General features: G+C 38.0%; 50 protein-coding genes, 1 tRNA gene and 2 other annotated features (1 of these 53 only partly in view). Of the genes, 14 read left to right on the top strand and 37 right to left on the bottom strand.

Features of this window, described 5'->3' with window-relative positions; genetic code table 11:
- Positions 1-109: 109 nt before the first annotated feature.
- From KI375_RS21415 to KI375_RS21385, 7 genes are all read right to left on the bottom strand, one after another.
- On the bottom strand, positions 110-301 hold the full coding sequence (locus tag KI375_RS21415) for a sporulation YhaL family protein (RefSeq protein ID WP_207450818.1): 192 nt from the start codon (positions 299-301) through the stop codon (positions 110-112).
- Between the two features lie 110 nt (positions 302-411).
- On the bottom strand, positions 412-1,353 hold the full coding sequence (gene yhaM, locus KI375_RS21410; protein WP_212975434.1) for a 3'-5' exoribonuclease YhaM: 942 nt from the start codon (positions 1,351-1,353) through the stop codon (positions 412-414).
- Positions 1,354-1,626: 273 nt separating this feature from the next.
- Positions 1,627-4,590, bottom strand: a complete 2,964-nt coding sequence (locus KI375_RS21405; protein WP_212975433.1) for an ATP-binding protein — start codon at positions 4,588-4,590, stop codon at positions 1,627-1,629.
- Positions 4,587-5,840, bottom strand: a complete 1,254-nt coding sequence (locus KI375_RS21400; protein ID WP_212975432.1) for a metallophosphoesterase family protein — start codon at positions 5,838-5,840, stop codon at positions 4,587-4,589. Before KI375_RS21400 ends, KI375_RS21405 begins: the two co-directional genes overlap by 4 nt.
- Before the next feature lie 86 nt (positions 5,841-5,926).
- Complete coding sequence (locus KI375_RS21395) at positions 5,927-6,784, bottom strand: Cof-type HAD-IIB family hydrolase (RefSeq protein ID WP_212975431.1); 858 nt, start codon at positions 6,782-6,784, stop codon at positions 5,927-5,929.
- A 357-nt stretch (positions 6,785-7,141) separates the two neighbouring features.
- Positions 7,142-7,498: a YlbF/YmcA family competence regulator gene (locus KI375_RS21390; protein WP_212975430.1), complete on the bottom strand. Its 357-nt coding sequence runs from the start codon at positions 7,496-7,498 to the stop codon at positions 7,142-7,144.
- A 35-nt stretch (positions 7,499-7,533) separates the two neighbouring features.
- On the bottom strand, positions 7,534-8,673 hold the full coding sequence (locus tag KI375_RS21385; RefSeq protein WP_212975429.1) for a DUF445 domain-containing protein: 1,140 nt from the start codon (positions 8,671-8,673) through the stop codon (positions 7,534-7,536).
- 201 nt (positions 8,674-8,874) lie between these two features.
- Here KI375_RS21385 and KI375_RS21380 point away from each other — a divergent pair, with 201 nt between their 5' ends.
- The 5 genes from KI375_RS21380 (at position 8,875) to KI375_RS21360 (ending at position 12,226) form a co-directional block, all read left to right on the top strand.
- Complete coding sequence (locus KI375_RS21380; RefSeq protein ID WP_212975428.1) at positions 8,875-9,093, top strand: DUF5342 family protein; 219 nt, start codon at positions 8,875-8,877, stop codon at positions 9,091-9,093.
- A gap of 70 nt (positions 9,094-9,163) precedes the next feature.
- Positions 9,164-9,355, top strand: a complete 192-nt coding sequence (locus KI375_RS21375) for a hypothetical protein (RefSeq protein ID WP_212975427.1) — start codon at positions 9,164-9,166, stop codon at positions 9,353-9,355.
- Positions 9,356-9,424: 69 nt separating this feature from the next.
- The gene (locus KI375_RS21370; protein ID WP_212975426.1) at positions 9,425-10,318 is read left to right on the top strand and encodes a helix-turn-helix domain-containing protein; all 894 of its coding nucleotides are present in this window, start codon (positions 9,425-9,427) and stop codon (positions 10,316-10,318) included.
- 310 nt (positions 10,319-10,628) lie between these two features.
- On the top strand, positions 10,629-11,729 hold the full coding sequence (locus KI375_RS21365) for an ABC transporter ATP-binding protein (protein WP_212975425.1): 1,101 nt from the start codon (positions 10,629-10,631) through the stop codon (positions 11,727-11,729).
- Positions 11,730-12,013: 284 nt separating this feature from the next.
- Positions 12,014-12,226, top strand: a complete 213-nt coding sequence (locus KI375_RS21360; RefSeq protein WP_212975424.1) for an alpha/beta-type small acid-soluble spore protein — start codon at positions 12,014-12,016, stop codon at positions 12,224-12,226.
- Positions 12,227-12,307: 81 nt separating this feature from the next.
- Here KI375_RS21360 and fumC read toward each other — a convergent pair whose 3' ends face one another.
- Both fumC and KI375_RS21350 read right to left on the bottom strand, forming a co-directional pair.
- A complete protein-coding gene (fumC, locus tag KI375_RS21355) occupies positions 12,308-13,690 on the bottom strand; it encodes a class II fumarate hydratase (RefSeq protein ID WP_212975423.1) in 1,383 nt (460 codons plus the stop codon).
- Between the two features lie 180 nt (positions 13,691-13,870).
- The gene (locus tag KI375_RS21350; protein ID WP_212975422.1) at positions 13,871-15,940 is read right to left on the bottom strand and encodes a transglycosylase domain-containing protein; all 2,070 of its coding nucleotides are present in this window, start codon (positions 15,938-15,940) and stop codon (positions 13,871-13,873) included.
- A 349-nt stretch (positions 15,941-16,289) separates the two neighbouring features.
- Here KI375_RS21350 and KI375_RS21345 point away from each other — a divergent pair, with 349 nt between their 5' ends.
- Positions 16,290-17,399 (top strand): sensor histidine kinase, encoded by a 1,110-nt coding sequence (locus tag KI375_RS21345; protein ID WP_212975421.1) that lies wholly within the window; start codon positions 16,290-16,292, stop codon positions 17,397-17,399.
- A 75-nt stretch (positions 17,400-17,474) separates the two neighbouring features.
- Here KI375_RS21345 and KI375_RS21340 read toward each other — a convergent pair whose 3' ends face one another.
- The 5 genes from KI375_RS21340 to KI375_RS21320 form a co-directional block, all read right to left on the bottom strand.
- The gene (locus KI375_RS21340) at positions 17,475-17,618 is read right to left on the bottom strand and encodes a YjcZ family sporulation protein (RefSeq protein WP_207450788.1); all 144 of its coding nucleotides are present in this window, start codon (positions 17,616-17,618) and stop codon (positions 17,475-17,477) included.
- Positions 17,619-17,890: 272 nt separating this feature from the next.
- On the bottom strand, positions 17,891-20,242 hold the full coding sequence (locus tag KI375_RS21335) for a valine--tRNA ligase (RefSeq protein ID WP_212975420.1): 2,352 nt from the start codon (positions 20,240-20,242) through the stop codon (positions 17,891-17,893).
- A 62-nt stretch (positions 20,243-20,304) separates the two neighbouring features.
- Positions 20,305-20,565 (bottom strand) — a binding site (T-box leader).
- Between the two features lie 295 nt (positions 20,566-20,860).
- Positions 20,861-23,053, bottom strand: coding sequence for a DNA topoisomerase III (locus KI375_RS21330; protein WP_212975419.1), 2,193 nt, complete (start codon positions 23,051-23,053; stop codon positions 20,861-20,863).
- Positions 23,054-23,219: 166 nt separating this feature from the next.
- Positions 23,220-24,146 (bottom strand): dipeptidase, encoded by a 927-nt coding sequence (locus KI375_RS21325; protein ID WP_212975418.1) that lies wholly within the window; start codon positions 24,144-24,146, stop codon positions 23,220-23,222.
- Between the two features lie 231 nt (positions 24,147-24,377).
- Entirely contained in the window at positions 24,378-25,787 is a 1,410-nt protein-coding gene (locus tag KI375_RS21320) for a SpoVR family protein (RefSeq protein ID WP_207450777.1), read from the bottom strand.
- Between the two features lie 195 nt (positions 25,788-25,982).
- Between KI375_RS21320 and KI375_RS21315 the strand changes: the two genes are divergently transcribed.
- Positions 25,983-26,240: a YhdB family protein gene (locus KI375_RS21315; RefSeq protein WP_207450775.1), complete on the top strand. Its 258-nt coding sequence runs from the start codon at positions 25,983-25,985 to the stop codon at positions 26,238-26,240.
- A 32-nt stretch (positions 26,241-26,272) separates the two neighbouring features.
- On the opposite strand, the gene KI375_RS21310 is transcribed toward KI375_RS21315, so the two are convergent.
- From KI375_RS21310 to KI375_RS21290, 5 genes are all read right to left on the bottom strand, one after another.
- A complete protein-coding gene (locus KI375_RS21310; RefSeq protein WP_207450773.1) occupies positions 26,273-26,809 on the bottom strand; it encodes an NADPH-dependent FMN reductase in 537 nt (178 codons plus the stop codon).
- A gap of 165 nt (positions 26,810-26,974) precedes the next feature.
- Positions 26,975-27,616 (bottom strand): response regulator, encoded by a 642-nt coding sequence (locus tag KI375_RS21305; protein ID WP_207450771.1) that lies wholly within the window; start codon positions 27,614-27,616, stop codon positions 26,975-26,977.
- A 147-nt stretch (positions 27,617-27,763) separates the two neighbouring features.
- Positions 27,764-28,885, bottom strand: coding sequence for a GAF domain-containing sensor histidine kinase (locus tag KI375_RS21300; protein WP_212975417.1), 1,122 nt, complete (start codon positions 28,883-28,885; stop codon positions 27,764-27,766).
- Between the two features lie 404 nt (positions 28,886-29,289).
- Positions 29,290-29,850 (bottom strand): cupin domain-containing protein, encoded by a 561-nt coding sequence (locus KI375_RS21295; RefSeq protein ID WP_244852917.1) that lies wholly within the window; start codon positions 29,848-29,850, stop codon positions 29,290-29,292.
- Between the two features lie 474 nt (positions 29,851-30,324).
- Positions 30,325-30,735: a DUF5365 family protein gene (locus KI375_RS21290; RefSeq protein WP_207450767.1), complete on the bottom strand. Its 411-nt coding sequence runs from the start codon at positions 30,733-30,735 to the stop codon at positions 30,325-30,327.
- Between the two features lie 302 nt (positions 30,736-31,037).
- Between KI375_RS21290 and KI375_RS21285 the strand changes: the two genes are divergently transcribed.
- From KI375_RS21285 to KI375_RS21265, 5 genes are all read left to right on the top strand, one after another.
- Complete coding sequence (locus tag KI375_RS21285; protein ID WP_212975416.1) at positions 31,038-31,937, top strand: RluA family pseudouridine synthase; 900 nt, start codon at positions 31,038-31,040, stop codon at positions 31,935-31,937.
- A gap of 283 nt (positions 31,938-32,220) precedes the next feature.
- Positions 32,221-32,841: a DUF47 domain-containing protein gene (locus KI375_RS21280; protein WP_212975415.1), complete on the top strand. Its 621-nt coding sequence runs from the start codon at positions 32,221-32,223 to the stop codon at positions 32,839-32,841.
- Between the two features lie 14 nt (positions 32,842-32,855).
- The gene (locus KI375_RS21275) at positions 32,856-33,857 is read left to right on the top strand and encodes an inorganic phosphate transporter (protein ID WP_212975414.1); all 1,002 of its coding nucleotides are present in this window, start codon (positions 32,856-32,858) and stop codon (positions 33,855-33,857) included.
- 45 nt (positions 33,858-33,902) lie between these two features.
- The gene (locus KI375_RS21270) at positions 33,903-34,292 is read left to right on the top strand and encodes a thiol-disulfide oxidoreductase DCC family protein (protein WP_212975413.1); all 390 of its coding nucleotides are present in this window, start codon (positions 33,903-33,905) and stop codon (positions 34,290-34,292) included.
- A gap of 132 nt (positions 34,293-34,424) precedes the next feature.
- A complete protein-coding gene (locus KI375_RS21265; protein WP_212975412.1) occupies positions 34,425-35,726 on the top strand; it encodes an NCS2 family permease in 1,302 nt (433 codons plus the stop codon).
- Between the two features lie 56 nt (positions 35,727-35,782).
- Here KI375_RS21265 and KI375_RS21260 read toward each other — a convergent pair whose 3' ends face one another.
- The 6 genes from KI375_RS21260 to KI375_RS21235 all read right to left on the bottom strand — a co-directional run bounded on the left by KI375_RS21260 (position 35,783) and on the right by KI375_RS21235 (position 44,405).
- Entirely contained in the window at positions 35,783-36,580 is a 798-nt protein-coding gene (locus tag KI375_RS21260; protein WP_212975411.1) for an ABC transporter ATP-binding protein, read from the bottom strand.
- Positions 36,558-37,607, bottom strand: coding sequence for an ABC transporter permease (locus tag KI375_RS21255; protein ID WP_212975410.1), 1,050 nt, complete (start codon positions 37,605-37,607; stop codon positions 36,558-36,560). The genes KI375_RS21260 and KI375_RS21255 overlap by 23 nt, the downstream gene beginning before the upstream one ends.
- A gap of 13 nt (positions 37,608-37,620) precedes the next feature.
- Positions 37,621-38,643 (bottom strand): ABC transporter substrate-binding protein, encoded by a 1,023-nt coding sequence (locus KI375_RS21250; protein WP_212975409.1) that lies wholly within the window; start codon positions 38,641-38,643, stop codon positions 37,621-37,623.
- Positions 38,644-38,794: 151 nt separating this feature from the next.
- Entirely contained in the window at positions 38,795-39,958 is a 1,164-nt protein-coding gene (gene yhbH, locus KI375_RS21245; protein ID WP_207450748.1) for a sporulation protein YhbH, read from the bottom strand.
- A gap of 252 nt (positions 39,959-40,210) precedes the next feature.
- The gene (locus tag KI375_RS21240) at positions 40,211-42,109 is read right to left on the bottom strand and encodes a PrkA family serine protein kinase (RefSeq protein WP_212975408.1); all 1,899 of its coding nucleotides are present in this window, start codon (positions 42,107-42,109) and stop codon (positions 40,211-40,213) included.
- A 763-nt stretch (positions 42,110-42,872) separates the two neighbouring features.
- Positions 42,873-44,405, bottom strand: coding sequence for a DHA2 family efflux MFS transporter permease subunit (locus KI375_RS21235; protein ID WP_212975459.1), 1,533 nt, complete (start codon positions 44,403-44,405; stop codon positions 42,873-42,875).
- Positions 44,406-44,584: 179 nt separating this feature from the next.
- Here KI375_RS21235 and KI375_RS21230 point away from each other — a divergent pair, with 179 nt between their 5' ends.
- Entirely contained in the window at positions 44,585-45,478 is an 894-nt protein-coding gene (locus KI375_RS21230; protein ID WP_212975407.1) for a TetR/AcrR family transcriptional regulator, read from the top strand.
- Between the two features lie 52 nt (positions 45,479-45,530).
- Here the strand turns inward: KI375_RS21230 and trmL are convergent, their stop codons facing one another.
- The 7 genes from trmL to KI375_RS21200 all read right to left on the bottom strand — a co-directional run bounded on the left by trmL (position 45,531) and on the right by KI375_RS21200 (position 51,137).
- Positions 45,531-46,004: a tRNA (uridine(34)/cytosine(34)/5-carboxymethylaminomethyluridine(34)-2'-O)-methyltransferase TrmL gene (gene trmL, locus KI375_RS21225; RefSeq protein ID WP_212975406.1), complete on the bottom strand. Its 474-nt coding sequence runs from the start codon at positions 46,002-46,004 to the stop codon at positions 45,531-45,533.
- A gap of 424 nt (positions 46,005-46,428) precedes the next feature.
- Positions 46,429-47,289 carry an amidase domain-containing protein gene (locus KI375_RS21220; protein ID WP_212975405.1) on the bottom strand — a complete coding sequence of 287 codons (861 nt, stop codon included), beginning with the start codon at positions 47,287-47,289 and terminating at the stop codon, positions 46,429-46,431.
- A 79-nt stretch (positions 47,290-47,368) separates the two neighbouring features.
- A complete protein-coding gene (gene queG / locus KI375_RS21215; RefSeq protein WP_212975404.1) occupies positions 47,369-48,514 on the bottom strand; it encodes a tRNA epoxyqueuosine(34) reductase QueG in 1,146 nt (381 codons plus the stop codon).
- A gap of 199 nt (positions 48,515-48,713) precedes the next feature.
- Positions 48,714-48,787, bottom strand: a tRNA-Gly gene (locus KI375_RS21210).
- Between the two features lie 26 nt (positions 48,788-48,813).
- Positions 48,814-49,095 (bottom strand): hypothetical protein, encoded by a 282-nt coding sequence (locus KI375_RS28025; protein ID WP_374706886.1) that lies wholly within the window; start codon positions 49,093-49,095, stop codon positions 48,814-48,816.
- Positions 49,077-49,907, bottom strand: coding sequence for an alpha/beta hydrolase (locus KI375_RS21205; RefSeq protein ID WP_212975403.1), 831 nt, complete (start codon positions 49,905-49,907; stop codon positions 49,077-49,079). The genes KI375_RS28025 and KI375_RS21205 overlap by 19 nt, the downstream gene beginning before the upstream one ends.
- A 255-nt stretch (positions 49,908-50,162) precedes the next feature.
- On the bottom strand, positions 50,163-51,137 hold the full coding sequence (locus tag KI375_RS21200; RefSeq protein WP_212975402.1) for an aromatic ring-hydroxylating dioxygenase subunit alpha: 975 nt from the start codon (positions 51,135-51,137) through the stop codon (positions 50,163-50,165).
- A gap of 182 nt (positions 51,138-51,319) precedes the next feature.
- On the opposite strand from KI375_RS21200, the gene KI375_RS21195 reads away from it, so the two are divergent.
- Positions 51,320-52,648 carry a nucleobase:cation symporter-2 family protein gene (locus KI375_RS21195; protein WP_212975401.1) on the top strand — a complete coding sequence of 443 codons (1,329 nt, stop codon included), beginning with the start codon at positions 51,320-51,322 and terminating at the stop codon, positions 52,646-52,648.
- Between the two features lie 332 nt (positions 52,649-52,980).
- Here KI375_RS21195 and trpB read toward each other — a convergent pair whose 3' ends face one another.
- The 5 genes from trpB to KI375_RS21170 all read right to left on the bottom strand — a co-directional run.
- Positions 52,981-54,150 carry a tryptophan synthase subunit beta gene (gene trpB / locus KI375_RS21190; protein ID WP_212975400.1) on the bottom strand — a complete coding sequence of 390 codons (1,170 nt, stop codon included), beginning with the start codon at positions 54,148-54,150 and terminating at the stop codon, positions 52,981-52,983.
- A gap of 49 nt (positions 54,151-54,199) precedes the next feature.
- Positions 54,200-54,417: a binding site (T-box leader), on the bottom strand.
- A gap of 352 nt (positions 54,418-54,769) precedes the next feature.
- Positions 54,770-55,351: an HAD-IA family hydrolase gene (locus KI375_RS21185; protein ID WP_212975399.1), complete on the bottom strand. Its 582-nt coding sequence runs from the start codon at positions 55,349-55,351 to the stop codon at positions 54,770-54,772.
- Complete coding sequence (locus KI375_RS21180; RefSeq protein WP_212975458.1) at positions 55,348-55,701, bottom strand: GNAT family N-acetyltransferase; 354 nt, start codon at positions 55,699-55,701, stop codon at positions 55,348-55,350. Before KI375_RS21180 ends, KI375_RS21185 begins: the two co-directional genes overlap by 4 nt.
- Positions 55,702-56,027: 326 nt before the next feature.
- Positions 56,028-56,984, bottom strand: a complete 957-nt coding sequence (gene mraY, locus KI375_RS21175; RefSeq protein WP_212975398.1) for a phospho-N-acetylmuramoyl-pentapeptide-transferase — start codon at positions 56,982-56,984, stop codon at positions 56,028-56,030.
- Between the two features lie 151 nt (positions 56,985-57,135).
- Positions 57,136-57,671 carry the 3' portion of a nucleotidyltransferase domain-containing protein gene (locus tag KI375_RS21170; protein WP_212975397.1) on the bottom strand. 430 nt of this gene lie beyond the right edge of the window, so 536 of the gene's 966 nt are visible here — the last part of the coding sequence; its start codon lies beyond the right edge, outside the window — the gene reads right to left on this strand; it ends in the stop codon at positions 57,136-57,138.

The following is a 57,671-nucleotide window of genomic DNA, read 5'->3' as shown; positions in this document are numbered from 1 at the left end:
TTTCATTTCATCCCGTGCAATCGTCCGTAAGACCCACACTTCAAGGCTAGCTAATTTCAAAGAAATCTAAGTGGGGATGAAGAAGACCCCTGCTGATGGCAGTCTCGCTTTATTTACCAGCTAAGGTTTTAAGTTTTTGTCTATCCTTTTTCTCCTTTTGCATACGATCCACGTAAACTTGTCCTTCTTGTTCAATCCATTCCTCTTCCATATCCCGATCCTCCTTAGCTGTCTTCACTGCCATGAATGCGCTTAAGAAGATCCCTGCAACGACTACGTATATCCAGATAGGTAAACTCAATACATGTCCACTCCTTCCTATACTTGTCCAATTAGTACTGGAACAGCTGTTAATTCTTTTAATAAAGTATATGTACCAAAAGAAAAAAAATGCCTTTCAATTGAAAGACATTAAGAATGAAATGTAGGTTTATAAAATGACCGGTTATCCAAGGGAAATATCCTTTCGGAAAATTCACCTGGTTTCACTCGTTTTAAACTTCGATCAAGCATATTCATTTTTGCATCAATATTATCAATGATATGCAGAATTTCTGCTTCTTTAATCATAGGTTGCTTCGGGCTTCCCCATTCCAATTTTCCATGATGGCTTAATACGACATGTTGCAAGACAACGACCTCTTCTCCTTGAATCCCTAACTCTTCTGCAGTCTTAGCTATTTCATTCACAACAATTGTAATATGCCCTAATAAATTACCCTCGACTGTATACGTCGTAGAAACAGGCCCTGACAATTCAATGACCTTTCCTAAATCATGAAGGATAATCCCTGAATATAAAAGATCTCGATCTAAAGACGGGTAAAGCTCTGCGATCGCTTTAGCTAAATCAAGCATTGACACAACATGATAGCCAAGCCCTGATACAAACTCGTGATGATTCTTTGTTGCAGCGGGATATTCTAAAAAGCGATCTAAGTATTTCTTGATTAAATGGCGAGTGATTCGTTGAAGATTAGGATTCTTCATTTCAAATATATATTGAGTAATTTTACTTGAGATTTCTTCCTTATCGATTGGAGCAGTCTCAAGGAAATCAGCGACATTCACTCCATCTTGAGAGGATGCAGGTCGAATTTGCCTAATTTTCAATTGCAGCCTTCCACGATAATTATGTACCTCACCCGCTACCCGCACAATTGTTTCAGCTTGGAAATTTCTCACCTGATCATTCGAGATATCCCATAATTTCGCTTCAATATCACCTGACTTATCTTGTAAAATTATGGTTAGAAAAGGTTTACCATTACTTGCCATACCCTTTGTTGCACTTTTAATTAATAAAAAGAGATCAACCTGCTCCCCGACCTCATGTTCCATTATTCCTTTCATCTTTCACGCCTCCGTTCCTAGTTGAATGTGTTCAAAAAGGCTGATAAAAAGGACCAACTAATTTCAATCGCAAACGTCCTACACTAGTACGTCCTGTACGTCGAAAGTTCGAGGCGGAACTTGCGGCTTATTGCGCCGACTTCTGTGTTGTCCACAGGACGTGGTGATTCGACATTCGACTCAGACATGTCGGTACTTAGTAGAAGATCCTTTATCTCGCAGTGTCTTTTTTACCGGACTTTTTGAACATCCTCTATATGCTTCTTTCTAAAATTATATCATACTATGACTCTTGCCGCTTTTCGAACTTTGCTCATGATTGGTGGGTAGTATAAAGACATGATCGTTTGAAAATAATTCTCTTATATGTTCATGACAAGTAAATAATAGTACTTGATTATCTTTACTTATTGTTTGAATAAGTGTACAGATTTTTTTTGTGCGATTTTTATCAAAATTCACAAACCCATCATCAATTATAATCGGAAAGGGATAATCATCTTGAATCACAAAAACGAGAGCAAATCTTAAGGCGATGTATAATTGCTCCTTCGTTCCTTGGCTTAGCTCAGCAGGCTCCATTAATGTCCCATCTTTTCTTTCCACATATAATTGATCATTTTCTTGATAATATAATGAAAGATATTCCCCATCTGTCAAAAACGCAAAATATTCCTTTGCTTTCTGCACAACCTTTGGGAAGCGATCTAATATATAATTATTCATTGTTTTTTGTAGTAAGGAAATCGCCATATTCACCTTAGCCCAGTTCATTGCTTCATCCTGAAAAATCGACTGAGATTGATAGAAGCGATGTAGCTTTTCTGTATATGTCCCCCCTTCCTCCAACATAGCAATCTGATGATCAAGTGTAGCCACTTCTTGCCTAATATTTTCCAAACTTCTTTCGATCGCTTCGATCGACATTAAAAGCTGGGTATACTCTTGCTTTATTTCATCCTGTGAAGCATATAAGCTAAAATAATCTTTTATTGACTGATTGAGCTGATCTTGTAAAATATGTTGCCTGGCATGTAATTGGTGCATTTCCTCATTTTCTTTAGCTTTTGCGCGATATTGCTCTTCATCTGCTGTACCAGCTTTTTTCTGCAATTCGCTAAGGAGATCATGATATTCCTTATATTCACTTTCTAGGGCTATTCTTTCACTCTCTAACTCTTCTTTTTTTACTTTCCATTCATTTTGTCTAATTATTTTTTCTTCTTCCAATTTCAATTTCTGTTTGATAGAAAAAAGCGTTTCAGAAGGATCCTCTCTTGTGCAACCGGCTATACTTGCAATATGCTCCAGCTCTTGGAGCCAATTCATTTGCTTATCAAGCTTTTCTTGTAAATGACTCTTTAGCTTTTCGATGTTCTTCTTACGATCTTCTCTTTCCGATAATAAATCCATGGCGTCCTCTAAACGGAAATCTGGAAAGTCAATTGGCAATCCGAATGATCCCTTATAGCCTTGAATCTGCTCTTTATTTCTTGCTAAATAGGTTTTTATTTGTTGCTCTTGCCCCATTATGTCCTGCTTTGCCTGTTCTGTCTGTTCTACTATCTGGTACATTCTTTTCCATTCATTCCGCAATTCAACCTGCTCTTCGTATACCACTTTCGGGTGATAATTTTTTCCGCGTTTTTCCAATTCTGCCGTTAATTCCTGAATCTGTACAGATAGATGTTCATCTGAACTTGCCTTTCCTTTGTTAGCTAAAAAAATGATAAACAATAAATAGCCGCATACCGCTCCAGAAAATAAGCTTAAGAGCCATTGTGTTGATACAATAGCCCAGACAAAGAGCACAAAACTGAGAGAAAACAGCACGCCCTCCCCTATCCTTCTATATTTGCTTTGTTTTTTTTCTTTGTGAAGCTGCTGGCTATTACCGCTTTGTCTTTTCTTTTCATACAATTGTTCTTCTATTTCGATCCAAGCGTTTCTTTCCTTCTCCAGTTGCTTAAAATCAGTTTCTGACCACAAACTCTCTTCAATGCTTTGACATTGAGCTTCCATTTCCGCAAATTTAAACGAAGCTTTTTCCAATTGCTTTGTCAAATCTTCAGTTCGTAGTTGCAACTTGAGCTGTTCATTTAATTCTTCTCTTACCTGTTCTTTGACAGTAATACCTAACTCCAAGCTTTCTGCCTGTACGTGCAGACCTAAAGCTTGTTCTATTTCTGCTATTCTCCCCTTATTTTCTTCTATCTCCCGCTCATTTTCCGTTATATCTTCACGGTTTTGTAAAAACAGCGGCCATTCTTGAATAAGCTTATCTGCTCGATGCACAACCGTTTGAAAAGCCGAAGATGGTTTCGATTCAGAAAGAATTTGCTCGGTCTTCTCCAATTTTCCAACGATTGATTCTATTTGTGTGCGAAGAAAAATCTGTTTATCCAAATAGTTTTCATATCTTTTTAATCCATCTACAGGGAATTCGATCAATCCAAGTTCTTCCAAACGTTGGTCAATGCTACGATTCTCTTGTAAGATGGGCCATTTTTCCAATACTGTCGTCACATTCTGCACCGTATTAGCTTTCTCTTTTAATTCATTTTCGAGCTTATCCCGTTTTTGCTCTAACTGATCCTTTTTTAATAATAATGAATCATAATTTTTGTTTTGCTGTTTCGCTTTTTTAAGCTCTTGTTCAGATTCCTTTAATTGTTGAAGGAGTTGGTTTAATTTCGGTTTTCTTCCATTCGGCTTGAAAAGCTGTTCAGATTCCTTTTTTAGTTCTTCTTCTATAGAAAGGAGCTGATCTGTTCCAAATGTACCCGCTGCTAATAAATAGCGACCAATTTCTGTGCCCTGTAATCGTTGAACTTCTTGAATCCCCTTAAGATCAAAGGAAAACAAATTTTGGTACAGTGCTTTATTCATACCAGCTAATAAAGAAAGTAACTGCTCTTCCCCACCGATCGTACCGTCCTTAAATTGAATTCGAACCTCGCCACCAGCTTTCCCCTTTACTCGCTCGATTACTACATCCCCATCTGTCTTAGTTTCAACAACCAATCTTCCTCCATAGGCATGACTGTATTTTGGTTCATATCTTAATTGAGAAGACTGTTTCGAAGGAAAGCCAAATAAAATGCTATGGATAAAGGCCATGATCGTCGATTTTCCTGCTTCATTATGACCGTACACAACTTGCATTAAGCCAACGGAATTCCACGCAAATTCTGTAAATTTTCCATATCCATATATGTATAGGCTTTTTATCTTCATCTATTTTCCCTCACTTTCTTGACAGCAATCCGTTCACTTATTCGTTTCTGGGCCTCGACTAAAAGTTGCTCTTTTTTGTTGTCAGTTAATGGAGATAAATAGCGACTGGCATATACATGCGTATATAAGCTTGATAGCGAACCATCGATCTCTTCATGCGTATAATCTGAAATGGTTTGATTCATCAGGTTCCAAAAGATAGGGTCTGCAAATAAACCTTCATTAGTATGTTGCTTCTCAATGTTAATCTTATATGGCCAAATAAATGAATTTCCTATCTCAGTTTCCTCTTGAAGCATTTCTAAAAACTCTTCATTCTCGATCTTTTGCTGTATGACAGAAGAAAGTTGATCCGGATCTTTCAAATTAATTTCCAGTAATACGTCACATTTCACTTGATCAACTAGGCTTTTCATTTCCGATACACATTTCGTATACAATTCAGTAAAAGTTATCCCATCCTCACAAGGAATGTCTATACTTTCCCACTGAATTATAGATGTAGGAATCGACTGGAGACTCGTCTGTCCTTCAATATTCATGCAAACCCCATAACCTATTTTTTTCCCTTTTTCATTTTTATGGCGGCCTTGTGGGTTGCCCGGATACACAATATACGGGTCTTTATGTAAAATTTCGCTTTTATGTATATGACCCAATGCCCAATAATCCATATGCCTTTGTAGTAATTCTTGAATCGTAAACGGTGCATATGGTTGATGATCACTTCGGCTGCTTTCACATTGTCCATGTATGAGACCAATATGAAAATCAGCCTCCCCTTCTTTGATAAAATCAGAAGCTTTGCCTTCAATCACGTGTCTGGTTGGATAACTAAAACCATATAAATGAACGTTTAAACCCGTTTTTGTAGTAAAAGCAATACAGGAAACTTCTTCACTAAAGATATGTACATTCGAGGGCATATCTAAATGTAACCAAGTGCCTGCTAAATGATCATGATTTCCATGTGAAATGAAAGCATGGATGCCGGCCTGTTCTAGTTTCATCATTTGCTGCCTTAATCTTGCCTGTGCTTTAATACTCCTATCTTCACCATCAAATAAATCCCCTACAATGATAATAAAGTCAACACTTCTTTCAATGGCTGTATCAATTAATTTTTCAAAGGCCTCAAAAGTACTATTTTGGATTCGTTTAAAAAGATCCGTTGGTACATCTTTTAAACCGAGAAAGGGGCTGTCCAAATGCAGATCAGCTGTATGAATAAAGTGAATCTCATTTTTCATTGGGATCTTCCTCTCATAACGAATATATGTTCCATCATACAATAAATACGTAGAAAAAAACAGCGTATGGACACGCTGTTTTTCATTTATTTCATATTTTTCAAAAAGCCTAGACGATGTTGTTTACGGAAATGTTCCTTCACCATATACGCAACACCATTGTCTTCGTAGGATCTTGTGATCCAATTCGCCTCATTGCGTACTTCTATTGGTGCATTCCCCATTGCTACGCCAAGTCCTGCCCATTGAATCAGCGGCAAATCATCTACATCTGATCCAATTGCCACTACTTCTTCCCTTTTAATTCCATGATGCTCACATAAAAATTGAACCCCTTTTAATTTTGATACCATTACTGGAACAATGATTAAACGTAGAGGATTTGTTTTAATACACTCTACTTCATCATACATTTCTTCAATCACCTTGATTGCATCTTCTCGGTCATGTTTATGCTCAAATACAATTTCAATCATCGTTGGAGATATGGGATTCTGCTGGAAGGTTTCTCTCAAATCATCCACGTATTGCTCTGAATAAGCCAAACGATTAGGCTTTTGAAAAACGACTCTCGCCATTAGTTGATTCGGTAAACTCATCTTATTTCCCAGCAGACTTTCTTCATGAATGATGTTAATCTGGCAGGAAAATGATGCGAATAAATCAAGCATTTCTCCTGTAATGTTCTCTGTTATTCTTCTTACAAATACAGGTTTATCAATCTCTTTGCCAATAAAAGCGCCTTGATGAGCAATAATATGCTCTTCAATTTTTAATGATTTGGCTACTCTTTTTGCTGTGGGAAAATTTCTGGATGTTGTAAGAGCAATTTTAACATCTTTCTCTTTAGCATATGCAATGGCATCTTTCGTTACTTTATTTATACGGCCATTATCCTGCAATAAAGTGCCGTCAATATTTAAAGCTAGTAACTTATACATCATGCTGATACCCCCCTATTGTGCAGGTCCAACTCGTTCTACCATTATTTTATGCAGCCCTACACAAGTTAGAACCAACCCTAAACGAAGTATGAACAAAAGCGCAGGCGCCCGCCTATCGGCGACAAGCAAATAACCTGGGCCAAAGAAAGGCGTTCTTTACCTTTCATTGGCCCAGGTTATTTATGCAGAACATCGGCTAAGTTCGCGACGTCCTGTCGCTTCATCTGCACTAGTACATCCTGTACGTCGCAATGCCGATGGCACCTGGATCTGGACAACAACTGCCCAGACTTAAATTTTATGCTTGCTTATCTTTCAAAAAAAGAACCGCTTATCAAAAAGCGGTTCTTTTTTGCATTATTGTCCTTGGACAGCGCCATATAAATCATCAAGTGGCTTCATAATAATTTTATTCAACTCTTGAATCGCCATACTCATTCTTTGTTCTGCTTCCATTAATTTTGTTACTTTTTCATTCTGCTGCACTTGATTGGCAATCAATTGTGCTTGCTGGACTTCTTCTTCCGGAATATCTTGTCCATTCATCTGTTTTTGCTGAAGTTGCATTTGAACTTGCCGAAATGAATCAAACATTGATTTAGCCGTAGCATCATTTTCAACCGCTTCATACATATTCTTTAGTTCCACATATTCTTCACTTTCACGTAAAGATTTTTCAAGGTCATACGCGTGATCATATAAATTTGTTGCCATAAATAGAATCCCTCCTTCCCAAACAGTGTAACATACTAGGAAGTAATCATCACAATGATTCCTTGAATTAGGCCAATTGCACCACCAAGAATGGCACCCAAGTAGGTAATCATCGATAATTCCTTTTTCGCAATTGATAACACGAGTTCTTCAAGTTTTGCTAGTGAAAATTGTTCAATTTGTTCACGGACAATTTCTTCAACCTGGAATCTTTTCATCATTTCTTCTGTTCCTTGTACTAAATAGTTTCCTGCAGCATCTAATAGAAAGGGAACCCACTTTTGATCGATCTTTTCTTTAAATGGTGAAATCACCTCATGAATAGAAAGATGAAAGAACGTATCTAATGGAATGGCCTTATCTGCTAATTTTTCTAGATAATGTAATAATGGTTCATCTTGCCAATTCGGAAATAAATCCTCCATTGAATTTTGCTGTAATTTACTCCATTCTGCTTGTAAAATATTCGTAAGCATCTGTTTTGTATTGTCATTTTGTAGAAATTTAATCAGTTCTGGCTGAAGTCGATCGACCAATGATTGATTACCAACAAACATTTGAATCATCGTCCAAATTCGACCTCGATCTTGAAAAAACTCTTCGATCATTTTATTTATTTTTTCTTTTCCTTGTTCACTAGAAAAATAAATAGTCACTTTGTTCAGCACCTTCTCAGAAAGATCAGGAATTTTCTCTTGCATCTTGATCTCCCACTCTTCAGGTACGAGTTTAATGATTGGCTCATTACTGTATTTTCCCTTTAAGGATGTGTATTTTTGTTTCACTTTACTATGTAAATAGTCTCTCGCTTTTTGTTCTGCATTTTCGATCTGTAAAAAATGCAATAATTGTTCAACCGTCCATTTTTCGTTTAGCCAACTATGGATTTTATTGCTGACTAATGTTTCCATTTCATATTTAAATTTTGGTTCGGATAATTTTTCTTGTATACTTTGCGGGGTTACTAAATGATTCACGACTAATTTTCCTACTTGTGTAGCTAGCTCCTTTTGCCTTTTGGGAATCAATCCTGGTGTAAAAGGGAGCTGCCATTTTCCAATATAAATGGAACGGTGTGGACGAAAGAGCATTTGAATGGCCAAGTAATTTGTAAAACCACCAATAATTGCTCCAATGACAACCATAAATAATACCGTCCATATCCAATTTGACATTTAAATTCCTCCTGAGTAATGTAACTCTTATTTGTTTCTAATTTCTCTACGTTTCATGCAAAAGAAAGTTCCCTATCCTTTTAGAGATTGCTAAAAAAGTCCGGTTTGAACACAAACTTTTTAATATATAAAAGCGTTGTTCATGAATTTTTATTTAATGATTTACTTATATTTGATAAACTACTTAAGAGGTGAAGAAATATGTTTCAACATTTTCAAGTTCAAACCATTCTTCCTACTCAACAACATCTAGGTTGGAAATTCTCTTTTTTCTACAAACAAAGAAAAATTTCTGGTCTTTATCACCCCAACGGTCAAATTGATTGGGAAAGCCCATTAACCTTCTTAGAAAACAGAAATCTAATCGAAAAACAGGTTCATGATCTAATGCTCTTTCATATTTATGATCATGAACGTTAGGCTTACCAATATTTAAAGAGCATGTAATATCCATCCCGCCTCCATACTAAAACGGAAGGAGGCTGATGGTATGAATAAAAGAAAGAAGCAAAAACAATTTTTACCTGATACCGACTTTGAAGGTCGTCATAAATTATATATGGATGTCGACCGAATGGTCAATGAAGGAATGTCAGGTGGATCCGTTTTTATGAGAAAAGACTCCACCAATATTGAGGAAGCCGTGGACTTCTTTCCTGAAGAGGATCCTAAGGAGATATAATGAAGAAAGGGCTGACTTCATTGTCAGCTCCTTTTCTTTCTAGAAAAAGGCATGGTAAAGGAGCTTCATATGATAAAAAAATTATTACATTTATACCCTGATGCGATTACGAGTTTAAAACCTACTACCGATTCACAGCATATATGGTTAAAGGATGAACGCACTGATTCTTATATAGGGATTCCACATGCGCAATTAACAAAAGAAGAAATTACATTGCTTGCAACTCTTTTCCCATTAGGTCCTAGACAAGAATTAGTTCGGACTCCAATGGCGGAGAAATGGTATCAATTTTTGATCCATAATGGGAAAATTCCAGATTCCAAAGCAAAAAATATTCGTTTTATCCATTTTACCATTCCTAATATGCATGATGATTTTCAGTATAAGGAGTGGGAGGAAGCAACAAAAAGCCTCTTTTCTAACGAGATAATCTTTGTCCCTATCAGCCATCATCATGGCGTCATCATTGAAGATCATCCAAAGTTCTCCATAACAGAGGAAGATTTATCCTCTGCCATTGAGGCATTAGAAAGTGATTTTTTTATCAAAATTCATTTTTATCTTGGCTTTTTTCAGCCTATTCATCAGCAACTAAAACATCTGTTTGAATTAGAACAAAGATTGTTGGCTGTCTCATTATCGGATCAACCAGAAGAAAGAATTATGACACGAGAAAAAGTCATACCGAATTATTCATATCTTAATCTTCCCGAACACGAGCGTCCTATCCTATTTGCAGATGTTCACCAGATCTTATCAGATGATACTGACCTAACAAAAACGATCAAAACATATATTGAAAACCAAGCAAATGCTACTTCAACCGCCAAACAACTGTTTATGCATCGGAATAGCCTTCAATATCGAATTGACAAATTTATCGAGAAAACAGGCATCGATATCAAAACATTCCATGGCGCTTTCTTTACATACCTAGCCTGCCTCCATATGGACGCCTAGAGCCTAGAAAAGCGGAATGCGCTTGTTTAAAATCCTCCTCTCCCCAGATGGGCTGTGCTTCCCTTCTGGAGAGAGGGGGATTTAATAGAACAATGATTAAATGTTGTTGCATCGAGAGACTCGTATCCTGCCGTCTATAGCAACAACACGACAAAGAATGAGTCAAGGTTGACTTATCGTCTGCGGAGCTTTTTTCTATTAATGGGCATCTTGCCTAAAAAATGGATTGCGATTTTGTGCACCTTGTCCATAGCCTGCTGAAAGCGGATTCTGTACAATAAAAGTACATTAAATTTAGGGGGTTTTATCAATGGCTGAGTTACGTCTTGATGGTATTTATAAAGTTTATGATAATAAAGTCACAGCAGTATCTGATTTCAATCTTCATGTAGAAGATAAAGAATTTATCGTTTTCGTTGGACCTTCTGGTTGTGGTAAATCTACAACATTACGTATGATTGCTGGATTGGAAGAAATCTCACAAGGTGATTTCTACATTGATGATAAAAGAGTAAATGATGTCGCTCCTAAAGATCGCGATATTGCGATGGTATTCCAGAACTACGCTCTTTATCCACATATGACTGTATACGACAATATGGCATTTGGGTTGAAATTACGTAAAATGCCAAAGAAAGAAATCGAAGAACGTGTCAATAACGCGGCAAGAATTCTTGGTCTTGAAAGCTTCCTTGATCGTAAGCCGAAAGCACTTTCCGGTGGACAACGTCAGCGTGTCGCATTAGGACGTGCGATTGTACGGGATGCTAAAGTATTCCTAATGGACGAACCTTTGTCTAACTTGGATGCGAAACTCCGTGTTCAAATGCGTGCGGAAATTGCAAAATTGCACCAAAGACTACAAACAACAACAATCTATGTTACCCATGACCAAACAGAAGCGATGACAATGGCGACTAGAATTGTTGTTATGAAAGACGGAGTAATTCAACAAGTAGGTAGTCCGAAAGAAGTTTATGACAATCCAGACAATATCTTTGTTGGTGGATTTATCGGATCACCTGCAATGAACTTCTTCAACGGGAAACTTGAAGAGGATGGTTTCAAGATTGATGGTGGAGAAAAAGTAGCTGTGCCAGAAGGCAAAATGAAAATGCTTCGTGAACAAGGTTATGTAGGGAAAGCCTTTGTAATGGGTGTACGCCCTGAAGACCTCCATGATGAGCCTGCATTCATTGAAGCATCACCAAATACAAAAGTCACAATCAAAATTGATGTTTCTGAGCTTTTAGGAGCCGAAACAATGCTTTACTCTTCTATCGGTGAGCAAGAATTCGTGGCAAAAATTGATGCAAGAACGATTGCGGAACCAGGGCAATCCATGGAACTTGCTTTAGATATGAATAAAGTTCATTTCTTTGATACAGAGACTGAACTAAGAATTCGCTAAGCGAACAAGTAAAAAAACCTACCAATTTGAAAAAATTGGTAGGTTTTTTTACTTGTTTATAGAAAATAATATTCTTAAAGCAAAGCCATCTCTTAATCAAGGACAATAACCGGAAAAAATTCCCTCTACAATGTATGAATAATTTCTAAACAACAAAACATAATAAAAAGGACAAAGAGACTTTCTCGCTGGGTCTTACCTCAGTAGGACACCCATAAGTGTGCTGGTGCAATTCCAGCGGACCCAACCATATCATAATACACAACAAGGAGATGACAAAGGAAATGGCTAACAACAATTCTAACAACTCAAACCCAATCTTAGTACCAGGTGCTGAGCAAGCAATTAACTCAATGAAAGTTGAAATTGCACAAGAGTTTGGTGTAAACCTTGGAGCAGATACAACTTCTCGTGCTAATGGTTCTGTAGGTGGAGAAATCACAAAACGCCTAGTATCTATGGCTCAACAACAACTTGGCGGCGGCTATAACAGCTAATAAAATTAAATATAATGGCTAAAGCCCCCGGATCCCGGGGGCTTTCCTATTAGGGCCGATCTATGCGTTTACGCTTTTGGTTTATAGATTAACCATTTTGCTTGGGTCGATCCACTCATCATATTGTTCTGCTGTTAAATAACCTGTTTTAATCGCTGCTGCTTTTAATGTAGTCCCTTCTTTAAAGGCTAATTTAGCGATTTCAGCTGCTTTCTCATAGCCAATATAAGGATTTAATGCTGTTACTAACATAAGAGAGCGATTCACATTTTCCTCAATTACATCTAAATTAGGTTCTAATCCTACGATACAATTTTCGTCAAATGAAATCATACTATCTGCTAGAAGTCGAACAGACTGCAAGAAATTATAAATAATAACAGGTTTGAATACATTTAATTCAAAATTCCCCTGACTAGCCGCAAAGCCGATGGCTGCATCATTCCCCATTACTTGCGTTACAACCATTGTAATAGCTTCGCTTTGTGTAGGATTTACTTTTCCAGGCATAATGGAGCTACCTGGTTCATTTGCTGGGATTGACAGTTCACCAATTCCACTACGAGGTCCACTCGCCAACCACCGAACGTCATTGGCAATCTTCATTAAATCAGCTGCTAATCCTTTAACGGCACCGTGTACAAATACAATTTCATCATGACTCGTCAATGCATGAAATTTATTATCTGATGAAACAAAAGAATAATTTGTTTGTTTGCTAAGTTGCTCAGCCACTAGATTTCCAAATGCTGGATCTGCATTAATCCCTGTTCCTACCGCAGTACCACCGATTGCAAGCTGCAGCAAATGCTCCACACTTTCCTTTATCATCTTTCCGCTTTTTTCTAACATCGCACGCCAACCACTAATTTCTTGGCCTAATGTTAAAGGGGTTGCATCTTGTAGATGGGTACGTCCAATTTTAATAATCTCCATATACGCTTGCTCTTTTTTCTGTAAGGTTGATGTAAGTTGATGGAGAGCTGGTATCAATAATTCATGGACCTCTTGATAAGCTGCCACATGCATGGCTGTTGGAAATGTATCATTGGAACTTTGCGACATATTGACATCATCATTAGGGTGAACGGTTTCTTCTGCCCCTTGCTCTGCTAATAATTCGTTCGCACGTCTAGCAACCACTTCGTTCACGTTCATATTCGACTGGGTTCCGCTTCCAGTCTGCCACACAACTAGTGGGAAATGTTCGTCGAATTTCCCCTCAAGTACTTCGTCACAAGCCTGGCTGATTGCTGCCTTTTTTGTGGAAGAAAGCTTACCTAATTGATGATTCGCAATCGCTGCTGCCTTCTTAAGATGAGAAAAGGCTTTAATAACTTCCATAGAAACCTTTTCAGTACCAATTTTAAAGTTCTGTTTACTTCTTTGCGTTTGGGCACCCCAATACTTGTCATTTTGTACTCTAATTTCTCCTATTGTATCTTTCTCAATCCGATAATCCATATGTATAGCCTCCTATAATCTTTCATCATCATCTCTATTTTCTCATAATCAACGTAATTTTTCATCTCCCTGCCTTCATATTTATCAATTAACCGAAATTCTCGTGACATCAGTCATAAAATATAAAAGGTGATCCAATCATCGAAAGTTCGTCTGATCAGATCACCCTTTAAGAATAGTTTATTCTAATTGTTTAAGTTTGTCTTTTATTTTATCCTCTATTTCATTCCATTTTCCTTTTCCTTTATCCCATCTCTCCATCCACTTTTCTGCTTCTTTTGACATTTTATCATCAAAATCTTTTAATTTATCTTTAATAGAACGGTTATCCTTTTGATTTTGTTCTTCTATATGTTGATTGATCGATTTTGTTGCAAAATCATCATTTTCAATATGTGAAAGACTATTCGCCATTATACTGCGGAATATAGGTGTGACCACATCACCACTTGAACCTTTTAAATAATGTTGTTCGTCGGTATAATCATATCCTAGCCACACTGCCCCGACTAAATTTGGTGTATAACCGACAAACCACTGGTCCTTTGTTCCGTTTTGATCATAAGATACCTGTGTTGAACCTGTCTTTCCTGCTAGCTTGTAGTCATCTATTTTGGCTTTTTGTCCTGTACCGGAATCAATAACATTCAGTAACATTGAAGTCATCTCTTCTGCTGTAGAAGAATCCATTACTCGAGTTTTTTTCGGATGTACCTCGACTTCTACATTCCCTGTGGGACCCACAATCTTTGTAATAATATGACTTTGGACCCGCTGGCCTCCATTGGCAAAAGCTGAATAAGCTTCAGCCATTTGCTTTGGTGAATAGCCTGTATCTGTGCCTCCAAGAGCCAGACTCAAATTCTTATCTTTTTCTGAAACAGAAAGTCCGAACTTTTGCAATGCTTCACTGCTCTTTTCTATTCCAAGCTCATTTAGTAACCAAACGGCGGGAACATTTAAAGAATCCTCCACAGCCTGATACATTGGAACTTCCCCTGCATACTGATGGTTTGCATTTTTTGGTTGATAACCATCAAAGGAAAGTGACTCTTCATCCTTTAAAATTGAATAAGCCGTGTAGCCAGCTTCCAAAGCAGGTGTATAGACAGCTAAAGGCTTGATAGCAGATCCTGGTTGTGCTGTTAATTGAGTCGCACGATTATATCCACGAAAAGTATGCTCTCCTCGTCCACCTACTAATCCTCTAATTCCTCCAGTTTTTGGATCAAGTAAAACAGCACCACTCTGAGCTAAAGTTCCATCGCTGCTAACTGGAAATAGATCATCGTTCGCATAAACATTTTCTAATGATGATTGCAGATTTTGATCCATTTGTGTATAAATTTTATACCCTCTTGTTAGAATTTCATCTTGAGTAAGTCCGTATCGATAAATAGCTTCATTTAACACCGCATCAACATAATAAGGATATTTTCCTTTTAACGGATCCTCCCCCTGATTATTCAATACGATTTTCTCATTTATCGCCTGATTCATTTCTTCTTCGGTAATTACACCATATTTTTCCATCTGTCTTAGAACAATATCGCGTCGCTCTAATGATGCTTCCATGTTTTTATATGGATCTAATGCGGATGGACGGTTGATAATCCCTGCTAACATGGCAGCTTCACTAATCGTTATATTCCCTACATCTTTACCAAAATACGTTTTAGAGGCATTTTGAACTCCCCAACCACCACTTCCAAAAAACACTTGGTTCATATACATTTCTAAAATTTCGTCTTTTGTAAAAGACTTTTCTAACTTTACAGCAAGAAAAATTTCCTCAATCTTTCGTTTATATGTTCTTTCAGGTGACAAAAGCGCAACCTTCGTTAATTGCTGTGTAATTGTGCTTCCACCTGCTGTAATTCTGCCTGCTTTTAAATTCGAGAAAAAAGCTCGCATAATTCCTTTGACATCGAAACCGTTATGCTCACGAAAACGATGGTCTTCAATCGAGATGATCGCTTCCTGTAAATGCTCTGGAACTTTGTCTATAGAGACACCTTCCATCCTATTTGCAGAGATCTTACTTGCTTCATCCTCATCTTTATCATAAATAATGGTGGATTGAGATAACCCTTGTTTTAAAGCTTCCACATTTGTTGTACTAGCGATCCACGCAAAATATCCCAAACCAAGTAAAACCACTAAGGATATCGTTAAGATTAATATCTGATTTAAATGCGCTTTTTTCCAAAATCTTTTGATAGCCTGCATGATTGTTGTGATTAATTTCATAGCAATTTCACCACTTTTTCAAGATCATTAATCCAAATACACTATAATACTTTTATACAAGATAATCCACAATTTCTTACTTATTCCTACATAATTTTACTACATTATTAGTGATCCTGCTGTTCTTTATTGAGAATGAATATAAAAGATTGTATGATAATATATATAAAGTGAAACTTGAATCAGTGGGGATTTTCGTCATTTCCCACTGATTTCAGAAGATCAAAGGATAAATTAAGTGATTTTTAGGTCCTATGATCGAATTTCATCGTATCATTGGAAACTATTGGAAATTACAGAAGGATATTTATTGTCAATGCAGAACTTATAATAGAGAAGAGGTGAGAAAATGAGCCAAATAAAAGAAGACGTTTTATCCTCTATACAACTGGAGAAGAAGATTGTTTTGGCACATTGGAAAGAAAAACTTCTCAAGTCACCAGATAAAGTTTTTAATGAATGGATGGAAACTCATATAAAGTTAATGCTTGATATCTTCCTAAGTGCCTTTACATTATCCGAGATTGAAAAAGATGAATATCTGCAAGAAAAAGCTAAAGAACTTTCAGAGCATGTTATCTATAAACCGAGTATTGTCCATTTTTTGGTACAGAATATTACGAGCTTAAAAACAGAATTGACAGCCATTATGTATAAGCTCCCCATTCAAGAAGAAAGTCATTTTAGATTTTATTATAAACTGTCTTCCATTATTGATACATTTATATTTTATTTGTTGAAACATCTAGCAGAATCGGAAAACTCTTTACATGCAGCTAAAAAGGACCATGAAGATCGCTTAACACTTTTAGGACAAATGACAGCAAGCTTTGTCCATGAATTTCGTAATCCTTTAACAACGGTAGATGGCTTTGTGCAATTACTTCGTTCTGATCGACCAGATCTTCCCTATTTAGATATTATCCAAGATGAATTAAGCGATTTAAAGGTAAAAATTACTCAATTTCTCATGCTTTCTAAGAAAGAAAAAACGAATCAAAAAAAGGAGATTTTTTCCTTATCTGATCAATTTGATCAAATCCTTTCCTTCATTTATCCAAAAATTTTAGAGTCTAATGTGCAACTAGATACAAATTTTAATGGGGCATTATACATAAATGGATATGCTGAAGAAATCAAACAAGTCCTTATTAATATTATTTTTAACGCTATAGAGGCGATGTCTCACCAAGTTCCCAAACCAATTATAAAAATATCGGGCTATCAAGAGCAACATCAAAATTTTATAAAAATTGCAAATTCAGGTCCAAAAATACCCGGAAATATCGTTGAAACCATCTTTGATCCTTTTTTCACTACCAAGGATTCTGGAACAGGGTTAGGGCTTTATGTATGTAAAGAAATTATTGACAAGCATCATGGTCATTTACTTTGCTCATCTGATGAAGATTGGACAGTCTTTACTGTTATTCTGCCTGCTTGGCAAGATCAAAATTAAGTGGAGAGAAGATTCTCTCCACTTTCCTGTTTCACAAACATAAAAGAAATACAGCTTTTACCTAATCATTACCTTCTATAACCAAGCTGCTCCAACGATAATCAACAGGATAAATAGTACTACGATCAACGCAAAGCCACCGCCGTAGCCGAAACCACCACCAGCTCCGCCAGCATATCCGCCGTAGCCGCCACAGCCGCCACCACATCCGAAGCCCATATTCTCACCTCCAGGTCAGAATTAAAGGGTGAATGATCACCCTTGCACCATATACTATTCAAAAGTTCTAAAAAATGTATGGACACTGAAAATCTTTTTTATTTTTATCAGTATTTATTTTGCTAAGCTCTTAACGGTAATCACTTGTCTTAGCAGAAAAATCTCGGGTCGCGCGCACTGGGGTAACAAAAACATTGTATGGAGGGACCAGATAATTACTTGAGTCCACTTTAATCTTTCTAATAGGAAATGATTTGCCTTTAGCAGCACAATTACTTAGAGATATACTGTATCACCTTAGCGTTAGAACAGGCTTTCAAATCTTTTTCGGTCTGCTTAAACCACTCTAAATGTTTAGACACAGTTCTAATTTCGATAACATCGATCTCAGCCCGAATCGATAAATTTTTATCCGATTTATTCTTCCGCATAGCGGATATCACTTCTTTAATCGTTTCTCCAAACTCTAGAAAATCATCGTTTAAGTGCTCATTTTTTTCCCATTTCAAAAGATGAACGGATGCAGTTTTTTCATGCTGTTTGAAAAATTGCTGATATATATATTCGGTGATATGCGGAATATATACAGCATACATTTTCAGGATATTCAGCAATGAATAATAAAGCGCATACTGACCTGAACGCCTTTCAACATATCCATGAAGCTCGGGCTTATATAATCTGGACTTGACGATTTCTATATAATTATCGCAAAAGTCTTTCCAGAACAATTCATCCAATTCGTGTCTTGCCGATCCGATTTCATATTCATTCAACCATACGGTAGCCTTTTTAATCGTTTCATTCGTACGTTCGACTATCCATCTATCCACCGGCAATAGCTGAGGTTTCTCCGATAAATCAATGTCTTGCAAATGAGAAATGGCAAACTTGGAAGCATTCCACAGCTTCGTAATAAACCGTTTGGCAATCGTAAGCTCGTCGATAGCAAAAAAGGTATCGGTTCCGAGACGCGCGTTGGCTGACCAATAGCGCAAAACATCTGCAGAATGAGCGGCAACTAGCGCTTCTGGTTCCATCTCAGAATTTTCTTTTGACTTGCTGATCTTTTCTCCCTTCTTAGCGAGAACAAATCCATTTATCATTAAGTCTTTCCATGGAATATCTCCTGTATGATACAGGCTTCTTACGATAGTATAAAAAGTCCATGTCCGTATGATTTCATGTGCATGCGTTCTCATACCCATTGGAGTTAGCTTAAGACCAAACCTCTCATGGATCTGCGGCGTTAGCGATGACGTTGCCCATGTGTCGAATACGGCACTTTCGGGAGTAAATTCCTTGCATCCGCAGTCACATGTACCCTTGTATGGGGTTTCGAGCGGATTGACGGGAAGCTGTTCGGCTTTTGCGAAGCTAGCTTTTCCGCAATGATTGCAATACCAAACTGGAAAAGGAACGCCGAAATAGCGTTGACGAGAAATACACCAGTCCCACTTCAAATTTTCAACCCATGCAATATAGCGATTTTTCATGTAGGCGGGATACCAATTTATTTGGTTTGCTGCATCCAGAAACCGCTCTTTTTCAGATAGAATATCGATATACCATTGCCTTGACGGGATGATTTCGATTTCTTTTCTGCAGCGTTCATGAATTGCAACAGCGTGTATTATATTCTCGGATTTCTGCAGCAGATTGGATTCATCAAGCAATCGAATGATCTCTTTTCTGGCGGCATGGACCGTAAGTTCGCCGATAAAGGGAACATCCTTATCAAGAGTACCGTCCGCCAAAATTACCTTGCGATATGGCAGAGCGTGTTCAGCATACCACTTGGCATCGGAGCTATCACCGAATGTTGCGCACATAACAACGCCGGTGCCTTTATCTATTCCAACCGTATCATCCGCCAGTATCGGCACTTCATAGTCGTAAAGCGGTATCTGAGCATTTTTCCCAATATATGATGTATATCGTTCGTCATCAGGATGAACGAATAAACAAACGCATCCATATAATAGTTCAGGGCGTGTTGTTGCAACATAAAGCGGATTTCCTTCAACCATAAAGGGAATATAGATAAAGGTCGATTCATTATCAGCTGTATCAAGCTCGGCCTGAGCGATAGAAGTTTGACATTCGGTACACCAAAGCACAGGAGATTCTTTCACATATGTCTTTTCTTTTTGGACAAGCTCTAGAAATAATAACTGTGATATTTTTCTAACGTCATCGTTTATCGTTTCATATTGCGTGGACCAATCAACCGAAAATCCCATTGTTCTCCAGAATTTTTTAAATTCTGTTTCATAATTTTTAGTTGTCTGTTTGCATTTATTAATAAATGCACTCCGGGAGAAATCTTTTGCACGTATACCTTCGTCGCGTTCAACCAAACGTTCGGTCGGTAATCCATTATCATCAAAGCCAAAGGGATAAAATACATTATAGCCCTGCATTCTGCGAAACCGTGCAATCATTTCAGCCTGTGTGTAAGAGAACAAGTGCCCGACATGCATGTTTCCACTAACTGTCGGCGGCGGAGTGTCAATCGAGTATATCTCCCCTTGTGCATCTGGATCGAACTTGTAAATTTGTTCTTCTTCCCAAAATTCCTGCATTTGTTTTTCTATCTGAGCAAAATTATAGCGCTTTTCCATTTGAATACCTCCAAAATTAGTGATTGAACACAATAAAAAACGCCCCAAAGCAATTTCCATTGCTCTGGGGCGAACATTGCGTCCGTGGTACCACCCAAATTCAGAGAATATTCTCTGCACTCTACCGATGCGGGATAGTTCATAAATATCCGATATCGTTTTCCTGTGACGGCGGAAATCCCGTTGAAGTCTACTAAGAAATATCTTTCCGTTCGGTTCACAGCTCAGAGGCTACTTCCATACTATCTTCACGAAGGTTTACACCATCCACCTTCTCTCTATGCATCAGATAAGTATGTACTCCTCCTCGTCAATGCCTTTATTGTATTCAATTTCCATTATTATACACTAAAGCAAAAAAAAATCAACGACTACCATAAAAATGTCAGCAGAAAGCGTCCGCCTGCAGCGGAAATCAACGGTGTATAGGCTCTCACGTTGTGTTTACAGGTTTTATTACAATTTATCCCGCATTAACTGGCTGTAAAACCCCCACTGATTGAACTTTCACTTTGTATTGAACAGAATAGTTTTTTACAAAGTAAAATTCCAAAGTGTTTCCATTACTTAAAGTTTTAAAAAACGAGCCGACAGTTGAGAACCGCCAGCTCAAATCAATTAAGAATCTATTTTTAATCCTTTCAACGCTTCTGCTAATGCATTGTTTATTGGTTCAGCTTCTTTTTGTTGTTCCTTCATGTATTTTTGGACACTACGCTTATCCATTTTTCCACTACCTTCTTTTTTACGTCTCGCTTCAAAAGCAGATAGTTTCTCGCGATATCCACATTTACATGCGAAAATTTGGCCTTTACCTTCACCACGAAGTTCCATTTTCTTTTTACATTGAGGGCAGCGTGCATTGGTTAAGCGTGAAACATTTTTTTTATAACCACATTCACGATCTTGGCAGACAAGCATTTTTCCTTTCTTACCGTTTACTTCAAGCATTGGCTTTCCACAGTCCGGGCATGCTTTTGTTGAAATATTGTCGTGTTTGTACTTTCTACTACTTGCTTTAATTTCAGCAACAATTTCTTTTGTATGTCCTTTCATTTCATTTATAAAAACATCCTTTTTGAGTCTACCTTTAGCAATCATCTCAAGTTTTTGTTCCCACTCAGCAGTTGTCGCTGGCGACTTTAATTCTTCTGGTACTAAATCCAGTAGCTGACGACCTTTAGAAGTGATAAAGATTTCTTTTCCACCACGTTTTTCGATTAGGAATGAATTGAATAATTTATCAATAATATCAGCTCGAGTGGCAACAGTACCAAGTCCACCAGTTGATTTTAACGTATTTACTAGTTCCTTATTGTTTGTCTCCATGTACTTTGTGGGATTTTCCATGGCTGATAGTAAAGTAGCCTCTGTAAAACGTGCAGGGGGAGTTGTTTGGCCAGCCGTTTGAGCGATCAACTTTGTATTTAATACATAATCCTTTACAAGACGAGGTAATAATTGCTCTTTTACATCATCCGTTGCTTCTTCATCATCGAATCGGTTTCCGTACACTTCTTTCCAACCAGCATTAGATACCGTTTTTCCTTTGGCAATGAATTTTTCATCACCAATTTTTGCTTGCACTATTAATTGTTCATATTCAAAAGCCGGGAATAATACGGCTAAGAAACGCTTTACAACAAGGTCATATATTTTACGTTCTTTATCTGTAAATGCTGAGAAATTCACATAACCTTCGGTTGGAATGATAGCATGATGATCATTTACTTTCCCATCATCTACAAAGGCTTTTGATGCTTTTATTGGCTTTGCTAGTATTTTATAAGCAAGTGGACGATATTCATTTACACCACACGCTTTTAAACGCTCTGGAAGCGTACTAACAATGTCTGAAGATAAATAACGTGAGTCAGTACGAGGATATGTTAACACTTTATGTTGCTCGTACAGTTTTTGCATGATATTTAGCGTTTCTTTAGCTGAATAACCAAAGATTTTATTTGCATCACGTTGTAACTCCGTTAAATCGTATAGAGCAGGTGAAAATGTTTTTTTGGCTTTCCGGTCAATGGAAACAACAGTTGCATCTTTACCTTCAAGTGATTTAACGATTGCATCAACTTTTGCTTTATTAAAGCTGCGACTATTTCCTTTTGCATCTTGCCACGTTAATTTAAGCCCATCTGTTTGAGCTTCAATTCCATAATACGTTTGCGGTTTGAAATTCTTTATTTCTTCTTCTCGTGCTTCAACCATTGCTACTGTTGGTGTTTGCACACGTCCACAGTTTAATTGTGCATTATATTTTGTTGTTAAGGCACGAGTTGCATTTAACCCTATATACCAATCTGCCTCCGAACGCGCTACTGCTGAAGCATACAGGTTTTCATAGGCTTTACCAGGCTTTAAGTTATTAAATCCATCTTTTATTGCTTTGTCTGTTACAGAGGAAATCCACAGACGTTTGATAGGCTTATGAACTTTTGCTTTTTTAATTATCCAACGTGCAACTAGTTCTCCTTCTCTCCCTGCATCAGTAGCCACAATTATTTCATTCACATCACTGCGATTTAGCTGTGCTTTTGCAGCATTAAACTGCTTTCCGGTTTGTTTCATAATAACTAATTTCATGGGTTCTGGAAGCATAGGAAGATCTTCTAAATTCCATTTCTTATATTTAACATCATATATTTCAGGATCTGCTAAAGTTACTAAATGCCCTAGCGCCCAAGTAACGATATATTTGTTGCCTTCTAGAAATCCATTTCCTTTTTTAGTACACTTCAATACATTTGCTATATCGCGTGCAACGGAGGGTTTCTCAGCAATTACTACACTTTTTGCCATTTTTTCGAACTCCTTTACTAACTATGTACAATCTAATATAACATAGTTTTAAGGAGAAAATGTGTTTCTATATTTGACTAAAGCTTAATCCATTTATAAATTGACGTAGAAGATATTTCATATTGACTTCAAAATACACTGAGTTAAGGAACTTCAATCCAAATAATTATACGGGAAGATGTTCAAGTAGATTTCTTCCAGCGAATCCTTTTACATCATCTTCAGAATAATATTTCAATAATTCGTTAATAAGGTTTTGATGGGTCGAAGCATTTTCTAACCTGACGATATATTCATCGATTCCATCAAAGTCAGAACCTAAACCAATTTGCTTGATGCCGCCTAAGGAGCAAAAATGCTCGATATGCCGAAGTAAATCAGTGATCGTCGCTTGCCCAGTACTAGATGTAAAAAGTGGGTGATAAACAACATGAATCAGTCCGTTTTTTTGAAATAAAGCCAAGGCTTGTTGATCAGTTAAATTTCTAGGATGAGGGCAAATCGCCTTGGCATTCGAATGGCTCGCAATCGGATAATCTGCGAGCTCCATTAATTCCCAGAACCCTTTCTCAGCTAAATGTGACACATCCGTAAATAGTTTATAGCGATTGTTTAAAGCAATAATTTCCTTTCCAAAGGCGGTTAATCCAGCACCTCTTGCTTCTCCCACTCCATCAGCGGCTAAGTTTGCATAATTCCATGTTAGTCCTACCGATCGGACCCCTAGTTGATAGAGAATTCTGAGCTTCTGTACATCATTCCCAATGCAATCTACCCCTTCAAGTGTAAGGATCGCCCCGATTTCATTAGGTTTTAATGAGTTAATGGAGGACCAGTCTTTAATCTGCTTCATTTCCGGATTTTTTTCAAGTACCTCTGTAAAGAAATAATCGACTTGATCAAGAGCAGCTTGAAACTGATCCTCTGCCTTAATTTCGGGAGGAATAAAGATTGCAAAAAACTGAATTTTAACTTCACCTTTTTTCAGTCGTTGCAAATTTGTATCCAATTCTTCACTATCTCGAAAAGATATCGCCCCCTTTCTTTCCCAGATTTTTAATAATGCATCACAATGTAAATCAATAACATTCATCTCAGGCACCTCCGTACCATTTAAATACAGTTTTTCTTCTTCTCTTTAAATAAAACACACCTAACAAGGTGTGTTCAAATTTAAAGTACATTCAAAAAAGAGAAAATCGACGACTATGCGGGCGTCAAGCGTAAACATTGTGGTTGACTTCTACTTTGCCCACAGGGCGCGTGTGATACTAGCAGAAGATCCTCTAGCTCGTTGTGTTATTTTCACCGGACTTTTTGGATATTAAAGAAACTTTCTTTGAATATTCCTGCCGTTATAACTAAATAATACAGAACGTTCTTCGACAACGCTTTCCATATGAACGGGCCTTCCCCATAGTTGATGTATATATGGAAGGACTTTTTCTAAATAATTTAAATCGAGCTCAACCTCTTCGTACCAATGCTTTAAATACAATTCTCCGTTCTTTAAGTAATCACCGTCATTCACCGTAATATAGGGAAAACCGCCATTTACTCTCATATTGACAAGCTGATCCCGAACCTCTGTCCAGTCTTTATCTACAACTTTATAGTCGCGACCGCGCTTTTGAAATAAATACATATCTTCCCGATATACTAAATCTTTCGTTAAATAATTTCGGATAAATGAGATATCTGATTCAATCTCACGTACTTCAAAAATTTTCTCACGTCCGGACTTTTCTTTAACTCCTTGCTCTTTTAACTTTTTATCAGGATGGTCCCAACGTTCCTCAATATCTTCAAAGATCTTTAATCCTAAATAATAAGGATTGATATTTGTTTTCGAAGGTTGGATGACACTTGCGTTTAATTTGGCAAATTCAACCGCTTCATCGCTGGTTAAGTCTAATTCTCTTAAGATCCGTTGATGCCAATAAGAAGCCCATCCTTCATTCATAATTTTCGTTTCTAATTGGGGCCAGAAATAAAGCATTTCTTCCCTCACCATCGTCATGATGTCGCGTTGCCAATCTTCTAGCTCCCGACTATATTGTTCGATAAAGAGCATAATGTCTTTCTCAGGCTGTGGAGGAAAGGACTTTTTTACTTTTTTTCTTCTTTCCTGTTTCTGATCCCCTTCATCTAATGACCAAAGATCATCATATTCTGTTGTTTGTCTAGCATTTTCTTCCCTCTCTGTATCCTCAGCTTGCCAATCTAATTTTGGGCGAAGCAGCGAAGGATCAATATGCTCTTCAATCGAGAGAACAGCATCTAGAAAATCCTCTACCTCCCTTTTACCGTGTTCAATTTCATACTGCCGCACACGCTCAGCGGTTGCAGCCATACTTTCAACCATATCACGCTTAGTATTTTGAAAGCGAGCATTGTTTTTAAAAAAATCACAATGTGCCAATACATGTGCAACAATTAATTTATTCTGAATCAGCGAATTTGTATCAAGTAAAAAGGCATAACATGGATTGGAATTAATTACAAGCTCATAAATTTTACTTAACCCCAGATCATACTGAAGCTTCATCTTAAAAAATTGCTTCCCAAAGCTCCAATGAGAAAACCTTGTAGGCATTCCGTATGCACCAAATGTATAAATAATTTCTGCTGGACAAATTTCATAGCGCATCGGATAAAAATCAAGGCCAAATCCTTCGGCAATTTCCGTAATTTCACTTATGGCATATTCCAATGCCTTTGATTCTGATTTCATTGCGGTCCCTCCCTTACACAATTGTATGAAAAAAAAGGGGATTTCATGAAAGGGAACCAGCATAATTCCTCTTTTTCAAATGAATATATAAGCAAAATAAAAATAGTGGAAATGCACTGCAATTGACAACATTTACAATGGAAGGCTCAAGACTTGATGGCTAATAATATAAATACTCCAAAAGGAGGGTTTTTAATGGACATAGTGGATTACGATCGAGCTTTGTATTACACCCATCGTTCCGAATGGGACAATTTATTGGTGCTGATGGTTCGAACGAAAGATCAAATTTTGTCCAAAAAAATAGAGTATTTTTTGCATGCGTATCAATTTTCAAAAGATTATTCAGTCATTGAACGTAAATTATACGCATTGCTTCGCTATATTGATCATGCAAACGAAGTTGCTAGCTCTGTACCACAGCAAGAAAATGAACATGTGATTCAGGTTTAAAAAGAATAGCTGTTCGGCAAAAATCCGAACAGCTATTCTTTAGATGTAATAAGAAATTGACTCATGCTCACGTACATTTTTAGCTCATCTACCATTTTAGCCAATACTTGCCGGGAACTCTCCAATACACTTCCATCCTTGTAATCAAAGCAATCAGGATCAAGAATGATTTGTCTAGGAATAACATTCGCATAAAATCCACGCATAACCGTCCTCATGTTATTCAAACAATTCATCCCACCTTTTCCACCACCAGCTGTTGCTAAAAGGGCAGTAGGTTTATGAATTAATTCTTCCCTTGTAAGATAATCAAGCGTATTTTTCAATGCACCACTCATTCCACCATGATATTCTGGGGATATTAAAATAATACCCTCCGCCTCTTTCACTTTCTTCTTGAAAGAGACAACGTTAGGTAATTCCCATTGTTCTTGTTCACCTGTTAATAAAGGTAATTGAATTTCACTAATATCAATATAGGGAATTTGGAATTCTTTCGCAATAAAACGAGTAAGCCATTCGGTTCTTCCACCTTTTGGCATCCCTCCGTTAATTGTTAATACATTCATTTCTATTCTCTCCTTCATCAACAAAAGCGCAAGCGCTCGTTTAGCGACGTACAAACTTTCTTAATAACGATAAACAGCTTAATTCGCGCAGTAGCCATAGTCACAGAACTGTTTAAGTGATCAACGGTTAAGTTCATATCTTCACGTTTTCACGCTTCCTGGTTCTCAAGGCTTTACGAAACCATTTTTAACTGCGTAGAGTGCCGCCTGAGTTCGATCGGCGACATCCAGCTTTATAAAAATATTAGATACATGTGTTTTTACTGTTTTTTCCGTAATATTTAAATAAGCACCAATTTCTTTATTACTTTTTCCCTTTGATATTTCTGTTAATACTTGTTTTTCTCGAATTGTTAAACCAGAGATTGGATGATCGATTCGGCTACTTTGATTCATACGATTCATCAACAAATTTGTTGCTTTTGGATGAAGTGTATTTTCTCCATCTATTAGCTTGCGGATTGAATGAACCAATTCATCAGGCTCAATATCCTTTAATTGATAACCAGATGCACCTGCTTCAATCGCAGGGATCACATGGTCTTGGTCCGAGAAGCTTGTGAGGATTAAAATTTCTGTCTCGGGCTGCATTTCCTTTATTTTAGCCGTTGCATCAATTCCATCCATCACCGGCATAACAAGATCCATTAAGACGACATCTGGCTTCAACTCCATTGTAAGCTTAACCGCCTCTTTTCCATTCTTTGCTTCTCCGACGATCTGGATATCTTTTTGAGTCTGTAGAAAGAAGACTAAGCCCCTTCTGACAACATGATGATCATCTGCAATTAAAACCTGAATCGTCATGATTCTCCCTCCCTAATAATTACGTGTTCAAAAAGGAGGATAAAAGGACCAAGTCTTCTAAAAGTGCTGACATCAATCGCAAACGTCCGACACAGGACAGGTCGGAATTTAGTCGAAGATCCTCTTTATCGGACTTTTGAACATCCTTTAATATGGCAATTCTACGATAATTGCTGTCCCTTTACTTGGTGCCGTCTCTAGCTTGAAAGAGCCTCCAAGTGACTCAACACGATCTTGCATGCCTTCAATTCCTAATGATGGAAGGGTTTGCTCTCCTTCAAAGATAAAACCGCATCCTTGATCCTGAATCTTTAAGCGCACGCGACCATATGTAACGGTGATTGATATCGAAACCTCATCCTGACCCGAGTGACGTTTACAATTATTAAGGGCCTCTTGACATACTCTCCATAATGTCTCTTCTACACGAGTAGGAAGGGAAATAACACCTGACAACTTTGTATCAATTTTTAGTCCTAAGATCTCTCCATATCCTTTCATTGCCTGCACAAGCCCCTTCTCTAATCCACTTGGCCTTAGTTGCCAGATTAGAGCACGCATTTCTGTTTGCGCTTCTTGTGAGAGATTTTGAATATGACGAAAAGTCTCTTTCGTGGCATGATCCCCTGTCATTTCTATTCCACCGCGCGCTGTTAGTGAGAGGGAAAATAATAATTGATTAACGGAATCATGCAAATCGCGAGCAAGTCGATTCCGTTCTTCGATAAGAGCCATTTCCTGCTCCTTCTTCGTCAATCTAATACGTTTAATCGCAGAGCCAATTTGTAGGGCGACGGATTCTAACAAAGCTAATTCATCTCGACTAAACTCCTTTTTGCCCGGTGCTGCCACATTTAATAACCCGAACATTTCATCTCCCAGTTGCAGTGGAATAGTTGCATGGTAAGCAATATCATTCGTTTCACCTTGTTGATTCTTTACTGCTGTTTCGATTCTGCGGCATTCGATAATATTAGAGGCTTTAGTCAAAGTCCCTTTTTTAAAACCATTCATGCACCAGCAGCTTCCTTTTTTTAAAGGTTCGCAATTATTTTTTGAAAGAGCCGGCGGCAAATGCTCTGCAGCTTCCACAGTATGTCTGCCATCCTTATCTATTAAAAAAATCCACCCTGTGGTTACACCTGTCACTATTAACAGTTTTTGTAATACTCCTGACAAAAGCGGTGAAATTTCAGTTCCTTCGTTTAACAGTTCAGCAATTTCTTTTAGCGTACGTAAATTAGAGTGATGGTTGAGTTGTTTTGACAAAAAATCCCCCCTTTTATCCTGAATCAACTTGCAGTGAGCCTACTCTATCCCACAAGTTCGAAGAGGAACACGGTCAGTAGTCCTCAGGCCTGCAGACTCAACTCACAAAGACGTGCAACACAGAGAAAGGATATCGTGCTTTGGGCTCGCCAACAGGATGTTGCGATTTTAGTTTAATCCACTGATAGCAGCAGGGATAGAAGAAACCTACTGTTTGAAGTTTCACTTATTTTCACTCTATTATATTATATAAGTTCGGCTTGTGAACAATCATTCACTATTCGTATGAGGGAAACCTACAACTTTAGACTGAGCCTGATGAGGATGAATTTGCTTGTCTTCCAACTTCGAGTTTAGGAATTGCATTTTGAACTTCACGTGCGATCCAAAATGGATAAAGACATTCATACTCGATACCCAAATACTTTGGCGAGCTTCGCCAATCCTCCAAGAAATACTTTCTGAAAGGACTTCGGAGGACCATCAAGATAGCCATCAATGCATTCCCATGCCACTCCTAGCCACAGTGGATGACGTGGTATTCCCTTTCTAGTCATTTTCCCTTCACATTCTAATTTATGAACTAAGACAAACATCTTCCAATGAAGACCTGGGGGACGAATCTCATGGGTCACTACTAGTTGCTGCTCACCTATATTCCAAAATTGATGTACTTGGTTTGGGTAAACCGTTATCTGGCTCCCAGACTCGACAATTTGTTCCTGACCGTCGACAAGGAAACGCATCCTCCCTTCTCTTACTTTGAAGGATTCTGTAAGCTTTGGATGCCAGTGAGGACCATTCATTATTCCTTGCCTCGTTATTTGATGCTCTATAATCAAGAAATCTCCATGCTCGTCTATTCCTTGTTCCAAGAAAGTGACCCTTCTCCCATCAGGATGAACCAATGTTTCTCCTATCCTGTTTTTCCATTCCGATCGTTCCTGCTCCTTGTTCCCACTCAAAGAATCCACCTCACTTGATTTTATGTTTCCTTTCTTTATATATAAGTTAATTACCGTTAATCGATCAAATTACTAATGAAGTGTAATTTATTTCCATGCTGTATCTAATAAGTGTAAAGACATACAGTATTCGTTATTATTTTCCAAGTATATCTTACATTCTTTAAAATCAATTGTGAATGCCCTTTCATGATTTTTCACAAATTTGAAAAACTTTCGAGGATGTTGAAGGAAAGTGAAATGGATATAATCCCTCCTTTTTCAACAAAAACGGCGCCACGCCTGCGGGAATAGTATCAGCGGGAGTCCCCAGTGCGAAAACGAAAAGACTGAAGCCATGCCTGCGCAATGAAGTCTTTTGAGCTAATAATATTAGCTTATATGTAGTAGTGAAATTTGAAAATGATTAAGCAATAAAAAAAAGGGACCTTAAAGACCCCTAATAATACGGAAAACAGCAATTTTCGCCATTATTTATATTAAAAATTGATTGGCTGGCTTGGCATACATACTGCATGTATCCTTAAAGCTAGTTTCCTTTGGTTGTAAAAAATTTTGATAAGTAAAAGGGAAAAACAATCCAGATTGAGAAAGGTTGTCTACATTTTTTTTAAATAATTCTTGATGCTCGGATGATTTTTTTTGCTCGGGCAATACGTCTAATATCGAGATAATCACCTCTAAACTAGCAATCGCTCGAAAGGCAACATCCAACGTGTAAAGAGGGTGTTCTTTCTCCTCAGGAAAATGGAGTACTTTCCAATCTATGTACCCAGCAATTTGTTGATCAGTAAAATAACGTGGAAATGCAGAATGATAAATATAATGAATTAACTCATTCAGTTTATTCACTTGTTCTTCTGTGGACGCTACTACTACTTTCATTATTTTTAAAACCCACCTTTTAAATGATGTTCAAAAAGTCCGGTAAGAATGACACAGCGAATTTTCGACGTACAGGATGTACTAGTGTCGGCGTTGCTGACAGGACGTCAGCGCCTTTAGCCGACTTGGTCCTTTTTATCCTCCTTTTGAACAAGCTCTTTTAGTAACTATTTCTTGAAATGATCATGTAAAATGAAAAGAATAATGTCCATTGATCGTTCTCTTATACCTTTTATATAGAATAACATATAAAGAGCACTCGATAGCTTGGAAAAATCAAGTAACTTGAAAGGAGAAACAATATGTTGGATCAGCCCATTCGTATTTCCGTCCATGAAAAATGGGATGGGATTACGCCACAAACACTTTTTAAAGACATTTGGCAAACATCTAAAAAACAACTTCATCAATGGAGAATGGAAAAAATTGTTTTCAAAAATGATGAGCTAGTAAATTGGGTAGAGCCTTTGCAAAGCGAGGATATACTTAAAATCAAAGTGAATCATGAGAAAGAAACCAGTCTACAACCGCATTCAATTCCTTGTGAGATTCTTTATGAGGATAACCATTTATTCATTGTGAATAAACCAGCCGGTCTAGCTGTACATCCCAACCATAACGAAGGAAATACACTAGCTAACAGAGTTGCAGCTTATTTACAAAGTAAGAATGACCACCGAAAAGTACGACATATTCATCGGCTTGATCAAGATACAAGCGGGGCTATCCTTTATGCAAAGCATGCGTTAAGTCATACAATCCTTGATAAGATGTTAGAAAATCGAACGATTCAACGGACCTATTGGGCTCTTACAGATGGCATTTTCACTGGGAAAGGACATGTTGATAAGCCAATTGGCAGAGATCGGCACCATCCCACAAGAAGAAGAGTTTCAAAAACTGGGAAAGCCGCAACTACCAATTACGAAGTTTTAGATTGCTTTCCCCAAGAGCAATTAACACTTGTGCAATGCTCATTAGCTACAGGACGAACTCATCAAATCCGTGTACATATGCAATCATTAGGATATCCCTTAGCCGGGGATCTCCTATACGGTGGAAGTCCACGTTTTTCGCGGCAAGCTTTACATGCGCGTTATCTTGAATTTACGCATCCATTTACATTAGAAAAGATCAAGGTAACCGCCCCATTTCTTGACGTTCCACCTATATTTGATTTCACCCACTATGGAGACATCTAACAATCACGCGATGAAGTTAGTAACGAAAGGAGCCATGAATAAGGATGGCTCCTTTTATTCGTATTAAGCAGTGTCACTATAGTCCATAGCTCCCTAGTCTAATTAAACTTAATCATGTTGGTTACAATAGACCCAAATCCCTTTATTATTTTTTTATTTCCTAGATAAATGTAAGCATTTTCAGAAAAATCTGCAACAAATTATGACAAAACCTTTTATCTTTTTCTCTTTTTGCGATAAAATAAGATAGTTTGATCATTATCAAAATATGGAGGATGCGCATATGGTATTTAAAAATAAAAAGGACAAGTTTGCAACATTGCTTGAAAAAATTGCCATGAATTTGCAAGAAAGCGCAGATTATTTTGCGGAATTTAAATTAGACACCATCGAAGATACCGAAATATTTGCTGAAAAAATGAAGGAATACGAATCAATTGGAGACAACTATGTTCATGAGATCATTACAGAGTTAAATAATTCTTTTATCACGCCAATCGAAAGAGAAGATATTCTTGCTCTATCAATGATTATGGATGATGTCCTTGACGGGATGGAAGATACTGCGGCTTTATTTCATATGTACAATATTATCCATGCCGATGACTACATGTATAAATTTGTAGAAGCTATTGTGAAATGCGTCAATGAAATTGAATTATGCATCGGTCTAATATTTAGCAAAAGATTACCTGATGTGCGCCCACATGCCATCAAAATTAAAGATTATGAATCAAAATGTGATGATGTATTGCGTGAAAGTATCAAACATTTATTTACCGTGGAATCAGACCCAATTCGTTTAATCAAATTAAAGGAAATTTATGAAAATCTAGAGCTAATTACAGATAGCTGTCAAGGTGTTGCCAACACACTTGAAAGTATTGTGATGAAAAATGCTTAAGGGAGTCTTTATTCATGGTTGATTCAATTTTTCTAGTTACAGTCATTATCGTGATATTAGCGCTAGTGTTTGACTTTATAAATGGGTTTCATGATACAGCAAATGCGATCGCCACTTCTGTATCAACAAAAGCCCTCCCACCGCGAATTGCGATTGGCATGGCTGCCATCATGAACTTTCTTGGTGCACTAGCGTTTACAGGAGTTGCCCAAACCATCACAAAGGATATTGTTGATCCCTTTACATTAGATAATGGCTCCTTGGTCTTAATGGCTGCTTTGCTTTCTTCTATTATTTGGAATCTAATTACCTGGTATTTTGGGATTCCCAGTAGTTCATCACATGCATTGATTGGATCGATTGCAGGAGCAACGATTATTTCTGCAGGTTTCCATGCGATTAAATATGGTGGATTTCTTAAAATTATAGAAGCACTCATTTTCTCGCCTATTATGGCTTTTGTCATCGGTTATATCATTTATTCGATTTTTAAAATTGTCTTTAAAAATCTAAATTTACCTAAAACAAATAAACGTTTCCGTTATTTTCAAATTTTCACCGCGGCATTACAGTCTTTTACGCACGGTACAAATGATGCACAGAAATCAATGGGAATTATTACGATGGCTTTAATCGCTAATAATTTCCATACAACTGATGATATTCCCTTTTGGGTGCAATTATCTTGCGCAACGGCAATGGCCTTAGGTACCTCGATCGGTGGTTGGAAGATTATTAAAACTGTTGGCGGAAAAATTATGAAAATTCGTCCAGTTAATGGCGTTGCTGCTGATTTGAGTTCAGCGCTTATTATTTTTGGCGCCACTTATATTCATTTACCAGTTAGTACAACACATGTGATTTCCTCATCAATTTTAGGTGTGGGAGCGTCTCACAGAGTAAGAGGCGTAAAATGGGATACAGCAAAACGCATGCTTGTTACTTGGGTGATTACTTTGCCAATCAGTGCCCTTCTCGCTGCACTTATTTATTTGATATTAGATTTATTTGCTTAGTTTCTTTTATAATGGAAGAAACGCTAAGATGAAGGAGGATCTCTGATGGACGCGATTATTTTATTTGATGGCGAATGCAATCTATGTAATAGCAGTGTCCAATTCATCATAAAGCATGATTCTACCGCTTACTTTCACTTTGCATCCTTACAAGGGGTGGAAGGAAAAAAATTATTAAATCAATATAATGTACAAAATGATGGAAGCAGCATGATTTTAATAGAAAAAGGCAAAATATATCGTAAGAGTACAGCCGTTTTACGGATCTGTAGACACTTAAATGGAGTTTGGAAGCTCGCCCATTTTCTACTTGTGGTTCCTGTACCAATTCGAAATTTTTTTTACAATTTTATCGCAAATCATCGCTATAAATGGTTTGGAAAGAAGCAATCCTGTATGCTTCCCTCTCCAGAAACTCAAAAACGGTTTTTATGATTAGGATATGAAGAAGCTATTTAGAAAGCTTCTTTATTTTTTGAGAAAAAGTAGCAATCATTTGTTTTTCTATGCAAAAACGAATATTATAATCAATGTAATATTTATTGTTCGCTTTTCTGGAGGGATTTCATGTTTAAACTAAAAGAGAATCAAACAAATGTAAAAACAGAATTAATTGCCGGGCTCACGACCTTTATGACGATGGTCTATATTGTCGTTGTGAATCCAATTATTTTAAAAGATGCTGGTGTTCCGTTTGATCAGGTATTTACTGCAACGATTGTCGCGACGGTCATTGGCACCTTATGGATGGCTCTAGCTGCTAATTATCCAATTGCGATTGCTCCCGGTATGGGCATGAATGCTTATTTTGCCTATTCTGTCGTAGGTTCCCATGGGGGGATTACATATCAAACTGCCTTTTCTGCTGTGTTTGTCGCAGGAATTATCTTTTTGATTCTGTCATTAACATCCTTTCGTAAGATTCTGATCGAGGCTATACCTGATAACCTGAAACATGGAATTACTGCGGGCATTGGTTTGTTTATTGCCTTTATTGGGTTACGACAATCAAATATTATCGTAGCACATCCCGATAACCTCGTTCAGCTCGGTGACCTGCATTCTCCCGAAACCTTACTCGCTCTCTTAGGATTAGCGATTACATTAATATTAATGGCTATGCGAGTACATGGCGCCTTTTTTATTGGCATGATTATGACAGGAATCATCGCTTTTTTCACTGGGCATTTATCCTTTGACCAAGGGTTTGTGCAATTACCACATCTACCCGAAGGTCTGATCATTTCGAACCCGATTACTGCTTTTTCCGATGTGATTCAGCACAGTTTGTATGCTGTCATTTTCTCATTCCTGCTTGTAACCATCTTTGATACAACCGGAACAATGATTGGAGTGGCAGAACAAGCTGGCTTAATGAAAGGCAAAACAATGCCCCGTGCGCGTCAAGCTTTGTTGGCCGACTCTGTTGCAGCATCTGCAGGTGCGATGTTAGGAACAACGCCGACAAGTGCATATATTGAGTCCACCTCGGGCGTTGCTGCTGGGGGTAGAACTGGACTCACCACGCTAACGGTAGCTGTGTTATTTATCATTGCTGCATTTTTTGGGCCGCTCGTAAGCGCCGTATCAGGTCTCTCTGCCATTACAGCCCCTGCGCTTATAATTGTAGGTAGCTTAATGATTGGTGCTGTTGCCAATATTGAATGGAAAAAGATGGAAGAAGCTTTCCCAGCCTTTTTGATCATTCTCAGCATGCCATTAACATCTAGTATTGCGACAGGGATTGCCTTAGGATTTGTATCCTATCCCCTTCTAAAAATTGCAACAGGGAAATGGCGGGAAGTCCATCCCATCGTGTACGTCTTCGGAGTCATGTTCTTTTTCCAACTTGCCTTCTTGCCTCACTAAAAAAACAGCTAGAGAAAAATATATTATTTTTCTCTAGCTGTTTTTTATTTGCTGTTTTAAACACTTAAGAGTGTTTTATCATCCACAAGCTTTTCTCCACGAATTCGTTGGAATTCGGCCATTAATTTATCAATAGTTAGGCTTGGTTTCGTTTCTTCATCCACTTCTAGAATAATTTGCCCTTTATCCATCATGATCAAACGGTTTCCGAGGTCTAAGGCTTGCTGCATATTATGCGTGACCATAAGTGTTGTTAAGCGATGCTTTTCCACTAATTGTTTAGTTAAGTTCGTAATTAATTCTGCCCTTGAGGGATCCAACGCTGCAGTATGTTCATCTAGTAATAACATCGCTGGTTGGGTGAAGGTAGCCATCAACAAAGATAATGCCTGCCTTTCTCCCCCAGATAATAATCCAACCTTCGCGTTTAACCGATTCTCTAAATTTAAATGGAGTGAAGCCAGGGATTCTCGGAAGAATTCCTTTCTTTGCTTATCTACACCTCTGCGCAACCCTCTTTTTTTATTACGGGAATAAGCCATCGCTAAATTCTCTTCAATCGTCATCGACGGAGCTGTACCAGCCATCGGGTCCTGAAACACCCTGCCAATCAATCGCGAACGTCTAAATTCAGCTAGCTTTGTTACATTTTTTTTATCGATCCAAACATCACCAATATCTGGAGACAATGCGCCAGATATCATATTCATTAAAGTCGATTTTCCAGCCCCATTACTGCCAATAATCGTGACAAAATCGCCTGCTTTTAACTCTAAATTAATTTGGTCAAGGGCGATCTTCTCGTCTGGTGTACCTTCATTAAAAACCTTATTAATCTGTTCCAGTTTGAGCAATGGAATCCTCCCCCTTTCCAAGGGATTTATTCATCGCTGCCATTCTATCCGCATACCGCTTTGCTTTTCGTTTCTTTTCTCTTCTTTTTTCAAAAAATTGTGGAATGATTAGTGCAAGAATAACAATGACAGCAGTAATCAGCTTCATATCCCCAGTATCTAAAATATCAACACGAAGGGCTAGACCAAGAATAAGACGATAAATAATTGCCCCTGCCACAACGGCCATCGTCGTCCTCATTAACGTTTTTGTGCCAAAAATAGCTTCTCCAATAATCACAGAGGCAAGTCCGATGATTATCATCCCGATTCCCATACCAACATCTGAGCTTTTGGAATACTGGGCAAATAGGGCACCAGAAAAAGCAACGAGGGCATTGGATAGCCCTAGACCAAAGATAATCAAATAATCCGTATTTGCAGAGAAACTCTTAATCATTCGTTTGTTATCACCTGTCGCTCGAATCGCAAGCCCAATTTCTGTCTGCAATAACCAATCAGTCAGAAATTTAAATACGAAAGTGATCACAATCATTAAGAAAAGAATCCCCCATGTTGAAGGAAGAAATTTGATACCCATGCTAGACAGCAGTCCATTTAACGCATTATCAATTCCTAGTGTACTCCAAAAATTCGTAAATTTAGTAAAGATAGTTTCATCATTCATAAGCGGGATATTTGGTAGACTGATCGTATTTTCTCTTGAAAAGCCCATAATTCGGAGATTAATAGAGTAAAGGGCAATCATCATTAATATTCCTGAAAGCAAGGCATTTATCTTTCCCTTTGTATGCAAAAGCCCTGTTAAACATCCAGCTAAAAAGCCAATAATTAAGGCCATTACCGTCGCAATAATCGGATTATATCCTAATACGACCATGGTAGCGGCAACAGCCGCCCCTGTCACAAAGCTTCCGTCAACGGTTAAATCAGGAAAATCAAGCACTCGGAATGATAAATACACTCCAAGTGCCATAATTCCATAGATGATTCCTTGTTCAACGGAGCCAAACATCGCTGCAAACATTTAGAATCATCTCCTATTCAAGTTCGGCATCCCATTCATCCTTTATTTCCAAGCCAATTGTTTCAGCCGTTTCCTGATTGATAACAAATTTCAAATTCTGCGGGTATTGCACAGATAATTCCTCTGGATCAGCTGCCCCTTTGAGAATTTTAATCGCCATTTCTCCCGCTTCATAACCAATATCAGTATATTCGAACCCATAAGCGGCTAACCCACCTCTTCGAACCGAATCAAGCTCTCCAACCATTAAAGGCAATTTATTCTCATTCGCCACAGTGATGACCGACTCAAGTGCCGATACAACCGTATTATCGGTAATAATATAAAGTGAATCAACTTTTCCAATTAATGATTCTGTTGCCTGTTTCACATCAGCAGAAGTAGCGGCAGTTGCCTCTACAATCGTTATATCAGAGCCTAGATCTTCCGCTGCCTTTTTCGCAATATCCACTTGTGCACGTGAATTTTGTTCTCCCGCATTATAAACCATGCCTACTTTCTTCATTTCCAGCTCTTCAGCCAAAAATTGGATGGTATTAGGAATCGCGTCTGGGTGCGTGTCAACGGTTCCTGTGACATTTCCACCCGGATTCTCATTTGATTCAACTAATTCTGCCCCAACAGCATCTGTTACTGAAGTAAATATGACAGGAATATCTTTTGTTGCACTTGCTACCGCTTGTGCACTAGGAGTAGAGTTTGCAAATATTAAATCTACATCTGAGTTCACCAAGTCAGATGCAATGGTTGTATTCGCGCTTTTATCATCATTTGCATTGTTCTCATTGTATTCCACTGTAAGTCCAGCATCCTCCATCGCCTTCTGAAAGCCGTCATACGCAGCATTTAATGACGGATGCGCTACAATTTGAGTTACACCAATGTTATATGTCTCCCCCGCATCCTCGCTCTGTTCTTCTTCTTGATCAGACTGGTCGCCGCTTGATTCTGGCGCTGAGGACGACTGCCCACATCCTGCTAAGATAAGTAATAATAATAAGGCCGATACACTTAATTTTTTCCAACTTTCCTTCATACGATTTCCCCCTGTATTCTTTATTAGAGCAAATTTTTAAAATTCATCTACAATATCTATGTAATCGTACACTGATCACCCAATTTAGTCAATAGATCGACGCGTTAAAGCAAAGGAAATCCCGAAGAATCAGGATTTCCTTTGCTTGAACTTATACGGGTTGTTTTTGTTCTTTTTTGAAGAAACTTTTCATCGCATGAAATACATCCGCTTTTTCTTTTAAAACATAATAATAGAATTTTTCGTTTTTTATATGTTTGTAAACAGACATTAGCGTTGAGTTTCGCTGATATTGATTGACTTCCCCATAGCCAAACATATTTGCTTTTTCCATAATTTCATTTACCAGACGAATACATCTAGCATTATCAGAGGTTAAGTTATCACCATCTGAAAAGTGAAAAGGATAGATATTATAACGTTCTGGATTATACTTTTCATTGATCAATTCTAATGCTTTTTTGTAAACAGATGAGCAGATCGTCCCTCCACTTTCCCCCTTTGAAAAGAATTCCTCTTCTGTGACAACCTTTGCCTCTGTATGGTGAGCAATAAATTCAATTTGAACAGATTCATATTTGGTTCGTAGAAAACGACTCATCCAAAAGAAGAAACTTCGCGCCATATATTTTTCCCAGATTCCCATTGAGCCACTTGTATCCATCATCGCAAGAATAACGGCATTGGACTCTGGCTTTTGAATGTCATTCCATGTTTTAAATTTCAAATCTTCTGGATAGATTGGATGAAAGCTTGGGCTTCCTTTTATTGCATTGCGTTTAAAGGCAGATAGCATCGTTCTTTTTTTGTCAATATTCCCCATTAACCCAGTCTTACGGATGTCATTATATTCAATATCAGTAATTTGATTTTGATCTTGTTCTTTTCTCTGTAAATTAGGTAATTCTAATTCCTTGAACAAGGCCTCTTCTAATTCCATCATGGAGACTTCCGCTTCATAATAGTCCTCACCGGCAGCATCACCAGCCCCTTGGCCTTTCCCTGGTCCTTTCTGCGGATTTTGTCCCCTTGCAACGACATCCCCTACCTGACTATCTCCATCACCCTGACCTACATGTTTATTTTTATCATAATTATAGCGAATTTTATATTCATCTAATGATCGAATCGGTATTTTTACAACATCCCGTCCGTCAGACATGATAATACTTTCTTCTGTGATTAAATCTGGCAAATTTTTACGTATCGCATCTTGGACTTTTTCTTGATGACGAGTCTGATCATCATGTCCTTTTCTGTGGAGGGACCAATCTTCCTGTGAGACGACAAACTGGCCGTGTTCTGATTCAGCCATCTTTTTACCCTCCTTATTCACCATTTGCCCCTATCGGCATAAGATATTGGTAGCGTAAATTGACTTTGTATGATTGTTAATTACTCTATCCTATGCAGCAGGCGATAGATATTTACAAACTTTTTTAAGAATAGGACAAATTTTGGAGTTCACACTAAACGATTTTTTTAGATAATCAGGATTTCAGACAGAGAGTATGAAAGGTTGCCTTCAATGTGGAGGCAACCTTAAATTGTGCTTTGTTATAGAAACTTAGCGATTTAATAAACTACCGACATATCTTAATAATTCATTGGCGGAGGTTGAGTTATAGCCATGTTCATCAATTAACCTAGCCACTACTTCATTGATTTTCTTTAATTGCTGCTCATCTGGTGTTTTTGCTGAAGTGGTGATCTTGACAACATCTTTTAAATCAGCAAACAATTTCTTTTGGATTGCTTCCCGTAACCTGTCATGAGAACGATAGTCGAAGCTCTTTCCCTTGCGTGCAAGCGCAGAAATCCGAATAAGTATTTCTTCCCTAAATGATTTTTTCGCATTTTCAGATACACCGATTTGTTCTTCAATTGATCGCATTAATTTCTCATCAGGACTAATTTCTTCCCCTGTTAGTGGATCCTTAAGTTTTGCTTTATTACAAAAAGCTTCTACATTATCTAGATAATTATCCATTAAAGTCTTTGCCGATTCTTCATAAGAATAAACAAATGCCTTTTGAACCTCTTTCTTAGCAATGTCATCATATTCTTTTCTTGCTAAAGAAATATGATTTAAATAGACTTCCTTCCGTTCATTCGTAATCGATGGATGCTGATCAAGTCCTTCCTTTAAGGAGCGTAAAACATCTAGCGCATTGATTGATGTGATGCCTTTTCGTATAATCGTGGATGAAATACGATTAATGACATAGCGTGGATCAATCCCACTCATACCCTCTTCCTGAAATTCATTTTTCATCTCATCTACATCAGCCGAATTAAAACCTTCTACATTCTCCCCGTCATATAGACGCATTTTCTTAATTACGTCGACATCGCCTCTTTTTGTTTCCTTCAGTCTTGTTAAGATCGTAAACATAGCTGCCACTTTCAAAGTATGTGGTGCGATATGCACATCGTCTGCAACATCACTTTCTCTAATCATTTTTTCATATATACGCTCTTCTTCTGAAACCTTCAAATTATATGGGACTGGCATAACAATGATTCGCGAATGAAGTGCCTCATTCTTTTTATTTGCGATAAAGGAACGGTACTCCGTTTCATTTGTATGGGCAACAATTAATTCATCTGCGCTAATTAAAGCAAACCTACCCGCTTTAAAATTGCCTTCTTGTGTCAAAGATAATAAATGCCATAAAAACTTCTCATCACATTTCAGCATTTCTTGAAATTCCATTAAGCCACGATTGGCTTTATTCAACTCCCCATCAAAACGATAGGCTCTGGGATCGGATTCTGAACCGTATTCTGCAATCGTTGAAAAATCAATACTCCCTGTCAAATCTGCAATATCCTGAGACTTAGGGTCAGATGGACTAAAGGTGCCAATTCCTGCTCGCTTATCTTCTGAGAAGAAGATTCGCTCAACGATCACATCTTCAATGCGTCCGCCATATTCTTCTTCAAGCCGCAATGAGTTCAAAGGGGATAAATGCCCTTCGATTTTAATTCCATATTGCTTATGGAAGTCTTCGCGTAAATGGGCTGGCACTAAATGTAGAGGATCTTCGTGCATCGGACAACCTTTTATGGCATAGACCGCACCGTTGTCAGTCCTTGTATATGCCTCTAGACCTCTTTTTAGCATTGTGACAAGAGTCGATTTTCCACCACTCACTGGTCCCATTAAAAGAAGAATTCTTTTTCTAACATCTAATCGTTTAGCCGATGGATGGAAATATTCCTCCACTAATTTTTCCAAAGCCTCTTCCAATCCATATAATTCCGAATTAAAAAACTTATATACTCTTCTGCCATTCTCTTCCTCCACACCAGCATCTTTTATCATATTATATATGCGTGAATGGGCAGATTGAGCAATCCATGACTTTTCTTTCACTAATTGTAAATATTCGGCAAAGGTTCCTTCCCATTTCAATTCTTCTTCTTGTGAACGATATTGTTCAATTCTTTTTAAAATATCCATATAAACCTCCCCAGTAGGTGTGATGAGAGATGATTATTTCATTCTATGCGGGTGGACAACTAAACATGATACTTTCCCTTAAACAGGTCCAGCTCCTATATACTATAAAATAAGACATAGAAGGGTTCCCATTCACAAAATTGCCTACTTTGAACAATAAGCGAAAGAGAAAATCCACAAAATATGCGACATTCCTCTGATAATGGGCTATAATAAGTGGAAGAAGGATAGATTTTAAAAGGGAGGCTTACATAAAGATGAAATTGATCTTAATCATTGGTGTATGTATCGCATTCTTGGCCGCCATTTTCACTTCTGGATATGAAGACAAGCCAGGAACTACTAAAAAATAACTTATCAAACGCCATTCCCTTTTATCCGGATTGGCGTTTTGCTCTGTTTATTGAACAAGAAAAGCGCAAGGCGCCCGCCTATCGGCGACAAGCAAATGTTCTGAGACAAAGAAAGGCGTTCTTTGCCTTTCATTGTCTCAGGTTATTTGACCTCGAGCCGATGGCGCCTGGAGCTAGACACCAACCGCAATGTAAGCAGTTATCCACAAGCGACAATTTTATAGTTTCCTTAACAAGAAGAAAAGCGCAAGCGCCTTGATGTAAGAAGAAAGGCTAAATTCGCGCCATCCTGGGGGTAGGCGCTGGAGCTGGATGTCGACCGCGACATAAGCTAGAATTTTATAAATTCATAAGCAAACAAAAAAGCCTTGTGATCATCCAAATTTGATGATCGCAAGACTTTTTTTCGCTTATTCGGTAGCAACTTGTTCTGTTTTCACTTTCACTTCTCGTTTAACGTCTTCCATCGGCGGTTTGACCCGTTTCATAAACAAGGCAAGAACAAGGGCTACAGCCGCAATAATGGTCGAAATGAAGAATGCATGTGTAATACCATCTAACATTGCTTGATGGCCAATCAATTCCTGCATTTTTTCCATTGCTTCAGGTGTTAGTTGAGCATTAGGATCCGCTTTTGCTTGGGCATCTGCAGCTAATTCTGCACCTGCACTTGCCGCTCTTTTCGACATTACGGTAATCATAAAGGCTGTTCCAATCGCTCCTGAAACTTGGTTAAGTGTGTTATTTATCGCAGTTCCATGTGGGTTATCCCTCATTGGCAATTGGTTCATTCCGTTTGTCATAACAGGCATCATCACCATTGACATTCCAAACATTCTAAATGTATAAAGTAGCACTAAATGAGTGATCGAAGTATCCATTGTTAATCTCGAGAATAAATAAGTCGTCACTGTCATCACTGTAATACCGATAACGGCAAGAATCCTAGCACCATACTTGTCAAATAAGCGACCTGTAATTGGAGACATGATCCCCATTAACAAAGCACCTGGCAGCATTAACAAACCAGAATTCAAAGGAGAAATCCCTCTTATTTCTTGAACATAAAGAGGCGTAAGAATCATTCCAGAAAACATCGATACGGCAATGACAATCGAAATAACAGATGACAAAGCAAACATTGGATGCTTATAAACTCGGAATTCAAGCATAGGCTCTTCCATTTTTAGTTGGCGTATAACAAAGATAATCAAGCTAATTGTTCCTACTACTAATGGTACGTATGATTGAGGTGCTCCCCAACCGACTTCTTGATCCCCAGCTGAACTAAATCCGTATAATATTCCTCCAAAAGCAATACTTGATAAAACAAGCGAAAGAAAATCAAGATGAACCTTCTGTTGTGGAGTAATATTTTTCAATTTAAAAATCGCAATCACCAATACTAGAATAGCAAATGGCAAAACGACAGAGAATAATGCTCTCCAGCTAAAGGTTTGGATCAAATATCCGGATAATGTTGGGCCAATGGCAGGGGCTACGATCATAACCAAACCAAAAAAGCCCATTGCTGTTCCTCTTTTTTCCACTGGAAAAGCTGTTAACATGACATTCATTAGCAATGGCATCATAATCGCTGATCCTGCTGCTTGAATCATTCTTCCTGCAAGCAATAGACCAAAATTAGGTGCAATAAGTGCCAGTAATGTTCCTAAAGAAAATAAACTCATTGCTGTTATGAACAAACTTCGATTCGTAAATCGTTGAATAAAAAAAGCACTCGCTGGAATGAGAATGCCGTTCACAAGCATATACCCTGTTGCTAACCATTGTACGGTTGCAGTACCAATTTCAAACTCTCTTTGAATAGATGGTAGAGCAATATTTATTAAAGTGTTATTTAGAATTGAGACAAATGCGCCAATAAAAAGAACCGCTATAGCTCCATAAGGCGGTTTTTTTTGAATGGATTCAATATCCATATAAATTCCCCCAGTCAGTCTTTCATCTGTATTAGTATAATACGAACTCATTACTTTAAATATTTTAAACCCATGGTCTAAAAAAATCAACAAAAACTTTTTTCCTTTTTTAAATGTTTGTCTAAACCTTGTCATTAAGGTAAAATATGATTTAGACTACAAGTATAAAAGGTGAGATTATGAACCAAAGAAAAAAGCAAATTATTGATGTAGCACACCGTCTATTTATCCAAAAGGGATTTTCTGCCACATCGATTAAAGATATATTAAATGAAGCCAGTATCGCAAAGGGAACCTTTTACAATCATTTTGCTTCTAAAAACGATTGTTTAATCGCTATTCTAGAGATGGTTCGTGAGGAAGCTGAAGTGATTCGAGAGGAAATTTCCTTCGGTAAGGAAAAGAACGATCCGGATGTCTTCGTCCAACAAGTATTAGTTCGAATGGAAATGAATCGCAAACAAAATTTACTTCCATTATTTGAATCTATCTATAGCTCAAAAGATCAAGATTTAAAGGCATTTATCCAAAACCAACATAAAGTAGAATTACAGTGGACTGCTTCAAGGGTGGTTGATTTATTTGGGGATCATACAAAAGAGTATTCGCTTGATTATGCTTGTATTTGTTTTGGAATGATCCATTATATGACACATGTTTGGATGCTGGGCTCTAAAAAGAAATATGAGTTAAGAGAAATAATTTATTATACCTTAAAACAGTTACGAACAATTATTTCGAATCAGAGCGAAGAAAACAAACCTTTCTTTCCTGCTGACTGGCTTCATCCTTATAATCAGGATATACAAATAGATCCGATTGATATTAAGAAACAATTTATAACCCAGCTGGAAATATTACTTAAGAGAATGGATGAGATGGCTGTAAAACAAGGTCGTAAAGAACGATTCGAGTTCCTACATTCAGAATTACAAACCGAATCACCTAGGGACTTTTTAATCGAAAGTGTCCTCTATTCGATCAAAAGAAAGGCAGATTCCTCTTTCTTCAAAAATGAAATACAAGAAATTATCCAGTTAGGCCAACAATACTTGCAACATCATGACCATTAATCAGGATTCACAACAGAAAGGATCTCCTATCAAAAATAGGAGATCCTTTCTGTTAATGCAATCCAGGGTTTCCTTGCTGACGTAAAGCCTCATAGACTAGAATGGCCGCTGTATTCGATAAATTAAGTGAACGGACATGATCATTCATCGGGATCCGCAAGCAATGATCGATATTCTGTTCAATTAAATCCTGCGGTAATCCACTCGTTTCCCTTCCAAAAACAAAATAATGTTGGGCCTTAGGATCACTGTAATCAAAGGTTGTATGAGGTTTTTGACCGAATTTGGTCAAATAATAAAATTGGCCCCCTTGATTCTTGAAGAAAAACTCTTCAAGGGAATCGTAATAAGTAATATTCACAAACTCCCAATAATCCAATCCGGCACGCTTTAACATTTTATCATCTGTTGAGAAGCCAAGCGGCCGAATCAAATGCAAATGAGTATCTGTTGCAGCACAAGTTCTGGCAATATTTCCTGTGTTTGCAGGAATTTCTGGTTGATATAAAACAACATGGTTTGGCACTTTCTTTCACCTCATCAATAAACGTTACTGTGCCATTATACACCATATGAGGAGGTTCAAAAAGCCTGGTAAAAATGACGCTGCGAGATAAAAGATCTTCTACTAAGTACCGACACGTCCAGTATCGAACGTCGAAGTCACCATACACCGCAAGTTCGTTGGCTTGCTTTTCCGCTTCTTGCAAAAGAAAAACCACTTTTCCTTTGTACGAAGCGGATTCAGGGAAGGTTTCCTTTTGTTCACGTATTAAGAGAAAGGATTTTCCGTTAACATTCCCCACTTCCTGCTGACAGCAAGGAAATCAGTACCAAGTCCACCTCAACTTTCGACGTACAGGATGTACTAGTGTTGTGTTGTTGAACTGCATCAGCGCCTTTAGCCGACTCGGTACTTTTTATCCACCTTTTTGAACACTTCTATATCTTTAAGAATCATCTATAATCGTGTACATTTTATATTGAATATTTGGGGTATAGGCTGTTGAATCTTCGTATGCCCAATATCTCATTCGACTATTGTACGTGTGAGCATTCACGAGCGGTTCACCTGCTGCGTCCTTGCCTGTCACAATCGTATTATGATCAAAACGGCCATCCCCTTGAAAATCGTAACATATCACATCACCTAATTTTAATTCACGAGGATCATTCACCTCTTGTGCACGCAGTCCAATTGTTGAACTGCCAAGATGCGTTTTCAAAGAATTAGCAACAGACCAACTATAGCTCCAATTTTTATTTTGATACCACCACCCCTTCCCTCTATTAGGATGCCCTCTCATCGGCGCGCCGCCAACATGGAGACATTGCGATATAAAATTGGTACAATCCACCTCAAACTTTTCATAAGCTGGATTGTAATCATCCCACCATTTCTCTGCATATTGGACAGCTTTTAAGCGATCATAAATAAACGTGATCCTTTCTGAGCCTTCTTCAAATTCAGGATCATTTACCTCTTGTTTTGAATATTCAATAGCTATCTCTTGATCATCGACTAATTTATTTTTAAAAAAACGTGCCTGCCTCTGCTCAATCTCTTCTTCTATATACATGAAATCAGCTTGCTTGATTACATATTTTAAATGAATTTGATAAGTAATATGGTCTTGCTCTTTTGCTCTTTCCATCGTGGTAATCTTACCTTTTCCCAGAACCTTCACTAATGTTGCTTTCCTTTTTGTTAGAGAATCCAGTTTTTTTATCACCTTCTCTTCTTCTGGCTTTTTTCTACGCACCAATTGGTCGATTCGCTCTTCAAGTGCCAATGCTAATTGTTGTCTCACCACATCCCTCCTCCATAAACTATATGCAGCAAGCCCCCACAACCATGATTATAGATGCGCATGAAAAAAGAGATCGAAGCTATGCTTCGGTCTCTTTTTGGAAAAATTCTAATCCTTTTTCAATTTCCTCTAAAACGGAAATATCTTGTTCTTTCTGTTGTGCTTGGAGCAATGCCTCTTTCGCTTCTGCACCACCAATTTTCCCTAGCGCCCATGCGGCAGTACCACGCAAAACAGGACGGACGTCTTTTTCCATAATCTTCGTCAATTTACCTACAGATTCTTTTTCCTTAAAATGGGCTAATGCAATAATCGCATTTCTCTGAATTGGCTTTTTTCCACGCCAAGAACCAGACATCTCACCAAAAATTTCTTTAAATTGGCGGTTTGATAACTCTAACAAAGGATCTAATAAAGGTTTTACCATCTCAGGTTCCGGCTCCATCGCTTGATGATGATGAAAATCCATCCCCTTGTTTTTTGGGCAGACAGATTGACATGTATCACATCCATATAAGCGATTTCCGATCTTGGTTCTGAATTCATCCGGTAAAAAATCCTTTGTCTGTGTGAGAAAAGCAATGCAACGTTTGGCGTTTAATTGACCTGGTTGAACCAACGCTCCTGTAGGACAAGCATCTAAACACATCGTGCATTCCCCACACTGGTCTTGGAGCGGTTCATCTGGTTCAAGCGGAAGATTGGTAATCATCTCTCCTAAATAGACATATGAACCAAATTCCGGTGTGATAATCGAACAGTTTTTTCCACTCCATCCGATTCCGGCACGCTCTGCAACGGCTCGGTCCACAAGTTCCCCTGTATCTACCATCGTTTTAATAGCCGTTTCGGGTACTTGTTCTTTTATATATACAGCTAGTTGAGTTAATTTTTCCTTAACAAGCTGGTGGTAATCAACTCCCCAAGAGGCACGACAAAACAAGCCCCTTCTCTCCCCTTTTTTTCCACGAGGTGGTTCTTCCATTCGTGAAGGGTAAGCAAGAGCAATCGCAATAATCGAGCGAGGTTGATCAAATATTAAAGAAGGATCTGTGCGTTCCTCAATATTTTTATGCTCAAAGCCTGATTGGTACTCAAGCTCCTGTTGTCTTAATAATCGATTTTTCATTTCAATAAAAGGATCGGAGCTGGCAAAGCCAATTTTATCAATTCCAATCTCTTGACTGAACTGGATAATATCTTGTTTTAATTGAGCATAATCCACAGACTCGTCCCCTTCCTAATTAGAATGATTTGCTACTATTTTACACTATAAGTTATTACAGGCAAAAAGTGAATGAATGGAAGTGACCACATCCACTATTACAAATGAACCTGCTGATCAAATACTGGAAATACGCTAAGCATATAAAAAACGCAAAGCCTTGTTTTTTATATAAAACAAAACCCTGCGTTGGTATGTATGGAGCGGGTGATGGGAATCGAACCCACGACAACAGCTTGGAAGGCTGTAGTTTTACCACTAAACTACACCCGCATGACTCCTTCAAAAAGTTGACCCTATTATTGTACAAAATAAACGAAAAAATTGCAACATTCGTCACAAAACCTCCATAACTCGAAACTGGATACTACTTGTTTTCGGGCGGATACTACTTGTTTTCGGGCGGATACTACTTGTTTTCGGGCGGATACTACTTGTTTTCGGGCGGATACTACTTGTTTTCGGGCGGATACTACTTGTTTTCGGGCGGATACTACTTGTTTTCGGGCGGATAGAAGAACGCCCGTCAATGCCGGGCGTTCTTCTATCTTATTATTCCTACTTATGAAAAGCACTCCCATAGAAATCGGACCATTTCTCCTGGGCGTACAGGGTCACTTGTATGACGGAATACAAAAGGAATTTGATATTCATCATATTTTTTCTTTAATATGTATCCATGTATCGGATGATGAACCATCTCGCCAACAGGCGCATCTGTAGAAATGTATGGTTGGTCAAACGGATAATCATACGTCATAAAGAGAGGTGGTGCTGATGCTGACATATAGTTAATAGCGGAGGCTTTTTCCGCAAGCTCTAAAGTATTAGGATGATACAGTTCTTCCGTCGAAGAGATCCCATAAAATAGAGCGATATTCGACTGGATGTGAGGACCGTCGTAAATATCTTCGTAAAAACGCTGATCTTTTGAAACTTGTGTGCCAAAACCAATGAAGGCAGACACATCTGATGGTACTCGTTCGATTGGATCAGAACTCTCCGGATTGGCTAAGTTTCCTCGAAGCGCATTCCAAAGCGCAATATGCCCACCTGCAGATGAACCAGATGTAGCAATACGCTCGATATCAATTCCCCATTCTTCAGCCTGACTTCTTACAAACTGAATCGCCCTTGTCCCATCCTGCATAGGAGCTGGAAACGGGTCGGTAGTAATAAACCGATAATTGCAAGTCACCACAGAGATACCAGCTTGCAAACAGTCTTCCATTAAACTATTTGCCTGAAAACTGCTTTTATCTCCACTTACATAGCCGCCTCCGTGAAAAAAAATTAAAACCGGCGTAGGCTTCCCCTCTTCAAGGATATAGGCATCTAACTTATTTCTCTCATAAGGTCCATACGGTATATCCTTATATTCATTTACATTCATTCTATCACTCTACCTTTACTTTTATTTGAAATATTAGAGCGCTATCATCTTATTATGATAACATTACCACATTCAAATAACGATATCTAATTACCAATAGTTCCAAAAGCAGGATCGATCAAAGATTAGTAGCACAAAATCAGTTTCCATTCATTTTTTAAATAAAAATCGAGGGCTCACTTCGCGTATATACCAAATTGACAACAAAAATAGCTTGCTATCGGTTTAAACGTCCGATCGCAAGCTATTTACATATTATGCAGTTCCGAGCTCGACCCCAAGCTCTTTCAAATATCTTCGATACGCAATACTTACGCGATCACAAATCAGGGATAATTCGATCTGAAGGTCAAGAGGTAGTTCTTCTGGCTTTTGATTTTGCACAATTGGCTTATCCTGTGAAAAAATTTCATCCTGAAACGCAATTAATTCCTCATCAGTTAAACCTGTATCATAATTAAAAGATAAAATTCCATAGGCCATCGAGTTCTCTTCGTCAATCGGGCGAACCGTTAATAAAATCGTCATTAATGTGTCATTCTCTTGATCTCTTTTCGTAAAGCTCACAGTAAAGGGACGATGGATTTCATAAGTATAATAAACATATTTAGGTTTTCCCGAACCATCTGGATCAGGTTGATAAATCGCAATTTCATCAGAGTAAATTCGATCACCCTCTTGGTGTACCTTATAATCCGGAACCTCTCGATGTTCTTCCGATCCTAAATAGCCCTGATGCACAACAGCTAAATGTCCGACATCTAGAAAGTTTTCAATGATACGCGGTGGTTTGGCAACTACCTCTTGCGGTCCCCAAATCACATTATGGAATTCTGTTCCTTCCATTGGTTGATAGTGAAAAAGCTCTGGCTCATTCCCAGCAATATTCACCCAAATCAGCCCATATTTTTCTTGACACGCATATGAAATGGCTTTTGCTTTACGAGGAATTGGTCTGCCTTCAGGAAGCTGCGGTATTTTGACACAGGCACCTGTCTCATCATACTCCCACGCATGGTATGGGCATACTAAACAATCATTTTTTACTTCACCTAAAGACAAAGCCGCGCCTCGATGAATACAAAGATCTTTAAAAGCGTGGATTCCTTTGCTATTTCGAAAAATAGCTAACCGCTCTCCCATTAAAACGACTTGAATCGGCTTTTCTTTGACATCCTCTGATCGACAAGCAACAAGCCAGTCCTCTTGTAAAATTTTATCTTCCAACATTTTTAACCCTCCACCATTGTTATCCTACTTCCATCTTAATCATTTCCTAAGAAACGGTCAACCAAATTGACGAACATTTTTATTTTTATTTTATAAATCATTCGTTTATCATATACAAAACTAACTATATTATATATAATCCAAGAATAAAGTTTATTTTTAGCTAAGAAGGGTGATATCGGTTGGAAAATCAAACAGAAAATAATATTGTTTTAGGTGTTCATGACAAAATTAGTTACCACAAAGCATTTATTCTTGGTCTTCAACATGTATTAGCAATGGACTTATACATCGCTCCTATTATTATTGCCGGCCTTCTTTCGTTAAGTACAGAAAACACTTCTTTCTTTGTACAAATGTGTTTTCTTGCAACAGGTTTGGCTACCCTTGTTCAGACTGGAGCAGGCATTAAGCTTCCGGTTGTCCAAGGACCTTCTTATGTTCCGATCGGTGCGATTGCTGCGATCGGTGGAAAACTTGGCTTAGGAGCGATTGCCGGTAGTCTTATTCCCGGTGCAATCATTATTACCCTGATTGGCTATCCATTAAAATGGTTCGCCAAAGCTGTACGTAAAATCATCCCTCCGCTTGTTGGCGGAACAGTAATCATTATTGTCGGTATCTCACTAATGCCGACAGGGTTAAACAATATTTATCAGGCTGAAGGAAATATCGGAGAGAATATTTTGATTGCTGCTATTTCCGCAACCGTTCTAATTATTTGCATGCTACTGGGGCGTAAAATGAGAGGAATTGGAACTTTCTTTCGTTTAGTATCTGTCATTATTGCCATTGTCGCCGGCACCATTGCAGCAAGTTTTTTTGGTACTGTTGATTTTTCACCGGTGAAAGAAGCAAGCTGGTTTTCCCTACCGTCTCTTTTTCCGTTTGGAAAACCGGTGTTTAATCTAAACGCAATTATTACAATGGTTTTTGTTTATTTCATAATATTATTAGAAACTACAGGGACATGGTTTGTCGTATCCTCTATTACGAATGAAGAACTTGATGATCGTCGTTTAAATCGAGCTTCGGTTGGCGAAGGAATTGGCTGCTTAGTAGGTTCTTTATTTGGTAGTACTCCGATGACCGGATATTCTTCTAATGCTGGACTACTTGCGATTACAGGCGTTGCCAGTCGAATGGTCATTATCATGAGTGGTGTGATTCTCGTTTGTCTCGGATTGATTCCTAAACTCTCAACGGCTATCACCTGCATACCCGAGCCTGTTATTAATGGGATTTTTGGGATTGTTTGTGTAGCGATTGTCACCAATGGTATGAAAGTGATTCAACCTATTATGATAGACGATCGCAATATGATGATTATTGGACTCCCAATTCTCCTCACGATCGCTGTCACGATTTTACCACCAGAAGCCTTAAACTCAGCTCCTGATTGGGCTAACTATATCTTATCCTCAGCGACAACTGTCGGGGCATTGGCCACCGTCTTGCTAAACCTACTTATCCCGATAAAAAAAGTAGAAACCAATCATCTGTCAAAATAACGAAAAGGAACCCAAGCCTTCAAGATCATAGAAGGCTTGGGTTTATCTAGATAAGGATGCTCAAAGATCTGGTGAAAAATAAAGGAACTTCGACTAAGTCCTGACACGTCCTATCTCCAGCGTCCAAGTCACCACTTCCTATGGAAGCTCATTGTCAGGAAAAGGATTTTTCCTTAAAAATCGCCTATGCCCTGTGGACATCATGGAAGTCAGCACAACACGCCGACTTTCGACGTACAGGATGCATTAGTGCGGGTGTTTCTAACAAGACGTCAGTGTATTTACTCGACTTGGACCCTTTTATCCTCCTTTTTGAACACGCCCTATTTCGCTTATTTATCTTTTAACAACTCAAAGACTTGCTCCACATCTTTATCTCCACGTCCGGAAATATTTATAATGATCGTTTGATCTTTTTCAAGCGTTGGAGCAAATTTTAGTGCATATGCAACTGCATGGGCACTTTCCAATGCTGGGATGATCCCCTCCGTTTTAGAGAGAATGCGAAATGCATCCAATACTTCTTCATTGCTTACCGCTACATATTCTGCGCGGCCTGTGGTTTTTAATTGGCTATGCTCAGGGCCACTTCCAGGATAATCCAATCCTGCTGCAATCGAATAGGTTGGCAATGGGGTACCTTCCTCATCTTGTAAAAGGAGACATTTAAATCCATGGATAACGCCAGGTGTTCCAGTTGTTAAGGTTGCAGCTTTATCTGGTTCCACGCCAATTAAACGAACTTCTTCATCATCTAAATACTCTGCAAATGAACCGATCGCATTACTTCCGCCACCGATACAGGCAATCACTGCATCTGGCAATTTCCCCTCTTTTTTCAGGATTTGCTTCTTACTCTCTTTACTGATAACAGATTGAAATTGTTTAACCATTGCTGGATATGGATAAGGACCAACAGCTGAACCTAGTAGATAAAATGTATTCTCGTAATTTTCAACAAGATCTGCTAACGCTTCATCTACAGCTTCTTTTAATCGTCCCTGTCCTTTTGTTACGGCTACAACTTTTGCCCCTAATAATTCCATTCGAAAAACATTCAAAGCCTGTCTTTTTGTATCCTCTGCTCCCATATAAATCACACATTCCATGCCAAACATCGCACAAACAGTGGCTGTCGCTACTCCATGTTGCCCAGCTCCCGTTTCGGCAATCACTCGTTTTGCTCCCATGCGCTTCGCTAACAAAATTTGTCCAAGCACATTATTAATTTTATGAGCTCCTGTATGATTGAGATCCTCACGCTTCAAATAAATTTTTGCCCCACCTAATTCATTCGTTAAACGTTCGGCATAATAGAGTGGAGATTCTCTTCCTACATATTCTTCAAAGTAATACTGCAACTCCTGATTAAATGCTTCATCATCCTTATATTGCACAAATTTCTCAGCCAAAATCTGCAATACATGTTCTAGTTCTGGTGGTACATAGCTACCCCCAAATTCACCAAAATATCCTTTTTCTATTTGTTCTGCTTGATTCATCTTCTTCTCACTCCTATTTTTAAAATAAAAAAGGGCTTCTCAAAATCCTAAAAAGGACGAGAAACCCGTGGTGCCACCTTTATTCGTCTACAACGTAAACGCTCTTATTGCTTACGACTCTTCTATCAGTGAGCCCTCCGCCATAGCCTACTTTGTTCAGCATGGTTGCTCAGAAGTCCATTCAACAAAGATGCCACACTGATTTTCACCAGCCATCAGCTCTCTACTGTGCACCTCTTGTCTACTATTCTTCCTCATTGCAAACGTTATTTTTATTCATTTTAGTATTTTGTACAGTAATAGTCAATACAAAATATCTTCTCTATTCCTTCACAATGTGATTAAATGTAAAATTACTATTCTAGTCTAAAAAATTCATGCTAGTACTATTATGTAAAAAAGATTGATAGAAGATAAATGAACAAGTCTATTTCAGGAAATCCGCTTTTCCCTGGATGGTATACCGATCTCGGAACAAAGATTTCCCACAATCATTCTTACTCCTTTAAAGAAAGAATATACCACTTCGGAAATATACTTCTCTAAGGCAATGCGTTATTCGCCTTTAGAGCTAAACATTTAATATGTATTAGCATTAAAATCCATTTCGATCGTACATCTATCGGTCAGGTTGCAAGTCAGATATTATATTGAAGAAGTCTTGATACGCGGAAAGATAATAATCCGCTCCAGGTTCGTTATTTTGAAATAAGCATGTGGAGATACCTAATTGTTTTGCTGGAATAATATCAATGGTTCGATCGCCGATGGCTAGATCAATCCTGTGCTTCTGGTGTAAATATTCATAAGAGGCCGTATGTGGTTTACGAGGGTAGCCATCATCTCCTGCTACGATGTCAGAAAAGTACTTTTCCCAGCCATGCTCCCGTATAGTCCTCAGTACCTCAGCACGACTGCTGTGTGTCATAATCACGTTTTTATTTGCATAGCTTAGCACTTCTTCTACTCCCGGAAATGGTTTGAATTCATCGGCAGGTAATTGGTTAGCAAGCAAAATAAACTGGTTGACATGTTCATCACTCAAATTAAAAAATTGAATTCCATGTCTAAAGGAAATTTTGATTTGAGTATAGATCTCTTCCTCCGTAACATTTTCATTCTTCATCACCTGTTTTAATACTTTTGTAAACACTGGATACGTGTCAAAAAGCGTACCATCAAAATCCCATAATATATTCAAGTGAATTTCCCCTTTCTATGCATAACAAATTGTGAGCGGCTATGCTTAAAGTTATTTTTTTCGTAAAAAGGGATAAATTGCTCCTCACAAAATAAGCTGACCACATCTATAGAAGAAAGATCATCAAGCAGTTTTGATACAAGACTCACTCCAATCCCCGACTTTTGATAATCCCGGTGTACGACAACATCTTCTATGTATGCTCTAAAATGACCATCTGATACTGCTCTTGCAAATCCAATTAAAGTACCACCATCCCATACACCAATGGATAATGTAGTTCGCAACATTTGTTCAATATCTTGCTCATTTCTTTCCTCCCACCATCCTGCATCTTTATATAGTCTCATTAGCTCCGTCCCTTTGATTGCCTTTTCAGAGTGGCGCAAATATTTTACTGCCAAGTGATCATCCCCTTAAAATTTTCTCCATCATCTATACATTCTCTGCTAATTTTTGAATTTTCCACTTGAACACAAACCTTTTTCATGTTTTCTCCTATAATATTAAAAAGGAGTCTGATAACAAATGGAAATAGCCCTGCTTTATCTATTTGTTGGTGTTTGCATTGGTGGTTTACTGTATATGATAGCAGATTCTCGTCCTTTTTTTCTTTTTCTAATGGTGAGTATTGCTTGGTTACCACTTTTTTTGATTGGGATGACATTTGTTCCTTTTATGGGTGAAGAATGTATTTCCAATACCCGTAACAGATAAACGCACAAACCCAGGAGATCATTCCAAATATCATAACAATTGCCGTTTCCGACCACCCATATTTTAGGCTAAAATGATAATGGATTGGTGTCATTCTAAATAGCCTTTTACGTGTCCGTTTGAAATAGCCCACTTGTAAAATGACCGATAATTGTTCTGCAAAATAGACGAAAAATAAGACTGGTATTAATATTTCAACTTTTTCAAGAACGGCAAGAAAGGAAAGTGATCCGCCGATTGCTAAAGAACCCGTGTCGCCCATAAAAGCTTTCGCTGGAAAAATATTATAAATAAGAAATCCCAGCAAGCAGCCGATCATGATCAAACAAAATGTTTGTACCTCCGGCCTTTCTGATATCAAAAAAAAGAAAAAATAAGTTGGGATGGCAACAACGCCCAAAAGCCCATCCAATCCATCAGTAAAGTTGATAGCGTTTGCAGATCCGACGACAAAAAAGGCAATTACAACGATATAAAGAACAATTGGAAAATCGATTGAAATTTGCTTATAAATATAAATCTCTGTATCTATCCCCAATTTCCATATGATGTAAAAGAGTAAAAGTCCAGTGAATCCAAATTGAAAAATGAGTTTTGTTTTCCCAGATACACCCCCAGGATCTTGTCGAGAAGCTTTCCAAAAGTCATCTAAAAAACCGATAAAACTAAACAGAATATAAATAATCGCCAGCAAAAACATAAGAGGTGTAGGAAAATAAAGTAATGCAATGATGATTCCTACAAATAGAATTACACCAAACATTAATGGCGTACCCTTTTTTAACTGATGCGTAGATGGTAACTCTTTTCTTATTGGTTGAATAAGTCTCATTTTCCTTAAAAATGTAATCAGTAATGGTGATAAAGCTACAACAGAGATAAATGAAATCAGTGCTGAGATGATTTGTCCCTTCAATCTCCTTACTCCCTTCTTCTATAAAGAACATGTTTTGAGAGGATTCGTATCACTCCCAAAACATTCTGCTTTTTTATTAAATGTTCATTAAAACTACTTCGATATAGCTTACTAAATATCCTTTGTATTTATGATGGGAATCAAGAAGGGTTCATTTAATGACAACATCTAAAAGTTCATCAGTTAACCGACCTAGCTGATGAATTTTTTCTTTCTTTAGTGGGACAAACCCTAATTTCATCATATTTTTTTGCAGGTCAGCTGGTAAACCTTCAAGGTACTCTTCTATCGAGCATCCATTTGAAGTTTCAAGAAATAACCAAAATGCTTCTGCATGCATTTGCCATTTCAAATTAAAAAAATCCTTCGTATTCAATAATCGTTGGATTTTCCTATCACATAGCGTATCTTGCAATTCAGACAAACCAAATTTAGAGACATGGCCCTGGCTTCGCAAAAACTGGCGTAATTGACGTAAGATGGAAGAAATCTCTAAACAATCTTGTTCAATTGAAATGGATGATACAGCTTGAAATTCCTCAAAATGAGATTTTAATGTTTGGATTTTCGGTATCAACGCCCCTGCTGAAAGTGAATGTTGATTTAAAAACAGATATAAAAATCCAGCCTCTGCCCATGCGCCCATTGCAAGATTAGTGGCTGAATAAAACCGCTGTTGATAAGTAT

Source organism: Bacillus sp. J14TS2 (assembly GCF_018333015.1).
Classification (GTDB): domain Bacteria; phylum Bacillota; class Bacilli; order Bacillales; family Bacillaceae_C; genus Lederbergia.
This window is presented reverse-complemented; position numbering and strand designations above follow the sequence as displayed.

Excerpts from the sequence above, each read along its gene's own strand:
- yhaM (WP_212975434.1), bottom strand. The coding sequence starts at position 1,353 with ATGAAAGGAATAATGGAACATGAGGTCGGGGAGCAGGTTGATCTCTTT.
- KI375_RS21405 (WP_212975433.1), bottom strand. The coding sequence starts at position 4,590 with ATGAAGATAAAAAGCCTATACATATATGGATATGGAAAATTTACAGAA.
- KI375_RS21400 (WP_212975432.1), bottom strand. The coding sequence starts at position 5,840 with ATGAAAAATGAGATTCACTTTATTCATACAGCTGATCTGCATTTGGAC.
- KI375_RS21395 (WP_212975431.1), bottom strand. The coding sequence starts at position 6,784 with ATGATGTATAAGTTACTAGCTTTAAATATTGACGGCACTTTATTGCAG.
- KI375_RS21390 (WP_212975430.1), bottom strand. The coding sequence starts at position 7,498 with ATGGCAACAAATTTATATGATCACGCGTATGACCTTGAAAAATCTTTA.
- KI375_RS21385 (WP_212975429.1), bottom strand. The coding sequence starts at position 8,673 with ATGTCAAATTGGATATGGACGGTATTATTTATGGTTGTCATTGGAGCA.
- KI375_RS21380 (WP_212975428.1), top strand. The coding sequence starts at position 8,875 with ATGTTTCAACATTTTCAAGTTCAAACCATTCTTCCTACTCAACAACAT.
- KI375_RS21375 (WP_212975427.1), top strand. The coding sequence starts at position 9,164 with ATGAATAAAAGAAAGAAGCAAAAACAATTTTTACCTGATACCGACTTT.
- KI375_RS21370 (WP_212975426.1), top strand. The coding sequence starts at position 9,425 with ATGATAAAAAAATTATTACATTTATACCCTGATGCGATTACGAGTTTA.
- KI375_RS21365 (WP_212975425.1), top strand. The coding sequence starts at position 10,629 with ATGGCTGAGTTACGTCTTGATGGTATTTATAAAGTTTATGATAATAAA.
- KI375_RS21360 (WP_212975424.1), top strand. The coding sequence starts at position 12,014 with ATGGCTAACAACAATTCTAACAACTCAAACCCAATCTTAGTACCAGGT.
- fumC (WP_212975423.1), bottom strand. The coding sequence starts at position 13,690 with ATGGATTATCGGATTGAGAAAGATACAATAGGAGAAATTAGAGTACAA.
- KI375_RS21350 (WP_212975422.1), bottom strand. The coding sequence starts at position 15,940 with ATGAAATTAATCACAACAATCATGCAGGCTATCAAAAGATTTTGGAAA.
- KI375_RS21345 (WP_212975421.1), top strand. The coding sequence starts at position 16,290 with ATGAGCCAAATAAAAGAAGACGTTTTATCCTCTATACAACTGGAGAAG.
- KI375_RS21340 (WP_207450788.1), bottom strand. The coding sequence starts at position 17,618 with ATGGGCTTCGGATGTGGTGGCGGCTGTGGCGGCTACGGCGGATATGCT.
- KI375_RS21335 (WP_212975420.1), bottom strand. The coding sequence starts at position 20,242 with ATGGAAAAGCGCTATAATTTTGCTCAGATAGAAAAACAAATGCAGGAA.
- KI375_RS21330 (WP_212975419.1), bottom strand. The coding sequence starts at position 23,053 with ATGGCAAAAAGTGTAGTAATTGCTGAGAAACCCTCCGTTGCACGCGAT.
- KI375_RS21325 (WP_212975418.1), bottom strand. The coding sequence starts at position 24,146 with ATGAATGTTATTGATTTACATTGTGATGCATTATTAAAAATCTGGGAA.
- KI375_RS21320 (WP_207450777.1), bottom strand. The coding sequence starts at position 25,787 with ATGAAATCAGAATCAAAGGCATTGGAATATGCCATAAGTGAAATTACG.
- KI375_RS21315 (WP_207450775.1), top strand. The coding sequence starts at position 25,983 with ATGGACATAGTGGATTACGATCGAGCTTTGTATTACACCCATCGTTCC.
- KI375_RS21310 (WP_207450773.1), bottom strand. The coding sequence starts at position 26,809 with ATGAATGTATTAACAATTAACGGAGGGATGCCAAAAGGTGGAAGAACC.
- KI375_RS21305 (WP_207450771.1), bottom strand. The coding sequence starts at position 27,616 with ATGACGATTCAGGTTTTAATTGCAGATGATCATCATGTTGTCAGAAGG.
- KI375_RS21290 (WP_207450767.1), bottom strand. The coding sequence starts at position 30,735 with ATGAAAGTAGTAGTAGCGTCCACAGAAGAACAAGTGAATAAACTGAAT.
- KI375_RS21285 (WP_212975416.1), top strand. The coding sequence starts at position 31,038 with ATGTTGGATCAGCCCATTCGTATTTCCGTCCATGAAAAATGGGATGGG.
- KI375_RS21280 (WP_212975415.1), top strand. The coding sequence starts at position 32,221 with ATGGTATTTAAAAATAAAAAGGACAAGTTTGCAACATTGCTTGAAAAA.
- KI375_RS21275 (WP_212975414.1), top strand. The coding sequence starts at position 32,856 with ATGGTTGATTCAATTTTTCTAGTTACAGTCATTATCGTGATATTAGCG.
- KI375_RS21270 (WP_212975413.1), top strand. The coding sequence starts at position 33,903 with ATGGACGCGATTATTTTATTTGATGGCGAATGCAATCTATGTAATAGC.
- KI375_RS21265 (WP_212975412.1), top strand. The coding sequence starts at position 34,425 with ATGTTTAAACTAAAAGAGAATCAAACAAATGTAAAAACAGAATTAATT.
- KI375_RS21255 (WP_212975410.1), bottom strand. The coding sequence starts at position 37,607 with ATGTTTGCAGCGATGTTTGGCTCCGTTGAACAAGGAATCATCTATGGA.
- KI375_RS21250 (WP_212975409.1), bottom strand. The coding sequence starts at position 38,643 with ATGAAGGAAAGTTGGAAAAAATTAAGTGTATCGGCCTTATTATTATTA.
- yhbH (WP_207450748.1), bottom strand. The coding sequence starts at position 39,958 with ATGGCTGAATCAGAACACGGCCAGTTTGTCGTCTCACAGGAAGATTGG.
- KI375_RS21240 (WP_212975408.1), bottom strand. The coding sequence starts at position 42,109 with ATGGATATTTTAAAAAGAATTGAACAATATCGTTCACAAGAAGAAGAA.
- KI375_RS21235 (WP_212975459.1), bottom strand. The coding sequence starts at position 44,405 with ATGGATATTGAATCCATTCAAAAAAAACCGCCTTATGGAGCTATAGCG.
- KI375_RS21230 (WP_212975407.1), top strand. The coding sequence starts at position 44,585 with ATGAACCAAAGAAAAAAGCAAATTATTGATGTAGCACACCGTCTATTT.
- KI375_RS28025 (WP_374706886.1), bottom strand. The coding sequence starts at position 49,095 with ATGGGAGTGCTTTTCATAAGTAGGAATAATAAGATAGAAGAACGCCCG.
- KI375_RS21205 (WP_212975403.1), bottom strand. The coding sequence starts at position 49,907 with ATGAATGTAAATGAATATAAGGATATACCGTATGGACCTTATGAGAGA.
- KI375_RS21200 (WP_212975402.1), bottom strand. The coding sequence starts at position 51,137 with ATGTTGGAAGATAAAATTTTACAAGAGGACTGGCTTGTTGCTTGTCGA.
- trpB (WP_212975400.1), bottom strand. The coding sequence starts at position 54,150 with ATGAATCAAGCAGAACAAATAGAAAAAGGATATTTTGGTGAATTTGGG.
- KI375_RS21180 (WP_212975458.1), bottom strand. The coding sequence starts at position 55,701 with ATGAGACTATATAAAGATGCAGGATGGTGGGAGGAAAGAAATGAGCAA.